At 66.3% G+C, this 49,276-nt stretch carries 42 protein-coding genes and 2 pseudogenes; 24 read left to right on the top strand and 20 right to left on the bottom strand.

The features are described 5' to 3' along the window. A partial coding sequence (locus ACXJLU_RS19310) for a hypothetical protein (protein WP_457333708.1) occupies nucleotides 1-219 on the top strand: 219 nt, incomplete at its 5' end. A gap of 544 nt (nucleotides 220-763) precedes the next feature. Here the strand turns inward: ACXJLU_RS19310 and ACXJLU_RS19305 are convergent. The 8 genes and pseudogenes from ACXJLU_RS19305 to ACXJLU_RS19270 form a co-directional block, all read right to left on the bottom strand. Then, nucleotides 764-1,088, bottom strand: a pseudogene (locus tag ACXJLU_RS19305) (transposase); the annotation flags it as partial. 156 nt (nucleotides 1,089-1,244) lie between these two features. Beyond that, nucleotides 1,245-1,748 (bottom strand): hypothetical protein, encoded by a 504-nt coding sequence (locus ACXJLU_RS19300; RefSeq protein WP_457333707.1) that lies wholly within the window; start codon nucleotides 1,746-1,748, stop codon nucleotides 1,245-1,247. Then, a complete protein-coding gene (locus ACXJLU_RS19295; protein WP_457333705.1) occupies nucleotides 1,745-5,272 on the bottom strand; it encodes an RHS repeat domain-containing protein in 3,528 nt (1,175 codons plus the stop codon). The genes ACXJLU_RS19300 and ACXJLU_RS19295 overlap by 4 nt, the downstream gene beginning before the upstream one ends. A 53-nt stretch (nucleotides 5,273-5,325) precedes the next feature. Beyond that, entirely contained in the window at nucleotides 5,326-5,613 is a 288-nt protein-coding gene (locus ACXJLU_RS19290; RefSeq protein ID WP_457333703.1) for a hypothetical protein, read from the bottom strand. Continuing rightward, nucleotides 5,610-6,041, bottom strand: coding sequence for a hypothetical protein (locus ACXJLU_RS19285; RefSeq protein WP_457333701.1), 432 nt, complete (start codon nucleotides 6,039-6,041; stop codon nucleotides 5,610-5,612). The genes ACXJLU_RS19290 and ACXJLU_RS19285 overlap by 4 nt, the downstream gene beginning before the upstream one ends. Next, complete coding sequence (locus tag ACXJLU_RS19280; RefSeq protein ID WP_457333699.1) at nucleotides 6,038-11,152, bottom strand: choice-of-anchor D domain-containing protein; 5,115 nt, start codon at nucleotides 11,150-11,152, stop codon at nucleotides 6,038-6,040. The genes ACXJLU_RS19285 and ACXJLU_RS19280 overlap by 4 nt, the downstream gene beginning before the upstream one ends. A 399-nt stretch (nucleotides 11,153-11,551) precedes the next feature. Next, nucleotides 11,552-12,877: a Y-family DNA polymerase gene (locus ACXJLU_RS19275; RefSeq protein ID WP_457333697.1), complete on the bottom strand. Its 1,326-nt coding sequence runs from the start codon at nucleotides 12,875-12,877 to the stop codon at nucleotides 11,552-11,554. 9 nt (nucleotides 12,878-12,886) lie between these two features. Beyond that, nucleotides 12,887-13,333, bottom strand: a complete 447-nt coding sequence (locus ACXJLU_RS19270; protein WP_457333695.1) for a LexA family protein — start codon at nucleotides 13,331-13,333, stop codon at nucleotides 12,887-12,889. A 63-nt stretch (nucleotides 13,334-13,396) separates the two neighbouring features. On the opposite strand from ACXJLU_RS19270, the gene ACXJLU_RS19265 reads away from it, so the two are divergent. Together ACXJLU_RS19265 and ACXJLU_RS19260 are read left to right on the top strand one after the other, a co-directional pair. After that, entirely contained in the window at nucleotides 13,397-13,837 is a 441-nt protein-coding gene (locus ACXJLU_RS19265) for a TOBE domain-containing protein (RefSeq protein ID WP_457333693.1), read from the top strand. A gap of 11 nt (nucleotides 13,838-13,848) precedes the next feature. After that, on the top strand, nucleotides 13,849-14,136 hold the full coding sequence (locus ACXJLU_RS19260; RefSeq protein ID WP_457333691.1) for a hypothetical protein: 288 nt from the start codon (nucleotides 13,849-13,851) through the stop codon (nucleotides 14,134-14,136). A gap of 70 nt (nucleotides 14,137-14,206) precedes the next feature. On the opposite strand, the gene ACXJLU_RS19255 is transcribed toward ACXJLU_RS19260, so the two are convergent. Next, the gene (locus tag ACXJLU_RS19255) at nucleotides 14,207-14,851 is read right to left on the bottom strand and encodes a nucleotidyltransferase family protein (RefSeq protein ID WP_457333689.1); all 645 of its coding nucleotides are present in this window, start codon (nucleotides 14,849-14,851) and stop codon (nucleotides 14,207-14,209) included. A gap of 551 nt (nucleotides 14,852-15,402) precedes the next feature. On the opposite strand from ACXJLU_RS19255, the gene ACXJLU_RS19250 reads away from it, so the two are divergent. Next, nucleotides 15,403-16,362: a hypothetical protein gene (locus ACXJLU_RS19250; protein WP_457333688.1), complete on the top strand. Its 960-nt coding sequence runs from the start codon at nucleotides 15,403-15,405 to the stop codon at nucleotides 16,360-16,362. A 14-nt stretch (nucleotides 16,363-16,376) separates the two neighbouring features. Beyond that, nucleotides 16,377-16,895, top strand: coding sequence for a GNAT family N-acetyltransferase (locus tag ACXJLU_RS19245; protein WP_457333686.1), 519 nt, complete (start codon nucleotides 16,377-16,379; stop codon nucleotides 16,893-16,895). 360 nt (nucleotides 16,896-17,255) lie between these two features. On the opposite strand, the gene ACXJLU_RS19240 is transcribed toward ACXJLU_RS19245, so the two are convergent. Both ACXJLU_RS19240 and ACXJLU_RS19235 read right to left on the bottom strand, forming a co-directional pair. After that, on the bottom strand, nucleotides 17,256-18,302 hold the full coding sequence (locus ACXJLU_RS19240) for an isopenicillin N synthase family dioxygenase (RefSeq protein WP_457333684.1): 1,047 nt from the start codon (nucleotides 18,300-18,302) through the stop codon (nucleotides 17,256-17,258). 211 nt (nucleotides 18,303-18,513) lie between these two features. Beyond that, nucleotides 18,514-19,866 (bottom strand): tyrosine-type recombinase/integrase, encoded by a 1,353-nt coding sequence (locus ACXJLU_RS19235; protein WP_457333682.1) that lies wholly within the window; start codon nucleotides 19,864-19,866, stop codon nucleotides 18,514-18,516. 238 nt (nucleotides 19,867-20,104) lie between these two features. Between ACXJLU_RS19235 and mutS the strand changes: the two genes are divergently transcribed. The 9 genes from mutS to ACXJLU_RS19190 all read left to right on the top strand — a co-directional run bounded on the left by mutS (nucleotide 20,105) and on the right by ACXJLU_RS19190 (nucleotide 29,795). After that, nucleotides 20,105-22,660, top strand: a complete 2,556-nt coding sequence (mutS, locus tag ACXJLU_RS19230; protein WP_457333680.1) for a DNA mismatch repair protein MutS — start codon at nucleotides 20,105-20,107, stop codon at nucleotides 22,658-22,660. Next, on the top strand, nucleotides 22,657-23,481 hold the full coding sequence (locus ACXJLU_RS19225) for a proteasome-type protease (RefSeq protein WP_457333678.1): 825 nt from the start codon (nucleotides 22,657-22,659) through the stop codon (nucleotides 23,479-23,481). The genes mutS and ACXJLU_RS19225 overlap by 4 nt, the downstream gene beginning before the upstream one ends. After that, entirely contained in the window at nucleotides 23,481-24,308 is an 828-nt protein-coding gene (locus ACXJLU_RS19220) for an alpha/beta hydrolase (RefSeq protein ID WP_457333676.1), read from the top strand. The genes ACXJLU_RS19225 and ACXJLU_RS19220 overlap by 1 nt, the downstream gene beginning before the upstream one ends. 51 nt (nucleotides 24,309-24,359) lie before the next feature. Beyond that, nucleotides 24,360-26,039, top strand: coding sequence for a CTP synthase (pyrG, locus tag ACXJLU_RS19215; protein WP_457333675.1), 1,680 nt, complete (start codon nucleotides 24,360-24,362; stop codon nucleotides 26,037-26,039). Then, entirely contained in the window at nucleotides 26,036-26,890 is an 855-nt protein-coding gene (gene kdsA, locus ACXJLU_RS19210; RefSeq protein WP_457333673.1) for a 3-deoxy-8-phosphooctulonate synthase, read from the top strand. Before pyrG ends, kdsA begins: the two co-directional genes overlap by 4 nt. A gap of 61 nt (nucleotides 26,891-26,951) precedes the next feature. Beyond that, on the top strand, nucleotides 26,952-28,235 hold the full coding sequence (gene eno / locus ACXJLU_RS19205) for a phosphopyruvate hydratase (protein WP_056806403.1): 1,284 nt from the start codon (nucleotides 26,952-26,954) through the stop codon (nucleotides 28,233-28,235). Nucleotides 28,236-28,253: 18 nt separating this feature from the next. After that, entirely contained in the window at nucleotides 28,254-28,535 is a 282-nt protein-coding gene (gene ftsB, locus ACXJLU_RS19200) for a cell division protein FtsB (protein WP_457333670.1), read from the top strand. Between the two features lies 1 nt (nucleotide 28,536). Further along, entirely contained in the window at nucleotides 28,537-29,166 is a 630-nt protein-coding gene (gene pnuC / locus ACXJLU_RS19195) for a nicotinamide riboside transporter PnuC (protein WP_457333669.1), read from the top strand. Then, nucleotides 29,163-29,795 carry an AAA family ATPase gene (locus tag ACXJLU_RS19190; protein WP_457333667.1) on the top strand — a complete coding sequence of 211 codons (633 nt, stop codon included), beginning with the start codon at nucleotides 29,163-29,165 and terminating at the stop codon, nucleotides 29,793-29,795. The genes pnuC and ACXJLU_RS19190 overlap by 4 nt, the downstream gene beginning before the upstream one ends. A gap of 10 nt (nucleotides 29,796-29,805) precedes the next feature. Here the strand turns inward: ACXJLU_RS19190 and ACXJLU_RS19185 are convergent, their stop codons facing one another. The 3 genes from ACXJLU_RS19185 to ACXJLU_RS19175 are packed head-to-tail and all read right to left on the bottom strand — an operon-like array spanning nucleotide 29,806 to nucleotide 31,798. Then, nucleotides 29,806-30,282, bottom strand: coding sequence for a CopD family protein (locus ACXJLU_RS19185; protein WP_457333665.1), 477 nt, complete (start codon nucleotides 30,280-30,282; stop codon nucleotides 29,806-29,808). A gap of 20 nt (nucleotides 30,283-30,302) precedes the next feature. After that, nucleotides 30,303-31,274 carry an Hsp33 family molecular chaperone HslO gene (gene hslO / locus ACXJLU_RS19180; protein WP_457333663.1) on the bottom strand — a complete coding sequence of 324 codons (972 nt, stop codon included), beginning with the start codon at nucleotides 31,272-31,274 and terminating at the stop codon, nucleotides 30,303-30,305. After that, complete coding sequence (locus ACXJLU_RS19175; RefSeq protein WP_457333661.1) at nucleotides 31,274-31,798, bottom strand: gamma carbonic anhydrase family protein; 525 nt, start codon at nucleotides 31,796-31,798, stop codon at nucleotides 31,274-31,276. Before ACXJLU_RS19175 ends, hslO begins: the two co-directional genes overlap by 1 nt. A 37-nt stretch (nucleotides 31,799-31,835) precedes the next feature. On the opposite strand from ACXJLU_RS19175, the gene ACXJLU_RS19170 reads away from it, so the two are divergent. After that, a complete protein-coding gene (locus ACXJLU_RS19170) occupies nucleotides 31,836-32,624 on the top strand; it encodes a ferritin-like domain-containing protein (RefSeq protein WP_457333659.1) in 789 nt (262 codons plus the stop codon). On the opposite strand, the gene ACXJLU_RS19165 is transcribed toward ACXJLU_RS19170, so the two are convergent. Further along, the gene (locus tag ACXJLU_RS19165; protein WP_457333657.1) at nucleotides 32,587-33,771 is read right to left on the bottom strand and encodes an acyltransferase family protein; all 1,185 of its coding nucleotides are present in this window, start codon (nucleotides 33,769-33,771) and stop codon (nucleotides 32,587-32,589) included. The two genes, ACXJLU_RS19170 and ACXJLU_RS19165, sit on opposite strands and share 38 nt — an antisense overlap. A gap of 207 nt (nucleotides 33,772-33,978) precedes the next feature. On the opposite strand from ACXJLU_RS19165, the gene ACXJLU_RS19160 reads away from it, so the two are divergent. The 3 genes from ACXJLU_RS19160 (at nucleotide 33,979) to ACXJLU_RS19150 (ending at nucleotide 36,790) form a co-directional block, all read left to right on the top strand. Next, the gene (locus ACXJLU_RS19160) at nucleotides 33,979-34,854 is read left to right on the top strand and encodes a basic amino acid ABC transporter substrate-binding protein (RefSeq protein WP_457333655.1); all 876 of its coding nucleotides are present in this window, start codon (nucleotides 33,979-33,981) and stop codon (nucleotides 34,852-34,854) included. Between the two features lie 18 nt (nucleotides 34,855-34,872). Continuing rightward, entirely contained in the window at nucleotides 34,873-35,625 is a 753-nt protein-coding gene (locus tag ACXJLU_RS19155) for an amino acid ABC transporter permease (protein ID WP_073466300.1), read from the top strand. A gap of 187 nt (nucleotides 35,626-35,812) precedes the next feature. Then, nucleotides 35,813-36,790: a porin gene (locus ACXJLU_RS19150; RefSeq protein WP_457333653.1), complete on the top strand. Its 978-nt coding sequence runs from the start codon at nucleotides 35,813-35,815 to the stop codon at nucleotides 36,788-36,790. 59 nt (nucleotides 36,791-36,849) lie between these two features. Here the strand turns inward: ACXJLU_RS19150 and ACXJLU_RS19145 are convergent, their stop codons facing one another. Together ACXJLU_RS19145 and mutL are read right to left on the bottom strand one after the other, a co-directional pair. Continuing rightward, entirely contained in the window at nucleotides 36,850-37,443 is a 594-nt protein-coding gene (locus ACXJLU_RS19145; RefSeq protein ID WP_200798977.1) for a MarC family protein, read from the bottom strand. Between the two features lie 2 nt (nucleotides 37,444-37,445). After that, on the bottom strand, nucleotides 37,446-39,326 hold the full coding sequence (gene mutL, locus ACXJLU_RS19140; RefSeq protein WP_457333651.1) for a DNA mismatch repair endonuclease MutL: 1,881 nt from the start codon (nucleotides 39,324-39,326) through the stop codon (nucleotides 37,446-37,448). A gap of 34 nt (nucleotides 39,327-39,360) precedes the next feature. On the opposite strand from mutL, the gene ACXJLU_RS19135 reads away from it, so the two are divergent. Continuing rightward, nucleotides 39,361-40,992 carry a cation:proton antiporter gene (locus tag ACXJLU_RS19135; protein ID WP_457333649.1) on the top strand — a complete coding sequence of 544 codons (1,632 nt, stop codon included), beginning with the start codon at nucleotides 39,361-39,363 and terminating at the stop codon, nucleotides 40,990-40,992. A 53-nt stretch (nucleotides 40,993-41,045) separates the two neighbouring features. Further along, nucleotides 41,046-41,690, top strand: coding sequence for a DedA family protein (locus ACXJLU_RS19130; RefSeq protein ID WP_457333647.1), 645 nt, complete (start codon nucleotides 41,046-41,048; stop codon nucleotides 41,688-41,690). Nucleotide 41,691: 1 nt separating this feature from the next. Here the strand turns inward: ACXJLU_RS19130 and ACXJLU_RS19125 are convergent, their stop codons facing one another. Continuing rightward, on the bottom strand, nucleotides 41,692-43,053 hold the full coding sequence (locus ACXJLU_RS19125) for an N-acetylmuramoyl-L-alanine amidase (protein WP_457333645.1): 1,362 nt from the start codon (nucleotides 43,051-43,053) through the stop codon (nucleotides 41,692-41,694). Next, nucleotides 43,050-43,538: a tRNA (adenosine(37)-N6)-threonylcarbamoyltransferase complex ATPase subunit type 1 TsaE gene (tsaE, locus tag ACXJLU_RS19120; protein ID WP_457333643.1), complete on the bottom strand. Its 489-nt coding sequence runs from the start codon at nucleotides 43,536-43,538 to the stop codon at nucleotides 43,050-43,052. Before tsaE ends, ACXJLU_RS19125 begins: the two co-directional genes overlap by 4 nt. Between tsaE and queG the strand changes: the two genes are divergently transcribed. The 4 genes from queG (at nucleotide 43,539) to ACXJLU_RS19100 (ending at nucleotide 49,062) form a co-directional block, all read left to right on the top strand. Continuing rightward, nucleotides 43,539-44,633, top strand: coding sequence for a tRNA epoxyqueuosine(34) reductase QueG (queG, locus tag ACXJLU_RS19115; protein ID WP_457333641.1), 1,095 nt, complete (start codon nucleotides 43,539-43,541; stop codon nucleotides 44,631-44,633). Nucleotides 44,634-44,697: 64 nt separating this feature from the next. After that, the gene (locus ACXJLU_RS19110) at nucleotides 44,698-45,750 is read left to right on the top strand and encodes a 5'-methylthioadenosine/S-adenosylhomocysteine nucleosidase (protein ID WP_457333639.1); all 1,053 of its coding nucleotides are present in this window, start codon (nucleotides 44,698-44,700) and stop codon (nucleotides 45,748-45,750) included. After that, nucleotides 45,747-46,778 carry a purine-nucleoside phosphorylase gene (locus ACXJLU_RS19105; RefSeq protein WP_457333637.1) on the top strand — a complete coding sequence of 344 codons (1,032 nt, stop codon included), beginning with the start codon at nucleotides 45,747-45,749 and terminating at the stop codon, nucleotides 46,776-46,778. Before ACXJLU_RS19110 ends, ACXJLU_RS19105 begins: the two co-directional genes overlap by 4 nt. A gap of 79 nt (nucleotides 46,779-46,857) precedes the next feature. Beyond that, nucleotides 46,858-49,062 carry a TonB-dependent receptor gene (locus tag ACXJLU_RS19100; RefSeq protein ID WP_457333635.1) on the top strand — a complete coding sequence of 735 codons (2,205 nt, stop codon included), beginning with the start codon at nucleotides 46,858-46,860 and terminating at the stop codon, nucleotides 49,060-49,062. A 2-nt stretch (nucleotides 49,063-49,064) separates the two neighbouring features. Here ACXJLU_RS19100 and ACXJLU_RS19095 read toward each other — a convergent pair. Then, nucleotides 49,065-49,276: pseudogene (locus ACXJLU_RS19095) on the bottom strand (IS701 family transposase); the annotation flags it as partial.

Here is a 49,276-nt window from a genome sequence, read left to right as displayed (position 1 = left end):
CTCAGGGAGCAACGTGACCTGGCTTCGCTCCTCTCCTTCGATGAATCGCTTCATGCCGTGACCCGTTCAGCCGCGTTGCCACAACTTAGGCGATCACCTCAGGCAATCAAGCTGTTTTCACACAGCCTCGGTCGATTGCTGCGCTTCACTGCTCGCGACACCAGTCATTCGACCACGTCAACACTGCCGTTGCTGCCCCGTCCTCTCGGCCGTGACTGAGCAGATCCAACGCGTTTCGCGGCGAAGGTCTGCTTTGGGTCCGAGCTGTCGTTCGGCCGCTGGCCTTGACCGACCGCAACCAGTCTGAAGCAGCCCTCCACCGCGGTGCGACCGCCCCGCAGCGGATGCCGTCCCTCGCTCGCGAACACTGAACGTATTCCTTGCAGCCCAGTACCTGCGAGACGCTGAGAGGCCACCCAGGCCACTGCTGCCTGCCGGTCGAGTCGGTTGCGGGCCCCAAGTTCAAGATGGGATCGCCGGACGTACATGGACGCCCCCGGTTTGCCAAGCTTCCAGCTCACTGCTGCACTGAGGAAGAGATTGCGCCCGTACATCCGGACTTTCGATGCGAGACGAGCTCGCAGTCCCTGATGGGTTCTGCTGGTCGGCGCCCAATCGCTTACACGCACTCGAAGTGCCTCGTCCGGCGCGGGCTGTGCCAACTACGGTCTGACCTGTCGTGCCATCTACGTGCTGGTTGCCTGAGCAACCGGCGGTAGGGTTCTCCTTTGCTATCGGTGTGGTCGATGCGGCATTCGGCGACGGCATATTCCGGCTTGAATTCTCGGCCGTGCGCCAGCAGCACCCAGACGGTTCTCGCGGTCTTGTTCGCCATCGCGACCGCCGCAACGTTCTTGTTTCGTCGCGTCGTGAGCTTGACGAGCCAGCTGTCGGCATCGGCGCGCTGGGTGGCCCGGTAGATGACGGAGCGAGCGCCGTGGATGAGCATCGTGCGCAGGTACGCATCACCTCGCTTGCTCATGCCCAGCAGCGTCGGCTTGCCGCCGCTGGAGTGCTGCCGCGGCACCACGCCCCAGCCATGCCGCGAACTGCCGCCCGTTGTCGAGGTTCTTCGCGTCGCCGACGCTGGGGGCGTCCATCCCATTGCTTACGGAGGAACGCCAAGTCCTGATCGACATTCTTCTTCGACCGAGAAGGTGGCTACGGCGCACTCGGTGAATAACGCCGAAAGTCCTTGGCGCTGGTGCTGCATTTGTCGCGCGCCTTGCGTGACGCCGGAGGGCTCACTGCGCCAAACGCTTCAGATGCCCGTGCACTGTGCGGTACGCAAGTGGCGAGCCTTGCATTTGCCGGATGGAATACAGTTCGTCTTCCCTCACGGACATCACCGTCAGCCATTTCCAGCTCGCAGCCCCGACGCCAATGAAAGCGCCATCGACCGGCGCATCGAAGACCTGCCGTTGCAACGTGTTGATGGCTTCGCTCATTCCGGGATTGAGGACACGCCGGCCGTCGCATAGCAGTGGCATCGCTTCCTGCACGTCCGGAACTTTCAGGACCTGAGGCCACCACGATCCCTGCAGTGGATGGAACTCGAACGCGCGAAACAATCTTGAGTTCGAGTCACCCAGAGAGGTGAATCGCACAGCCTGCCCGGAGGCCAGCACAGCGATGCCGCTTTCCGGCCCGTCGTAGTAGTCGAAGGCAAGCACCAGCTCGAAGCCCGGATCGTTCCGTACGAGCGGTTGCGCGGCGAGCTTGCGCAAATGGGTCTCGGATGAAGTCATTCCACCACCTTGAAGAGATCGTTGAACTTCTGTGTCACTTCTGGCGTCACCGGCTTCGGCAACTCTACCGTGTAGTGATACGGGTCGCCGCCAGTCTTGTGCACCTTGAAACCGGCCGCCTCCACGTCACAGGCCGAAGCGCAGCGAAGTACTTGGTCTTCCTTTGATCTCTTGGGAATTGAGAACGTCGAAACGCCGTGGACGTTACCGACCTTGGGTTGATTCTCCGCATCCGCCGCCTGTTCCTTGAGCAATTTCCGGTTGTCGTACGGGCCTCTGCGGTACAGGACCATTTGATCCTTGTTGCCTGGCGCGGGACCTCGAGCTGACGCCATGTTGCGAGCAATGTTCGCCAGCCCGCGCAGACCCGGCACTGCGTTCTCGACCGAGCGGGACACCAAGTCTTCGACCACATCCCCCATGTAGGGGCCATGGAAGCGATGCTGCGCCCGGGCCTGCGCGACGATGGCGTTCGCATCTCCAAGCGTGAACGGCCTGTTCTTCGGAATCGACAGCCGAATCCCTAGATCATTGTCGACGCCACCGAGCGAGTAGATCGAATGCGTGATCGCGGTGATCTCGACCGTCGGGGAAATCCCGTTTCGGGCGTCCTCAGGCGTAGGGGGGATGATGCGAACGATGGCCGGCACGTAGTCCTGCAGCGACTGCTTCGACTGGCCTGAGTTGCCCGCCGCGCCGCTGCTTTCCCCTGGGCGACTGCCGGTGATAGTCACGGCGCCCGGCGACTGCGCACCCCCTTCCTCATAGCCAGATGGGTCCGTGGCATTGGTCGGGTTGTTGCGCACGTACGAGTAGCGATTGAACGACTGCAAGTCCAGTTGATACTGGACACCAGGATCGGCGCTCATGAAACGCGCCAGCGCCGGGTCGAACACCCGCCCGTTCATGTTGATCAGCGCGACTTCGTCCAGGTGCTCGTGCGCCGTGAAGCCACGGTCCATTCCTGGCACCTGCAGCGATCCGTTTGCATCCGTTTGCCCGTTGTCGTAGCGGCGCTTGCCGAACGGTTCGTAGGCCATGCGCAGCACCGCCGCGCCCGTCGCTGCATCGGTGACGACCGTGACGGACCCGAGGTCGTCCTGATGCAGGTACTGGGTCGTCGAGTTCGCGGCGACCGTGCAATCCGTGCCGCCGCAGACAATCATCGCGACAGAGCGCCCCCCTGCCGAAATGTAGTGTTTGCGCTTCAGCCCAGCCGGGCCGTTCTCTTCCTCGTAGAACAGCCCTTGCCCGTCGGCAGGGTTCAGGTACAGCGTCGTGCGCTGCGGTGCACCACCTACGACTTGGATTTCCTGTGCCCGCTGCAGCTCGGTGTCATACACATATTCGAGGCGGACGTTGCCCTTCGAAATGCTGGCCACTTTGTCGAAGCTGGTCCATGTGAGGCTGCGTCCTGCGCCGTCATACATGTTTCCATTCGCGTCGTACAGGTAGCTCGGGTTTGCAATACCGTTAACACTGCCGCTCACCGCGGCGACGGCGTGAGGCAAAGCATTGCCAGCCCCCTGCAGGTTATAGGCATAGTCGTTAGCCACACCATTCTCTGTGCGGCGGGTGATGTTCCCAATGTCATCGTAGTCCCAGCCAATGGACTGATCGGACGGGAGGCCGCCGCCGCGCCGCACTTCGGTGCGCACCCGATCGAGTTCGTCGTAATCGAAGACTGACGTAACGCCGCTGACGATGTCGGTGCGAGCGCTCAGCCGGCCGCCGTCATCGTGCTCAAATACCATAGCCTGCACCGTTCCGGCCGCGCTAGCCGCAGTGGTCTGCACCAATCGTGCGCTGCCCTGCGAATAGATGTCCGCGGTAACTACGCGGTTTCCATAGACGTACAGACCCACATGCTGGGCGGCGTCCATGTCAAGGGCAGCCCAAATCTCCGCGCCGGTGCGTCCGTCCCTTACGCGCTGGAGGTAGCCCAGCGCCGTATAGTCGTAAGACACCGACAGCCCGCTCGGGTAGTTGCGTGTCGCGACCCGGCCCACAGCGTCGTACGAGACCCCAGTCGACAGTACTGCTCCCAGCGTAGTCGTGACGCCCAAGGGGCGTCCCAGCATGTCGTACTGATGCCGTCGCGCGTAGCCATTGTTTCCAATCGCCTCGCACAGCCGCCGCTTAGCGTTGGCGCATGCGGAGCCGTCGGCATAGTGATCGTCGTAATGCCAGCGGCTTGTCGATGTCGAGTCGGTGCGTGACAAGAGACGGCCGATCCCATCGTAGCTCGACAGCGTGGCCTGCCCCTTGGCATCCACCTGCCGGACCACTTCGCCGACAGCGTTGTAGTTGAACGTCGTCGGTCCGAGATCGGGGTCTTTCAGTGCAGTCTTGCGCCCCCGCCGGTCGTACTCAACCGTCACGACGTTTCCATACGGGTCCTGCGTCGCCGTCAGGTTGTCCAGAGCATCGTGGAAATGCGAGACACGCCTGAGGCGGGCATCGACAACGCTTTCGACCATCCCCACTGGATTGCGCCGTACGGTCGTGAAGTGGCCCAACGGATCTCGTTCAATACTTTCAAGACCGCTGTAGATGTACGTCGTAACGACACCGCTGACAGCGAAGTCTCCGGGTTCATCGCGCGACGTGACGCGGTTGAGGGCGTCATAGTTGAAGCTGACCCAGAGAGGCGCCTTGCCCACAAAATAAGGGCGGCTACTCTTGACCAGCCGGCCGAGGTCGTCGTAGCCGCTGTCGCGGAAGATCTGGACCGATTGAACGGCGGCATCAAAGCCTTGCGTGGCCACGCGCAACACGCGCGATCCTTCGCCGAAATAGGTGCGTATATAGGGCTCGATCTGTTGCCACCTGTTGGCAGCGAAGCGAGTCTGCTGGATGAAGTAGATCGGCGCACCGTAAGGCGTCGCGTCGCATGCCATGGACCATCCGCCAGGTGGGATCGCCATGACTCCGTCGACACCCCCGTTGCTGCAATAGTAGTACGTCCAAGTCGTATACGAGCCGTCCGGCAGCGTCTCGATCAGAATGCGCCCAAATTCGTCGTATATGCGAGAAGTCAGCTGATGGTTCGCATCGGTGTCCTTCGAGGGCCTCCCAAAACTAGGCTCGTACTCGCGCCAACTCGAAAGGCCTGCCGCATCAATGACCTCGGCGACGAAACGATGATCCGCAGTCGGGACATAAGTCGTTGTCCGCGCATTGAAGCTCGCGGCGGATCCTGATCCGGGCGCCGCTGCCTCGGCCTCGACGCCGGGTGTAAGGCCCCCCTCACCGGCACAGTTGCGCACTACGGTCTTGCGAACATTGCCGTACTCATCCCGCTCGTGCTTCGTGACCAGGCAAAGGTCCGAATCGCCTGGTTCGACGACCTCCTTGAGCAGCCAACCGGCGGCGTCGTAATCGAACGAGCGAGTGGTCACGATCTGCTGGCCGGCACGTGCAGGCGTCGCCAGGGAGCCCGCAATCAAGAGACCGAGTAACAGCAACGGCATGCGCAAGGTCCGATAACGGCGAGGCGACTGACCTGGGTTGACGTGACTCATGGCGGGTTCAGTGAGAGAGGATTCGGTGTCTGCGGAACGATGCAGAAGGTTCATCAACAGACCTGCTCCGCGATCTTGTAGACCCAGTCGGCGACGGATCCGGTCGAGGACGGAATCGACTCACCAGCACTAGCGGTGACGACCATGCTGACCGACTGAAGAGAGTCGCCACCGCGGCAATCGCAGCGGAGCCTCATGGTCACCATGCAGCTGCCGCCCCCGGCGAGCACGCCGCCATCGGCCGGGCAGGCGGTGCACGCCATCGGGAACCCCCCGCTGGCATTGGCAATGCTCAACGCTCTGGTGCCACCGCTGCGGGCAATCGTCAGGACTTGGGTCATCGCGACACCATCCTCGTCTGGCCCTTGCGAGCGCAGGTCCGCGACACGATGCCTGACACCGCGCCATTCAAACAACTGTCCACGCTTTGCCTATACAACCAGGTAGTGGCCGTGGTGTCCGCACGATCCTCGCGCAACTTGCGCCCCCAGCCGTCAAAGGTCAAAGTGGTACTCCATCTGTTGGGGCCGGTCAGGGACGGCACTTCACCATGCCCCTCGTCATGCGTACGCGACTTACTCTGCAGCAATGCGTTAGGCACACGCGTCGCGAATCGAAACTTCGCCTTGTAGTCGTTGGCCTGTGAGGTCAGCGTGCGCGTCACGCTCTGTCCAACCGTCTGGGCCTGCGCGGCACCACAGGAGGCCAGTGGCGCGGCAACGAGCCCACGAAACATCGCGCGCTCCTTCTTGTTCTTCATCGTGCTCATGTGCACTTCCCCGTCTTGATCGTGCCCGTCAGGYGCGCGGTGGCGGTCGTGAAGTTCGGTCCCTGCAGCTTCAGATCTCCCGCCGCACTGCCCGAGGTACACCCGGTCACGAAGACCACCCCCAGCGTGCACGACGCCCCGGCCGCGAGCTGCTGCCCATCGGTCGGGCACGTTCCCCCTTGCCGCTCGAACGACCAGCCACCCGAGCCTGATGGGAAAACCGATGTAATCGGTGCCGCCGCGGCACCGGTGTTCGACACCGTCACCGTCTTCGCCGTCGACGTGCGGTCCAGCCCCTGCGCGCCATAGTCCAGCGCCGTCGGGCTCAGGACGATCGTCGTCGTGCTCGGCAGCGGCAGCACCGTCAGCGTCACCGAGATCGGCGACACGTTGCCGCCCATCGACGACGTGCCGGTGATCGTGCCGGTGTAGGTGCCGGCGGTGGCCGGCGAATCGATCCGTACGCCGCTGCAGATTCCCCCGCCGAGAGCCGACCAGGCAGGGCAGGTCATGGTCGTGCTGCTCAGCGTCAGGCCGCTACCGCTGAGCGACAGGTTCAGCGTCGTCGGCGTCTGAGTGCTGTTGCTGTAGCTCGCGTAGCCGACTGCCGCCGTTGGCGCCGTCGACGTGGCGCTGACCGAGGTCGCGTACGCCGTGAGAACCGGAATGGTGTAGCCCGTGCCCGAGAGGCCGAAGGTGTTGCTGTTGTACGAAGCCGCGCTCATCGAGATCCCGCTGCCGCCATAGCTCGTCGCCGCGCTCGGCGTGAAGCTCACTGCCACCGCGCAGCTGCCGCCCGGGCTCACGTTGCCGCAATTGCCGGTGTTCACGCTGAAGCCCGCTGGCAAGTTCGCGATGCCGGAATTGGCGGCCCAGTTGTAGGCCACGTTGCCGTCGTTGAAGAGCGTCAGGTTCTGCGATGTCGACAGGCCTACGCCGACGTTGCCGAAGGCCAGGCTCGCCGGGCTCCAGCGCGGCACCGCCGACTGCGTGCTCCAGGTCACCGTCGTCGCCGCCGCTGCGGTGGTAGCACCGCTGGGCACGAAGGACTGGCTCTGACTCAACCCCGGCACGTTGGTGGCCGCAGCGATCACCAGGTTGCAGTTCGCCCCAGCCGCCACCGCGCTGCAGCCGTTGCTCGCCACACTCAGCGGTGCGGCCAGCGCGGGGGATGCCAGCGTCATCGGCAGGTTGCCATCGTTGCGGTAGGTGGCGGTCACCGTCTGCGTTCCACCTCCGTACCACGTCGCGGGCACGATGAGGCTCGCGGCCGAGGTCAGCGTCGCCGCCGTGCCGGTGCCGTTGCCGGCCACCGGGATCGACAGGTTCACGCCGTTCGCGTTGACGACGCCGACATTGATCCCGGCCTGCATTCGCGGGTACGAGCCCAGCACCTGCACGCTTGCGCCGATGCCGTTGGTGATCGCCGTCGGCTTGAAGGTCACCGTCACCGTGCAGGCTGCTCCCGCCGCGAGGGCGCTGCCGCAGGTGTGCGCCAGCGTGAAGTCGCCCGGCTTCGCCCCCGCCAGCGTGATCAACAGGTTCGCGAGCGTCCCGCCGCCGGTCGCGTTGTTCGTCAGCGTGACGCTCTGCGCCGCGCTCGTGGTGTTCACGGCGACGTTGCCGAACGACAGGCTGCTCACATTCGGCGTGGTGGTCGCCACCGAGAAGCCATAACTCTGCTGCACCGTGTAGGTCGCGCCCGTGGCACCCGCCACCTGGTAGCTGATCTGGTCGATGGCGGCGTACGTTCCCGGCGTGGCCAGTGCACTCGTGCCGAAGAAGGTCTGGCATGACGCACCAGGCGCCAGCACGGTGCTGCCCGGCTGGCAATACGTTGCGTTGCCCGGCCCGCCTTGCCACGACCACATGCCCGCGGGCCCGCTCTGCACCGCGTGCCCGGTGATCAGCAGCGCCACCGCGCTGGTGTTCTTGATCGTCGGCCAGTCACCCGAATCAGACGCCGCGCCGACCGTGCCCCACTGGGTCTGGACCGGCAGGTACTGCAAGGAAGGTTGCAACATGGCGAGCGTGACTGGCACCGTGCCCGCAGTGCCGGCCGGCGACGGGGTCGCCACCACGTTGCCGGAGAAAGATCCCATGGCGGTGCCGGTGCGCACAATCACGTTGCCGCAATTGTTCGTGTTGGCGGCGCAGCTGGTTGGACCGCTAGCAGTGGTGCCAGCCGGCACGGTGTAGGAAATGGCCTGCGCTGCGGTCTGGCCGCTGTTCCCGAGACGGCAGTTGATTCTCGCCGGCGTCGGGGCAGTAGTGGGCGACATGATGCTGCACGCCGAGAGACTGAGGATCACACCGGTCGGTGCCGGATTGGATTCAGGCGTCTCGGCAGTCGAGACGCTTTTCGTCAGGAGTCCGATGCGCCACATGGACGGATCGTTGTAGTAGGTGTTGATCGTCGAGGTTCGGTAGCCAAGTGGCGCTCCGCTCGCGCTCAGTTTCTCCACGGACAAGGTTTTCGTGTTTCCGTAATCGTCCATCGTGACCGAGCTTCGGGTACCGGGCAATGGCGCCCCGCTAAGGTCGGTGGCTTGTTCAGTCGACGTCCCCACGTAGCGGAAGTAGCGCTGTCCGGCTGCGACCGTACAGCCGCTGGCACTCACGAAATCCTTGCACTCATAGACGTTTTGTATCGCGGTCAGATTGTTCCAGCTGGCAGTGCTCGTCCCTGAGCCGGATCGATCGACCAAGCCGATGTACGGAAATTCCTGTCGGAAGTAGCGGCGATGGACCAGCCCGCTGCTGTCATTTCGGCTTTGGATCCAGTTGAATCCCAGCCACTGCCGCCCAGTGGCTTGCAGCAGCAGCGAGCCATAGGACATGGAGGTGCGCGCGTCGCGTGCCATGCGATAGCCGGCAACCACCGAGATCGGCATGGCAGTGTCGATGATCGGGAACGCCGACGGCACTTCACGGAAGTAGGTCGAGCCGATCGCCTGCGGCAGCGTCTTGTATTCGATCGTGACTCGATCGTAGAGCGAGCCGATCGACACCGCGCGGTCGAGTGTCGAGAGTTGAGGGGTGAAGGTCCGCAGCGTCGTGTTGTTGCCGGAGCTGTCCGGCGCGAACCGAGCGAGGCCCATGGCGGCACCGCCGTTCAGGTTCACCGCCACCCACGATTCACCCGCAACGTACAGCTCTGCGCTCGCGAGCCAGTTCGATTCGACGGAGAAGCCAGTTCCCGTGCTGCGGTAGACCGTAAGCGTGCTGGTCGCACCCATCGACGTGACCCGCACGATATCCGACTTCCCATCTCCATTGGCATCGAGCACTAGGTATCGGGACTCGTCCGTCGAGGAGTACGAGATGTCGGCCCATCGTTCGCGACGGAACGTCAGGCCCGTGTTCAGCAGCACGTCGACTGACGCACCGCCCGGCCCGGAAGCGACGTGCACGATGTCCTGGCGCCCGTCGCCATTGAAATCGCCTGTTTGCCACGTCTTGCTGCTGCCGGGGCCATCGGCACCGGTGACCGATGCGATGAACGGCGTAAAGGCGTAGCCACCATTGTTGAGGTAGACATCGAGCACGCCGGAAGGGCGCCACACCAGCGCGTCGCCGAGGCCGTCCGAGTTAATGTCCATGAGCTGCAACCTGAAGGGACCGTCCCAGCTGCCGGCAGCACCGTTGAAAACGATGCCACGATCTATAAAGCCGGAGCCCGTACTTTCCAGCACGCGCAGCTTGAGCCAGGTCCCGTTGATCAGCACGACAAGATCGGCACGTCCATCACCGTTGATATCGATTGGCGGCTGGACAACCGCGTTCTGTCCGGCGGTACCGACGTAGGTGCCGCCGCCGCTGAACTTGCCGCCGCCGTCGGCGTTGATGAAGACAGAGACGCGGAAATCCCAGTCGAAGCACCCCGAGGTCGTGTTCGTGCAGACGCCCCACACCAGAATCACGTCCATGCGGCCATCGCCATTCATGTCGCCGGTCAACGTCTGCAACAGCTTGGTGCCGGTGGTTTGCGGCATGTTGGCGCCACTCCAGGCGATGAAGCTGAATGTGCCGTTGTGTTCGTTGCGATAGACGCCCACCCCCGGGCTGACGAGATCCTCGAAGCCATCGCCGTTCAGGTCGACACTGATCCACCCCCCGCTTGGCACCCCCGGACCGGTGCTCCATGCAGGCGAGCGGACGAAGCCGTTCGCATTCGGCGACTGGTCCCAATCGGTCTTGATCGGGGGCATGCAGACACCGGAGCCCGAGCACTGGTCGATCTGCGTCAGCCGTAGACGGCCACTGGACGGACTGGGGGCATAGCTCAGCCCATAGCTCATCACTGTGCCTACGACCGTGCCGGTAGTCGTGCGGATGGCCTTCAGCACCTTGTCGTTGACGATCCAGGTCCCAGCCTGCGATGCCGTCCACACATCGGGCCGAGTTTCGTAGTCGAAGAGCACCGCGCTCGCGGGAGCCAGGCCCGTAACGGCGTTGCCGGTGTAGTCGATGCGGGCAGGGAGGAAGCTGGAAGTGGCGGTGTCCTTCGTGTACGACACTGTGTAGTAGTTGCCCTTCGAATCGCTCACTCTGTTCAACGCCCACACGCGCACGGCTGCGGTGCCGGCGCCCTCGATACGGCTGTCGACAGTGCCGCCGTATTCCATCGTGAGTCCGCCACGGGTCTGGACGACGAAACGAGTTGGGCCGTATTGTGGCGTTGCCCCGGTCGAGCCGGTCGACGTCACCTTGTGGAACTCCTCGATCTCGAGGCGGTACTCGGTGCCATCTGCACCATCTGCCCCGGAGATGGCAATCAGCCGCTTGCTGTCAAGGCAGTAGCGGTCATTTGGCGAGTAGGCGCTCGGCGATGAACCGCCATCCTGGTGCAGAGTGCGAGGACAGCGCGTAATGGACGACAGCCCGCTGATAGACCAACCAACACCAGCCACCATGTTGGTATCTTGGCTTGAGTAGACCAAGCCCAGCTTCGGCTCCAGTCCGGCGATCCCAGGAGGCACCTGGATTGGCACTTGATACGTTGCGGCCCCGCCGTCAGAGACCAGGAACTTGCCCGGCGTCATCATCTGGGCCTCGGAGATCGACGGAATCAGCCCGATCAGGGCCAAACTCAAGGCGAGAAATCGCATGGCAGAAATCGCTTCGATGAAAGGGAGCCGCCCGCGCTAGCGCGCAGACGTGCAAATTCGTAGCAGCACGGGAATGGGCCGATTGGCTGGATCTAGCGGGATGAACTGGCGTGCGGCACACGGCCGCGACACGATCCATTCACCCGCACGCGCGTGGCGCGCAGCATTGCTAGCATCAACTCCTCCCTCGTGTTTTGGTCGGCCCAAAGCGATCTGCGCGCTCGGTTGCCAACGTGACCAGGCGGCGCACTTTGGTGGCCGCGTCTGGATTGCTGGACGATCGTACGCTATGCCACTGTCGCCGGCAACTACTGCGATTATCGGAGTGGTATAGATCGCCGAGCGTCAGGAGCCCCTCGAACTGAACTGGGCTGAAAGTCTGAGATCAGTCTGAAGCGGTCAAGTGCTCACCACGGCAATCTCGTTGAGTCGCGTCGTGTAGCGCGGCGTGCGGCGCTCCTGCTTACCAACTGAAGCATGCGTTCCGTGACCCTGCTGTGCACTGGCAATGCGAACAGCCCCCTTGCCGAATCGATGGTTCAGCGCATCCAACGCACCCATCAACTGGGATCGGTCTCGCCCTACTTCAGCCTGCGCCTTTGGCTCGTCAGCTGCAAAGAGATCGAGCTCACCTTGTCGAGCACCTCCGACATGCAGGTCCACCAGCATGACGCCGGCCTTCACGTAGTTGAAGCCCGGCCGGTACATCTGCTGCAGCGCACGCGTCGCCGTCGCGACCAGCTCGCGCGTGTCGGTGGTCGGCCGCACCATCGGCACGGTCATGCTGGGGCTGTGTTGCCGATCCTGCTTTCGATGCGAACTCGTCGTGATGAAGATGTGAATCGCTCCTGCCGCACTGCCCTGCTGCCGCAGCTTCTCAGCCACGCGTGAGGCGAAGTCGCTGACGACCTGCTCCAATTCCGCCAGCTCGGTCACGGCACTTCCAAACGATCGCGAGCACATGATCTGCTGTCGCCCTGCCGGCGTGACGTCGAGGTCCAGACACGAGGTGCCACGCACTTCCAGCAGCGTCTTCTCCAGCACCACGCTGAACTGGCTGCGCAGTGCCGTGATGTCCGCATTCACCATGTCTCGCACAGTGTGGATGCCGGCATCGGTCAGCCGCGCTCCGATGCGCCGGCCTATGCCCCACACGCAGCCCACCTCCGTTGCACCCATCACTGCTTCCAGCTCCGATCGGGACATCGCACCGAAGTTGCACACCTGTGCGAATGCAGCCGGATACGAGCCCGGCTTGCGATCGGCCGTCTTCGCGACATGGTTGGCCAGCTTCGCCAGGGTCTTGGTCGGCCCGAAGCCCACGCTGGTCGGCAACCCAGTCCACTGCAGCACGGTCCGGCGGATGTCGCGGCCGATCTCCACCAGGTCGCCGCGCACACCGTCGAGATCGAGGAAGCACTCGTCGATGCTGTAGATCTGCTGCCGCGGCGCGTACTGCCCGACGATCGACATCATGCGACTGGACATGTCGCCGTACAGCTCGAAGTTGGCGGACAGCGCGATCAGCCCTGCCTCGCGCTCCAGGTGCCGCACCTGGAACCATGGCTGAGCCATCTGCACGCCGAGGTCCTTGGCCTCGTTGCTGCGCGCGATGCAGGCGCCGTCGTTGCTCGACAGCACGACGACCGGCCGGCCGTTGAGCGAGGGCTTGAACACCCGCTCGCAGCTCACGTACATGTTGTTGACGTCGACCAGCGCAAACATGGCGCAATCTCAAACGGGTATCGCCTTGATGGCGTTGGTCACCACACCCCAGACCTCCAGCTCCTGGGCGGTTCGCGGCACGACATCGGCGCAGCCCGGGTCGGTCGCCACGAGGCGCAGCGACGATCCCTGCGTCACCAGCCGCCGGCACATGAACTCGTCGTCCACGATGGCGATCACGATGTGGCCGCTGGCGGGCCGAACCGAGTGATCGACGAGCACGATGTCGCCGTCATCGATGCCAGCCTCTCGCATCGCACTGCCGCTCACGCGCATCAGGAAGGTGGCGAGTGGGTTCCTGATCAGGACGTCATTCAGATCCAAGCGCCCGACGCCCGAATCCTGAGACGGTGAGCCGAAGCCGATGGCAACGCTGGCACGCGGCACCACGGCTGGCCCGGGCGATTCCCGGCCGACACGCGTGACACCTTCACGAGGCAGCTGACTACTGTTCATTCATACAGTATATTGCAGCACCCCGCCAGCCGGCGAGGCACGAGCACACGGAACCTTGAACTCATGAAACCCGCTGACTTCAACACCCTCGATGGCGTCGTGACGGCCATCCGCCCCGGCATCGAGGCCAATGAAGTGGAGCTGGGCCTCGCCCAAGGCCTGCAGATCGTCATCAAGGTCTCTCACGAGGTGCAGAACATCCTGAAGCTGCAGCAGGGCGGGCGCGCCTTTGGCCTGGTGCATCCCACCTCGATCGTCCTGCTGGAGGAGCCGGCGGCTAGCTTGCCCGCCACGTTCAATCAGCTGGTGGGCAGCGTGCGTGACGTGGGCGAAGGCGAAGACGACATCAAGGTGGGGCTCGACCTGCCCAATGGACAGACCCTTGTGGCGCGCATCACGAACGAACGCGCCGAGTCCTTGAACCTGACAGCTGGTGCGCCTGCGACAGCCGTCTTCAAAGCTGGCAGCGTCATCATTGGCGTTGACCAAACTCCCGTCCACTAGGAGCACATCCCATGGGAAGCAGCCTTCCGATCGAGCAGGTGTTTGGCCGAATCAGCTCCGAGGTGGAGCTGCACTCCTTCGTCGAGCGGTTTCGCCTGAAGCCGTTGAAGACCAGCGTGCCTTCGCGGAAGTACATCGCCGAATGGACGGGCGCTGTCGATGGCAAGGCCGTTTTCTCGCGGCACCGCCGGCTCGCACCAACAGCGCTGCCAGGGTCCGCTTGCTTGAATGCCCTGAGCCTCAGCATCAGCGCACCGGACGGCACACGCCTGTGCAGCACCGAGGTCCGGTTCGACTGAGCAAGACAGGAATGCAGCACCCCGCCCCGTCCCTGAGCAAATCCCGAGGACGTTGGCGAGAGCTTCGCCGTCAAGCGACGCTTGCAAGCTGCCGCGGCGAGGTCGGCAGTGCGGCGAAGGTGCGAGCCGCACGGAAGCGCTGTCGCTCCGCCTCCAGTTGCTCCTCTTCGGTGGCCCACTCCTTCCTTGGGGCACGCCGGGCGGTCGGGTCGAGCGGGATGCCGTGCAGCGCCGATCTCCAGTCGAGGCCAGGCGTCCACAGAATCAGCGCATCGCGAGCCACCTGATCGCCCTCTAGCACAGTGCCGCCGCTCATGTAGTTGTGATGATCCACGAAGGTGATCTTGCGCAGCGGCCCGATCACCGGGCTGATCACCTTGCCGATTCCCGGAAGCAGACTGCTGCCGAGGTAGGGCCGACCGTCCAGCGTGACCGGACCGGCCCATTCCATGTGCGACTGGATGATCAGGTCCACGTCGCCGCATTCGAGGGCTCCCCGCGCGTAGCTCCCGAAGACCCAGATCGCATCGACCCGCACGCGCACTGGACCGCGCACATCGATGCCGAACACCAGGCTCTTCTTTCGCTCGACCACCCGCTCGGGCGTCGCATCGACACGCGCCAGGAGTCGCTCCAGGCGGCGGGTGAGCACCGCCCGGGGAATGCGCTCCGGCATCGCCCGCGCGCCGACCGTCGCTCCCCCGACAGCCGGCATCTGGCCACTCGCACTCACGGCCGTCCCCGCTGGCCGACGATGCGATAGCCCCGACTTCTCTCCGGCAGACGTGTCGCTTGGCTGGTGCGAGAGGTGACCACTTGGTGCGAAGAGCGGCCGGTGTCCAACCTCTTGCCGCCTCCCTTCACGGTCCGCCGCAAGGCCGCCATCGCACCACATGCCCTTCGAGGTGCGTAGATTGACGAGCGGCGCGGTCTGTCGCTCAGGGACGCACCGAGCGCAGACGTCGCTGTCCGACCTGGCGCCGCCTCCGCTGTCAGCCATGCTCCGTTGAGCGACCGCTCTCACGAGCGGCAACGGGGCGCTATCGACCGAGGCGATGTGAAAACACAAGCTTGCAGCATTTCAGGGGTCGCCTCACCCTTCCGTGAAGGTCGATCGTCGAACACTGAGCGATCTGAGAGGTCGATTGCGATGCCGCCCTTCAACGCCGCGAGTTTTCACACAACCTCACCCATTGCGGAGGTAGCGCGGCACAATGAAACGACCGCCAAAAGCAGACGCACACTCGCCCTTCCGAGCCTTGACCAATGCGTATCGCCCCCTTCCCATCTGACATTCCACTTCCGAGCAACGAACAGGATTTCGAGCGCATGTGCGTTGAAATCTACCGCGAGGTTTACGAGTGCAAACATGCGCGATTTGTTGGCCGGCGGGGTCAGTATCAATCCGGGATCGACATCATTCTTCGCTCCCCACACGGTCGCATCGGCCTTCAGGCCAAGAAGTACGCGAAGCTTCCAAGAAAGATTATCGAGGACGACATCGCGGCCGCGGATGCGGCTTCGCTTCCCCTGGCATTGTTCCTTGTGGCAACGACGGCCCGCAGCGATAGCAAGCTCTTGGAATGGATCGAGTTTTTATCGTTATTTAGAGAAGAGGCCGGTTTGTTCCCAGTAGCAATTGACTTCTGGGATGACATTACTCAGCACATTCGCCGATATCCTGCGCTCGAAAAATTTAATGTTCGAGCACCCGAGAATTTTTCCTTGAAAGAACGAACCCGGCTAAAGGACTGCGAAGTCGTACGATCACTGTTGGCTGCGGTGAACGTCGACGTTCTGAATGAGCATCTTCAGAATTTCCCTTACCAGAACCGCCTAGACGTTGCCGTGATGTTCGACCGGTACGTCGGGACATATCAACATCCGGGCGTGTTCTTCCACGACCGCCACCTGGGGGAGCTGTTTAGCGAATTTTCGCTCGCATGGGCGCGCGCGATGCCCCAGGATGATCAATCGTTCTTTCAAGACACCAGCGTTCCGGGCATCGAGAAGTTCCAGTCTACCGGCGCCCAATACAGGATGGGAACCTTCAATAACGCGCCCGCTGTTTTTAAAGAACTGCAATCAGCGACGGAAATGCTGTCTCGCCGTACGCAGGACCTGCTCCGCTATGTCAATGAACACTTTCCAGAGCTTGATGTGCAAGAGATCGGGCGACCGCTCGGCCGCGAACTCCGGAAAACGATGCAAAACTCGCGCCGCTGAGTGGTCCTTCAACCATGCCCATCATTATGCAACGATTCACTCTGCAGTCCGTCTGCGGCACAACTCATACCTTCAATGTCTCAGTAGAAACAATTGAAAATGGGATAGAGCTTGTTGCTCAATACGAAGACGGTTCGCTAATGCTTTCGCCCAGAACGGAATTTGCGCGATGGCCGGTGGAGGTTTTGCTGCCTGCGGGAAGCGATCCGGGGCACGTTTGGATTGGTAATGGACGAATCGACATCAGTGTTCCCGAGCTCAGAGGGCTACGACTGGGCTCCCTCTTTATGTCAATTCTGATCGCATACATCCGTAAGCGGCCCAACCTGCCAGTGGTCCCGATAGATTTATCGGCTGACGATGCGACGACTCCAGAGGCACGCAATCGCCGAAATCGGTTCTACGAGCGCCTAGGGTTCAACTTCGAGTACCAGGGCAATCGGGAGTGGGGAATTTCACGGCCAATTATGAGCCACGATCTCAGCTGTGCTGACTTCGTGCCAGGGCATGGATGGAATCTCCTAAAAAAGTGAGTTGCCGATCTCACTGACGCGCACCGAATACCTCCAGCCAGCGGCAGGAACAAGGTTCATAGCCGTGAGGCTGGCGATCACAAAGTGGGCAAGGTGTGAGACCGCTTCTGCCCCCCCCCGACTGTCGCCCTTCGTCCGAGCACCGCGAAGCGATTGCCCGGCGAGCACGACGCGGCCTCCGACCGACTACTCGCCAGCGAGGCGACGAACCAATTGTCGACCAAAAGCGGACAGTGCCCCGGGCCGGCCGCCTTTGGGCAGTACGCTAGAGCAGGTCAGGCGGCATCTATCGGTAAGGTAGTAGCTCTCCCACATCATATGACTGCCGCGGGGCAACCGCGTCAGAACGCCATCGATGCTTCAGTCCGAAATCAGTTGGAGAAGTCGCGCGCACTTGCCTAGAGCCTGCCTCTGATCAGTGCTCATTCGCTCGAGTTCTCGAAGCAACCTGTCAGTCGGTCGCGGAAACGTCTCGGCGAATCGTTCCTCAATGTAGGCGCCGCCCAGCCTGGGCTTCCATCGGGACCGATTCGACATCTCTTCAATGGGTTCAAGAAGCGGTCTGATCAGAGCATCGTAGTCCGGCTGAACGAAGAATGGCACGCTAGTGCGCGGCTGATTCCTCATAACAACGACTCGATGCGGGTTCGAGACGTACCGACCGCCTGACATGAACTCCAGCATGTCTCCCAAGTTGACGACAAGGTCTCCCTTGTTGCACTGCACGTCCAGCCAAGCGCCGCTCCTTGCCTGTACCTGCAAACCCGGAACACCATCGTGCATCAAGAGCGTGATGAGCCCATAGTCTGTGTGTTCGCCGCAGCCCAATACGGAGTCGTCGCCGAGATGCGCCGCAACCGGGTAGTGCGCGAGAACCAGGTTGGTGAGCGGATCGTTGAAGAATTCGGAGAAGACATTTTGTTCTGCCGGCGCGATGGCATAGGACACGCAATCGAGGATCTGCTTGGCGACCTCTAGCGCCGCGTCGTAGTAGCCGTTCAACGTCTCGCGGAAGTCCGGGAGAGTCTCGGGCCACTGATTGAGGCCCAGCAAAGGGATGCGTTGCGGCAGTGGCGTGCCGTCCCGACGCTCCCAGCCTACGAGATAAGTCTCTCGAAAGTCCGATGGCCCATCAGGGTCGAGCTTCTCGGCGTCGATTCGGGCATATCCTCGATGGACGTCGGACATCCCGATAGCGACCTTCGCCTTGTCGCCTGCGGATTGCGAAAAGAACTGATTGGCTTGCCTGAGGACCTGCAGCTGCAGGTCAAATGAGATCCCATGACCCGTCAGCACAAAGAAGCCGATGTCTCTGCAGTGACGATCGATTTCGTCAGCGATGCGCTTTCGATCAAATGTGTTGGTGGGTAGGCCAAGATCGATTGTCGGAATGCGCTCTGCAGTCATGGGTGCTCCCAGTCTCGACAGAATGCATTGTTGGGGGCGAATGGCCATCGTGCAAGTCGACAGCTCTAGTTTCAGCACGAGGCTGGACCGCTCCCGGCCCACCAGACAACGAAGGGGCTCGAGCGGCAGCTGTGGATCCGTTAGCTGCGACTCACCGCTTGCGACAGCGGCCATTCGACTAGGTCAGCACCGAGATCTCGCCCCCGTCCGCTCAACGTGACTGGTGGACGCCATGCTTACCGTCGCCTACGGGCCCTTCAACGTGAGGTGGATGGGAATACCCGGGCTGCACCAACCCTTCGAGGTGCGCGGACAGTCGATCGATCCAAACGCGACGCTGCTTGTCGTAGGTGTGCAGGTTGTAGACCCCCTTCACCCCCTCCTGCATGTGCCCGAGCATCGCCTCGCCCACGTCGTCAGGGCATTCCAGCGACGTGAGGAACGTGCGAGAGGTTCGCCGCAGATCATGCGGAGCCCAGTGCGTGACTTGAAGACGCGGTCGAGCATGCTCCGGCCGCGTCTTGCAATAGGGCTGGTGGTAGTACACCGCCGTCTGAATCGTCCCCTGCTCGACGTAGCCGAGTGCCGCCGTCGACGGAAACAAGTAACCCGTGTGCAATTCCTTCCTGCGCAGAACCACTTCGAGAGCCCTTCCAACCAACGGCACGCGGAAGTCCGTGGCATTTGCATGCCGCGCATTCTTGGTCTTCGCCTTCGGCACGGTCCACCACCAGCCGTCCTTCTCCTTCGAAACCTCGCTGGATTCCATCGCCATGATCTCTGCGCCTCGCGCCAGCGTCCACAGGTAGATCGTCAGCGCGTCCTCGACCAGCCGAGGGAAGTTCGGTAGCCATGCGATGAGCGAACCGGCCTCGGCGTCACTGAGTGCGCGCTTCGATGTGCCGATCGACTCGCCGGAGATCTTCTTGCCCTTGGAGCGAAGCCGCCCGCGCATGATCTGGCGCCACCAGCTGGGGGTGCTGTCCGGGATCCGCCCGGCGTCGAGCGCGTAGTCCCACGCGGCCCCCAGTTCGGCCCGCAACTTCGCCGCCTGCACCGGAATGTGCTGCAGCGACTCCAGCAAATCGAAGCACTGACGCCGGGTCAACGTGGATGCCGGCTCCACATCCAGTGGGCTGAGCATCGTGTCGAACATGCGCCGCACCTCGGCCGCGCCCTTGGCCTTGCGCGCGCGATCGACGTGGCCAGCGAGGTAGTCCTCGCACAGGCGACGTACCGTGTACCCACGATCTGCCAGCTCCTGCTTCGCCGTTGCACGAGCTTCTCGCTCGGCGACCCGCGCCTGACGCTTTGACAGGGCTGGATCAGCGCCGGCATCACGCACGGCACGCAGGCGCTCCCACTCCGCAGCGGCGGCCGGAAACGACATCGTTGGCCACCGTCCCAGACCGATCTGGCGCATCCGCGAGTCGACTGGACTGCGGTACCGATAGGTCCATGCGCGTCTCGTTTGAGTGGCTTCGAGACGAAGGCCTGGGCAGCCGTCGATGGTAAGGTGCGCGCCTGGCTGAAGTGCCTTGGCTGCGCGGGCGTCGAACTGCATTGCGCTCCCTGCAAGCGTAGGTTTTCTGGAAGACCGGGCCGCAGCCCAGCGTAGGTTTCGATTTTTGAAGTCCGAAAACCTACGCAGAACGCCCAAGTTCCCCCAAGTTTTCATACGCGCTGAAAAGTCCATCGTGAGCATGTCATCCGACAAAAACACTCAGCAATTCAACGAGTTAGCGGAAGAATCGTCCGCCAGCCGGGCTCCCACGCCAGCCCCCATTTCGGCCCACACGCCAATGATGCAGCAGTACCTGCGCATCAAGGCCGAGCACCCCGACACCCTCGTCTTCTACCGGATGGGCGACTTCTACGAGCTCTTCTATGAAGACGCCCGCCGCGCCAACAAGCTGCTCGACATCACGCTGACCAGCCGCGGCCAGAGCGGCGGCGAGCCGGTGGTGATGGCCGGCGTGCCCTTCCACGCCGTCGAGAGCTACCTGGCCAAGCTGATCAAGCTCGGCGAGGCCGTCGCGATCGCCGAACAGGTCGGCGATGTCGCCACCGCGAAGGGCCCGGTCGAGCGCAAGGTGGTGCGCGTCGTCACGCCCGGCACCGTCACCGACACCGAACTGCTCGCCGACAAGCGCGACGCGCTGCTGCTCGCCGTCTCGCAACGAACGCACCGCGGCGTCACCGGCTATGGCCTGGCCTGGCTCGGCCTCAGCAGCGGCCAGCTCGGCCTGACCGAATGCACCGAGCGCGAACTGCCCGGCTGGCTGGCCCGACTGAACGCCGCCGAGGTGCTGGTCGATCGCGACCAGGTGCCCACCGCCGTCGCGCAGGCCCGCATCGCGATCACGCACCGACCCGGCTGGCAGTTCGACACCGCGCTCGGCCTGCGCAAGCTGTGCGAGCAATTGCGCGTCGCCAGCCTCGCCGGCTTCAACGCACAGGAACTCATCACCGCGCAGGCCGCCGCGGCCGCGCTGCTCAGCTACGCCGAGCACACGCAAGGCCAGGCGCTGGCCCACGTGCGCGCGCTGCAGGTCGAACGCAGCGGCGACCTGCTCGACCTGCCGCCCACCACGCACCGCAACCTCGAACTCACGCAGACGCTGCGCGGCGACGACGCCCCGACGCTGCTGTCGCTGCTCGACACCTGCCGCACCGGCATGGGCAGCCGCGCGCTGCGCCACTGGCTCACGCACCCGCTGCGCGAACGCACCGTCGCATCGCAGCGCCATGACGCGCTCGACGTGCTGATCGAGCACGACGTCGCGCCGCTGCGCGAGGCGCTGCGCGGCGTCAGCGATGTCGAGCGCATCACCGCCCGCATCGCGCTGCGCCAGGTGCGCCCGCGCGAACTCACCGGCCTGCGTGCCACGCTGCAAGGCCTGCCGGCGCTGCGCGAGCGCGTGCCGCGCCAGGCGCTGCTGCTGGAGATGCTGGCCGAGGCGCTGACGCCCTCGCCCGCCATCGAGGACCTGCTGCGCAGCGCCATCGCCGACGAGCCGTCGGTGATGCTGCGCGACGGCGGCGTGATCGCGCGCGGCTTCGACGCCCCGCTCGACGAGCTGCGCGACATCAGCCAGAACTGCGACGCCTTCCTGCTCGACCTCGAAGCCCGCGAGCGCGCCCGCACCGGCATCGCCAACCTGCGCGTGCAATACAACAAGGTGCACGGCTTCTACATCGAGGTGACGCAGGGCCAGGCGAGCAAGGTGCCGATGGACTACCAGCGCCGCCAGACGCTGAAGAACGCCGAGCGCTTCATCACGCCCGAGCTGAAGACCTTCGAGGACAAGGCCTTGTCGGCACAGGAGCGCTCGCTCGCGCGCGAGAAGATGCTCTACGAGCAGGTGATCGACCAGTTGCAGGCGCACCTGGAGGCGCTGTCTGGCCTCGCCCGCGCGCTCGCGAGCCTGGACGCGCTGGCCGCGCTGGCCGAGCGCGCCGACACGCTGAACTGGACCCGTCCGCAGTTCGTGCGCGACGCCTGCATCGACATCACGGCCGGCCGCCACCCGGTGGTCGAGGCGCGGCTGGCCGAGACCGGCGCCGGCAACTTCATGGCCAACGACTGCCGGCTCGACGCCAGCCGCAAGATGCTGGTGATCACCGGCCCGAACATGGGCGGCAAGAGCACCTTCATGCGGCAGGTCGCGCTGATCGTGCTGCTGGCGGCGATCGGCTCGTTCGTGCCGGCCGATGCCTGCCGCCTCGGGCCGATCGACGCGATCCACACCCGCATCGGCGCGGCCGACGACCTGGCCAACGCGCAGTCGACCTTCATGCTCGAGATGACCGAGGCCGCCGCCATCATCCACAGCGCCGGCGAGCAGTCGCTGGTGCTGATGGACGAGATCGGCCGCGGCACCTCGACCTTCGACGGGCTGGCGCTGGCCGGTGCCATCGCGAGTCACCTGCACGAGCGCAACAAGAGCTTCACGCTGTTCGCCACCCACTACTTCGAGCTGACCGAGTTCCCGGTCAAGCACGACCGCGCGCTGAACGTGCACGTGTCGGCGGCGGAGAGCGGCGACGACATCGTCTTCCTGCACGACATCCAGGCCGGCCCGGCCAGCCGCAGCTACGGCGTGCAGGTTGCGCGCCTGGCCGGCATGCCGGGCACGCTGGTGCGGCAGGCGCGCGCGACGCTGGAAGCGCTCGAGGCCCAGCAACACGCGGGCAGCGCGCAGATCGACCTGTTCGCGGCGCCCACGCCCGAAGCCGAGAAGCCGGCGTCGGCCATCGAGCGGGCGCTGGCCGGCCTCAACCCCGATATGCTGTCGCCGAAGGAAGCGCTCGATGCGCTCTACCGCCTGAAGAACCTGCAGGACACCCCGTCATGACCTACTGCGTGGGCATCAAGCTCGATGCCGGCCTCGTCTTCCTGTCCGACTCGCGCACCAACGCGGGCCTGGACCAGATCAGCACCTACCGCAAGATGATGGTCTACGAGAAGACGGGCGACCGCTTCATGGTGCTGCTGTCGGCCGGCAACCTGTCGATCTCGCAGTCGGTGCGCGAGATCCTGCAGGTCGAGAAGCTGGACAACGGCGACGAAGCGCCGATCACCATCTGGAACGCCACCAGCATGTTCGACGCCGCCCGCGTGCTCGGCAGCGCGGTGCGCCGCGTCTACGAGCAAGATGGCCCGTCGCTGAAGCAGGCCGGCGTCGACTTCAACGCGTCGATGATCCTCGGCGGCCAGATCAAGGGCGAGGCGATGCGGCTCTTTCTTGTCTACTCGGCCGGCAACTTCATCGAGGCGACGCGCGAGACCTGCTACTTCCAGGTCGGCGAATCGAAGTACGGCAAGCCGGTGCTCGACCGCATGATCACGCCGCACACCGCGCTCGACGAAGCCGCCAAGTGCGCGCTGGTGTCGATGGACTCGACGCTCAAGTCCAACCTGTCGGTCGGCCTGCCGCTGGACCTGCTGGTCTACGAGGCCGACGCCTTCCAGTCGCAGCAGATGGTCTGCATCGACGAGCGCAACCCGTACTTCACGATGATCCGCAGCACCTGGGGCCAGCGGCTGCGCCAGGTGTTCGAATCGATCGACGACCCCACCTGGGACGGCAGCGCGGCCGAACACCCGCTGTGCGTGCCGTCGGAGCGCTACGAGCCGATGCGCAAGATCACGCACCCGGGTGAAAAAATAGTCTGATGGCCGGCCCGGGCTGCATCGTCTTCTCGCACGCGAACAGCTTTCCGGCGGGCACCTATCGGGTGCTGTTCGAGGCGTGGCGCGAAGCGGGCTACCAGGTGCACGCGATCGAGAAGCTCGGCCACGACGAGCACTACCGCGTCACCAACAACTGGCCGCTGCTGCGCAACCAGTTGATCGCGTTCGTCGAGCAGCACGCGACGGGCGGGCCGGTCTGGCTGGTCGGGCATTCGCTCGGCGGGTTCCTCAGCGTGCTGGCCGCGTCGAAGCGGCCCGACCTGGCGCGCGGCATCGTGCTGATGGATTCGCCGTTGATCGGCGGGCTACTGGCGCGCACGCTGCAGGTGGCCAAGGCGACCGGCATCGGCGAACGCTTCTCGCCGGGCCACGTCTCGAAGCGCCGGCGCCAGCACTGGCCGAGCCCGGAGGCCGCGTTCGCGCACTTCGAGGCCAAGCCGGCCTTCGCGCGCTGGGCGCCCGGCGTGCTGCGCGACTACATCGCCGCCGGCATCGAGCCCTCCGGCCACGGCCAGTCACTGAGCTTCCGGCGCGAGGTCGAGACGCAGATCTACTACACGCTGCCGCACCACATCCCCCGGCTGCTGGTGCGCCGCCCGCTGGGCTGCCCGATGGCCTTCATCGGCGGCACGCAGTCGGCCGAGGTGCGCCAGGTGGGCATGAAGGCGACCGAGCGCTTCACGCAGGGGCGCATCTCGTGGATCGAAGGCTCGCACCTGTTCCCCTTCGAACAGCCGGGGCAAGCGGCGGCCGAGGTGCTGCGCTGGCTGGGGGAGTTCGAGCAGCGGTCCGAAACTACGCGCCTATAATCGCGCTTTACCACCACGGCATTCGTCGACAAGGCGCCTGCTGACCCTGCAATGACCAAGTTCGTCTTTGTCACCGGCGGTGTGGTGTCCTCGCTGGGCAAGGGCATCGCGGCTGCATCACTTGCAGCGATTCTCGAATCGCGCGGCCTCAAGGTCACCCTCATCAAGCTGGATCCGTACCTCAACGTCGATCCGGGCACCATGTCCCCCTTCCAGCACGGCGAGGTGTACGTCACCGACGACGGCGCCGAAACCGACCTCGACCTCGGCCACTACGAGCGCTTCATCACGACGCGCATGAAGAAGGCCAACAACTTCACCACCGGCCAGATCTACAAGAGCGTGCTCGAGAAAGAGCGCCGCGGCGACTACCTCGGCAAGACGGTGCAGGTGATCCCGCACGTCACCAACGAGATCCAGGAATTCATCAAGCGCGGCGCGGCCTTCGGCACCGAGCAGGCGGTCGATGTCGCGATCGTCGAGGTCGGCGGCACCGTCGGCGACATCGAATCGCTGCCCTTCCTCGAAGCCGCGCGTCAGATGAGCCTGCGCATGGGCCCGAACAACACCGCGTTCGTGCACCTGACCTACGTGCCGTGGATCGCCGCCGCCGGCGAGCTGAAGACCAAGCCCACCCAGCACACCGTGCAGAAGCTGCGCGAGATCGGCATCCAGGCCGATGCGCTGCTGTGCCGCGCCGACCGCCGCATCCCCGACGAAGAGCGCGAGAAGATCTCGCTCTTCACCAACGTGCCCGAATGGGGCGTGATCTCGGTCTGGGATGCCGACACCATCTACAAGGTGCCGCGCATGCTGCATGAGCAGGGCCTCGACGGCCTGATCTGCGACAAGCTGCGCATCAACACCCCGCCGGCCAACCTGAAGCGCTGGGATGCGCTGGTCGACGAGGTCGAGCACCCGAAGCGCGAGGTCACGATCGCGATGTGCGGCAAGTACACCGACCTGTCCGATTCGTACAAGTCGCTGAACGAGGCGCTGCGCCATGCCGGCATCCACAACCATGCCCGCATCAACATCGAGTACGTCGATTCCGAGACGCTGACCACCGACAACGTGAGCCAGCTCGCGCGCTACGACGCGATCCTGGTGCCCGGCGGCTTCGGCAAGCGCGGCGTCGAGGGCAAGATCCTCACCGCCCAGTTCGCCCGCGAGCACAAGCTGCCCTACCTCGGCATCTGCCTGGGCATGCAGGTCGCCACGATCGAGATCGCGCGCCACAAGGCGGGCCTCGCGAACGCCAACAGCACCGAGTTCGACCCCGAGACGCCGAACCCGGTGATCGCGCTGATCGACGAGTGGCAGGACGCCGACGGCTCGATCCAGACCCGCGACGCGAACTCCGATCTCGGCGGCACGATGCGCCTGGGCGCGCAGAGCTCCGACGTGGTGCCCGGCACGCTCGCGCACGAGATCTACGGCGATGTCGTCAACGAGCGCCACCGCCACCGCTACGAGGCCAACGTCAACTACCTCGACCAGTTGCGCGAGGCCGGCCTCGTGATCTCGGCGCTGACGCAGCGCGAGAAGCTGACCGAGATCGTCGAGCTGCCGCGCACCGTGCACCCGTGGTTCATGGGCGTGCAGTTCCACCCGGAGTTCAAGTCGACGCCGTGGGAAGGCCACCCGCTGTTCCGCTCCTACATCCAGGCCGCGCTCGCGCACCAGACCGCCCGCAGCGAGCGGCCGCAACCCGAGAAGGCCGCGGCATGAAGCTCTGTGGATTCGACGTCGGCCTCGACAAGCCCTTCTTCCTGATCGCCGGGCCCTGCGTCGTCGAGACGGAGCAATTGCAGCTCGACGTCGCCGGCCAGCTGAAGGAAATGACGACCGCGCTCGGCATCCCGTTCATCTTCAAGTCGAGCTACGACAAGGCGAACCGCTCGTCGGGCACCTCGTTCCGCGGCCCCGGCATGGAGCGCGGGCTCGAGATCCTGGCCAAGGTCAAGCGCGAGATCGGCGTGCCGGTGCTGACCGACGTGCACAGCACCGAGGAGATCGAGCGCGTGGCCGCCATCGTCGACGTGCTGCAGACGCCCGCCTTCCTGTGCCGCCAGACCGATTTCATCCGCGCGGTCGCGCAGTCGGGCAAGCCGGTCAACATCAAGAAGGGCCAGTTCCTCGCGCCCGGCGACATGAAGAACGTCATCGACAAGGCCCGTGCCGCCGCGCACGACAAGGGCCTGCCGGAAGACAGCTTCATGGCCTGCGAGCGCGGCGCGAGCTTCGGCTACAACAACCTCGTCAGCGACATGCGCTCGCTGGCCATCATGCGCGACACGAACGCCCCGGTGGTGTTCGACGCGACCCACTCGGTGCAGCTGCCCGGCGGCCAGGGCACGAGTTCCGGCGGCCAGCGCGAGTTCGTGCCGGTGCTGGCGCGCGCGGCCATCGCGGTCGGCGTGGCGGGCGTCTTCATGGAGACGCACCCGAACCCGGCCGAGGCACTGAGCGACGGCCCGAACGCGGTGCCGCTGAAGCGCATGAAAGAGTTGCTGTCCACGCTGGTCGAACTCGACCGCATCACGAAGAAGAACGGCTTTCTCGAAGCCGATTTCAACTGACTGCCAGAATCACCTAGCAGTTGATCAACCAGCAGTTGTCGAAACCCTGAAGGAAGACTGAATGAGTGCCATTGTTGACATCGTCGGCCGCGAGATCCTCGACAGCCGCGGCAACCCGACCGTCGAATGCGACGTGCTGCTGGAATCCGGCGTGATGGGCCGCGCCGCGGTGCCCTCGGGCGCGTCCACCGGCTCGCGCGAAGCGATCGAGCTGCGCGACGGCGACAAGAACCGCTACCTCGGCAAGGGCGTGCTGAAGGCCGTCGAGCATGTGAACACCGAGATCAGCGAAGCCGTGCTCGGCCTCGACGCGTCGGAGCAGGCCTTCCTCGACCGCACGCTGATCGACCTGGACGGCACCGAGAACAAGAGCCGCCTGGGCGCGAACGCGACGCTGGCCGTCTCGATGGCCGTGGCGCGCGCCGCGGCCGAAGAAAGCGGCCTGCCGCTGTACCGCTACTTCGGCGGCTCGGGCGCGATGCAGATGCCGGTGCCGATGATGAACGTCATCAACGGCGGCGCGCACGCGAACAACAGCCTCGACCTGCAGGAGCTGATGATCATCCCGGTGGGTGCCCCGAGCTTCCGCGAAGCGATGCGCTATGGCGCCGAAGTGTTCCACGCGCTGAAGAAGATCATCAACGACAAGGGCATGAGCACCGCGGTCGGCGACGAAGGCGGCTTCGCACCCAGCGTCGCGAGCCACGAGGCGGCGATCCAGCTGATCCTGCAGGCGATCGACAAGGCCGGCTTCGTGGCCGGCGAGCAGATCGCGCTCGGCCTCGATTGCGCCGCCAGCGAGTTCTACAAGGACGGCAAGTACGTGCTGAGCGCCGAAGGCCTGACGCTGAGCGCGCCCGAGTGGACCGACATCCTCGCGACCTGGGTCGACAAGTACCCGATCATCAGCATCGAAGACGGCATGGCCGAAGGCGACTGGGACGGCTGGAAGCACATCACCGAGCGCCTGACGACCAAGGTGCAGCTGGTGGGCGACGACCTGTTCGTCACCAACACCAAGATCCTGAAGGAAGGCATCGACAAGCGCATCGCGAACTCGATCCTGATCAAGATCAACCAGATCGGCACGCTGACCGAAACCTTCGCCGCGATCGAGATGGCCAAGCGCGCCAACTACACCGCGGTGATCAGCCACCGTTCGGGCGAGACCGAAGACTCGACCATCGCCGACATCGCGGTCGGCACCAACGCCGGCCAGATCAAGACCGGCTCGCTCAGCCGCTCGGACCGCATGGCGAAGTACAACCAGCTGCTGCGCATCGAAGAAGACCTCGGTGACGTGGCCAGCTACCCCGGCCGCGCGGCCTTCTACAACCTGCGCTGATCCGCTGCTGTCTTCGACGTGCGCCTCGTCACCCTCGGCCTCATCGCGCTGCTGGTTCTCGTCCATGCCGAACTCTGGTTCGGCAAGGGCGGCGTGCCGCGCGTGATGGAGCTGCAGGCCAAGCTCGACCAGAAGAAGGGCGAGAACGACGCGGCGCGCATGCGCAACGAGCGCCTGGTCGCCGAGGTCAGCGACCTGAAGGAAGGCCTCGAGATGGTCGAGGAGAAAGCGCGCTTCGAACTCGGCATGGTCAAGCCGGACGAGATCTACGTCCAGGTGTCGACCGCCAAACGCCCCTGACATGACGGATCTGCTGCAGTGGATGCAGCCGCTGTTCGCCCAGGCCTTCGTGCTGTGGGGCGCACCCGTCAGCTGGGTGGAGGTGGTCGCCTTCGTGCTGGCGATCGCGATGGTGGTGTGCAACATCCGCGTCAACCCGATCGGCTGGCCGCTGGCCATCGTCAGCTCGCTGCTCTACGTCGCGCTCTTCTGGGACAACAAGCTGTACGGAGACGCCAGCCTGCAGGTGTTCTTCGCGCTCGTCGCCGGCTGGGGCTGGTGGCAGTGGCTGCGCGGCACGCAGGAGGGCGGCCACGCGCTGCGGGTGCGCTCGATGGGCGGGCGCGGCCGGCTCGCGGTGGTCGCCGCGACGCTCGCGCTGTGGCCGGTGCTCGGCTGGTTCCTGAAGCATTACACCGACACCGACGTGCCCTGGTGGGATGCCTTCCCCACCGCGGCCAGCGTGGTCGGGCAGTGGCTGCTCGGCCGCAAGTACGTCGAGAACTGGCCGATGTGGGTGGTCGTCAACACCGTCAGCATCGCGCTGTTCGCGTACAAGGGGCTGTGGCTCACGGCCGTGCTGTACGCGATCTTCCTCGGCATGTCGTTCGCCGGCTGGCGCGCGTGGCAGCGGGTCGAACGCGCGGCATGAACGGGCACGTCATCGCCATCGTCGGCGCCGAGAGCACCGGCAAGACGACGCTCGCCGGCGAACTGCAGGCAGCCTTGCAGCATGACGGGCGCTCGGTCGCCCTCGTCGGCGAATACCTGCGCGAGTTCTGCGACCGGCACGCGCGCACGCCACGCGTCGACGAGCAGGCGGGCATCGCGCAGGAGCAAACGCGCCGCATTGCCGCGGCAGCCGCAACGCACGAGATCGTGATCTCCGACACCACCGCGCTGATGATCGCGGTCTACAGCGAGCAGGTGTTCGGCGACCGCAGCCTGTACGACAGCGCGATCGAGGCGCAGCACGGCTGCACGCTGACGCTGCTGACGGCGCTCGACATCCCGTGGCAGGCTGACGGCCTGCAGCGCGACGGGCCGCAGGTGCGCGAGCCGGTCAATGCGCTGGTGCGCGCGGCGCTGTCGCGCGGCGGGCTCGGCTATTCGGTGGTGGCGGGCACCGGGCCGTCGCGGCTGTCGCATGCGCTGCTGGCGGTGCGCCACGCGCTGCTCGCGCCGTCGGTGCTCGACGAGGCGCGTGCGAACCCGCGCTGGCAGTGGGTCTGCGAGCGCTGCGGCGATGCCGAATGCGAGCGGCACCTGCTGCCGCGTTGACCCTCCGGGCTCAGGTCATCGTCCCGGCGATCACGACGACGACGATCACCACGCCGATCGTCAGGTTCACCGCCACCCAGTCGCGGATCGCCTTCAGCGCGACGCCACCAGCCGCCCAGTCCTGCGCGGCGCTCGCGCGCTGCACGCGCTTGAAGAGCGCGAAGCGGATGTGCCCGAAGATCGCGACCATCAGCAGACCGAGCCCGGCCATCACGCTCCATTCGAGCGGCATGTTGAACGGCCCGCCGGTCGCCTTGGTCGTCGTCGCGACCCGGCCCACCATCCAGCCGCCGCTCAGCACGGTGACCAGCGCGACCCACAGCACGATGCCGAAGAAGCGCTGCAGCACCGCCTGCATCAGCGGCACGCGCTCGGCCGGCGGCAGGTGCGCCGCGCCGGGCCGCAGGCAGAACAGCGCGAAGAACATGCCGCCGAGCCAGACGATCACCGACAGGAAGTGCAGCGTTTTGAGGCTGGCGTAGAGCATCGCGGGAGTCCTTCAGGGGTTCAGTTGAGCGTCGTGCTGCCGGGTGGCTGGTCGCGCGCGATCGTGAAGAGCTCGCCGACGTCGACCGCATCGAAGTGGTATTTCAGCCCGCAGAAATCGCAGCCGACCTCGACCCGGCCCTGCTCGGCGACCACGCCGTCGACCTCCTCGCGGCCCAGGCCCTTCAGCATCGCGCCGACCCGCTCGCGCGAGCAGGTGCAGGCGAAATGCGGCCCGAGCTCGCCGGTCATCGGCGGGAAGCGGCGCACCGACTCTTCCCAGAACAGCCGGCGCAGCACGGTGTCGGCGTCGAGCGTCAGCAACTCGTCGGCGGTGAGCGTCGAGGCCAGGTGCGAGACGCGGTTGTAGGCCTCGTTCAGGCCGATGTCGTCTTCATTGCGGCGGCCGGCGAGGTTGCCCTCGCCTTCGATCGGCAGGCGCTGGATCAGCAGGCCGGCGGCCACCTCGTCGTTGGCCGCGAGGATCAGCCGGGTGTCGAGCTGCTCCGACTGCAGCATGTAGTGCTCGAGCACGTCGGCGAGCTTGTGCAGCGGCTCGCCGCGGTCGCCATGCAGCGCGACCACGCCCTGGTACGGCTGCTGGCCGGGGCCGCGCGGTTTCGGGTCGAGCGTGATCGCGCAGCGGCCCTTGCCGGCCACGTTGACCATCGCGTCGAGGCGTGCATCGGGAGCGACCTCGCCGACCACCTTGGCGGTGACGCGGAACGCGAGGTCCGACTGCACCTCGGCCACCGCGAGCTTGACCGGCCCGTCGCCGAAGATCTGCATCACCAGCGAGCCTTCGAACTTGATGTTCGACTGCATCAGCACCGCCGCGGCCGACATCTCGCCGAGCAGCGCGCGCACCGCGGGCGGGAAGGCATCGGACGACTCGGCGCGCCGGCGCAGGATCTCGACCCACGAATCGGTCAGCCGCACCAGCATGCCGCGCACCGGCAGGCCTTCGAACAGGAATTTGTGAAGCTCGCTCATCAGGTGATTTCTTTCAGCCCCGCCTGGTAGCGGCGGGCGTTCTCGACATAGTGGGCGGCGCTCTTCTCGAGCCCTTGCCTCTGCTCGGGCGACAACTGGCGCACCACGCGGGCCGGCGTGCCGAGGATCAGCGAGCCGTCCGGAAAGCTCTGGCCTTCGGTGACCAGCGCGCCAGCGCCGACCAGGCAGTGGCTGCCGATCTTCGCGCCATTGAGCACCACGGCCTGGATCCCGATCAGCGAATGATCGCCGATCGTGCAGCCGTGCAGCATCGCCTGGTGGCCGACCGTCACGTTCTCGCCGACCGACACCGGGAAGCCCGCATCGGCGTGCACCACGCTGTTGTCCTGGACGTTGCTGCCGCGGCCGATCGCGATGCGCTCGGTGTCGCCACGGATCACGACGCCGAACCAGACGCTCGCGTCGTCGCCCAGGCTCACGTTGCCGATCACGCGGGCGCTGTCGGCGACCCAGGCCGACGCGGCGATGTCGGGAGACAGGTCCCCCAATTGATAGACGGCCATGGCGAGCGCCCGAAATGCACAGCCTATGATTCTAGGGATGAACCCGCGACAGCGCGCCCTGGAGGTCTTGAGCCTGCGTGACCCCACCGAGAAGGCCGCCGCGGCGCGCGCGCTGTTCGAGCAGCTCGATGCGGCGCTGATCGACCCCGATGAAGCCATCGCCGTGCCGGCGCAGCTGCCCGGCCGGCCCGAGCGCCCTCGCCTGGTGCCGCCGAAGGAGGTGGCGATGCGCTCGGCCTTCACGCCCGAGGGGCGCGCGGCCTTGCTGCATGCGATCGCGCACATCGAGTTCAACGCGATCAACCTGGCGCTCGATGCGGCGTTCCGCTTCGCCGGCATGCCGGTGGCGTTCTATGCCGACTGGCTGCGCGTCGCGAGCGAAGAGGCGCTGCACTTTTCGCTGCTGCGCGCGCACCTGCGCAGCGGCGGCCACGACTACGGCGATTTCGACGCGCACGACGGCCTGTGGCTGATGACGCAGCGCACCGCGGGCGACGTGGTCGCGCGCATGGCGCTGGTGCCGCGCACGCTGGAAGCGCGCGGGCTCGATGCGACGCCGCCGCTGCAGGCCAAGTTCCGCAAGGCCGGCGACGAGCGCACGGTCGAGATCCTCGACGTGATCCTGCGCGACGAGATCGGCCACGTCGCGATCGGCAACCAGTGGTACCGCTGGCTGTGCCGGCGCGACGGGCTCGACCCGATCGCGCACTACGCGGTGCTGGTGCGCGACTACCAGGCGCCGCGGCTGCGTCCGCCGTTCAACCGCGAGGCCCGCGAGGCGGCGGGGTTCAGCGCAGAGGAGCTGGCGTACCTGAGCGAGCCGTGATCGGAGGCGGCTCGGCCACGAACCACCGCTTCAACCCGAGGAAGTGCTTCTCGAACAGGTGGTACGACGCCATCGCGAGCGCCAGTGTGACGAGCGTGCCGGCCGCGATGTAGCCCACCGCGACGGCGACGCCGGCATGCTCGTACAGCCCGAGCGCCTGCAGCGCCGGCTTGCCGGCCAGGTCGTGCAGCGGCTTGTGGAAGATGTACATCGCATAGCTGTAGCGGCCCAGCATGCGCAGCGGCGCGGCCCTCAGCCAGCCGACCCAGCCGCGCGCCGCGACCGCATCCCCGGCAGCGGCAGCCACCACCCCCAGCGCGAACACCACCGCCAGCACGCTGTAGCCCAGCGTCTGCCCGAGCACCGATGTGCGCGGGTAGCCGCGCGTCGCGACGAAGCCGATCGCCGCCAGCACCAGCGCCCCGACGATCAAGCGCTGCCGCAGCGCGATCGCCCGCGCCGGCGCGCCGGGCAGTTGCAGCCACGCCGCCGCCGCGCCGCCGATCGCCAGCGCATCCAGCCGCGTCACGGTGAACGAGTACACCGGGTCCGGCCCCAACCCCGCTGCCAGCATGCCGATGCGCACGCCGAGGATCGCCACCGCGATCGCGCCGCACCAGCGCAGCACCTGCGCAGCCGAGCGCCGGTGCACCAGCAAGGGCCACAACAAGTAGAACTGCTCCTCGACCGCAAGCGACCAGAAATGCGGGAACGCATGCGTCGCGCCACCGTAGGGGCCCGACCAGTTCGACAGGTACAGCCACAGCCATGCCTGCTGCGGCCGGTCGACCTCCCAGCGCGCCGGCATCGCGCCCAGCGCCGGCAGCACGATGAAGGCGATCGCGAGCGTCGCGTAGTACAGCGGGAAGATGCGCAGCAGCCGCCGCCCGAAGAAGGCGGAGTAATAGTTCGGCGCGTCCTGCGTCTGCAGCAGGATGCGCGTGATCAGGAAGCCGCTCAGCACGAAGAACATCTGCACGCCGATCCAGCCGAGGTCGAACGCGAGTTCGAACACCCGCCCGACCAGGTCGGACGGCCCTTCGAGGACCTGGAAGTTGTGGCACAGCACCAGCACGATGGCCAGGCCGCGCACGCCATCGAGCGCGGGAAGGTGCTGCGGGATGCGCGCAGCGGGAGACGAATTCATGGGGCGTTCCGGGATCGAGGCGCGTTTGTAGCATCGCGCGGCGCCACGCGACACCCCGTATCCACGGGCCGCGGCGGCCCCGGCGACGCGCCGGCCGGCCCGCTCGGAAACCGGTTTCGGCAGGCTTACACTGCAGCGGCCCGCGACTTGCTAGCTCGCGGACCCAAGCATCCCGTTCTCACACAACAGACCACCCCAGGGGTATCCATGACAGCATTGAACACCCGTCGCTTCCTGCAAACAGCCGGCCTGGCCGTCGCCGGCCTGCTGCTCGCCGCCTGCAGCAAGCAGGAGCCCACCGCCGCCGCGCCGGCCGCCTCGGCACCGGCCGTCGTCGCGTCCGCACCGGCCCCGGCCCCTGCCAAGGTGTACGCCGTCGGCACCGACGCCGCCTACGCACCGTTCGAGTCGCAGAACGAGAAGGGCGAAATCGTCGGCTTCGACATCGACGTCGTCACCGCCGTCGCGAAGAAGGCCGGCATCGAGGTGAAGTTCACCAACACGCCGTGGGAAGGCATCTTCAACACGCTCGGCCAGGGCGACCGCGACCTGCTGGTCTCGGCCATCACGATCACCGACGAGCGCAAGCAGACGATGGACTTCGCCGGTCCCTACTTCGACGCGCAGCAGCTGATCGCCGTCAAGAAGACCTCGAAGATCTCGAAGTTCGACGACCTGAAGAAGCTGAAGGTCGGCGTGCAGACCGGCACCACCGGCGACGAGGTCGTCAGCAAGCTGCAGGGCAAGACCAGCACCAACATCAAGCGTTTCGAGTCGACCCCGCTCGCGCTGAAGGAACTGGAAGCCGGTGGCGTCGATGCGGTCGTGGCCGACAACGGCGTGGTCATCAACTACGTCGCCAACAACGCCGACAGCAAGTTCAAGACGGTCGCCGACAAGGCCTTCGCGCCCGAGCAGTACGGCATCGCGGTCAAGAAGGGCAATGCCGAGCTGCTCGCGAAGCTGAACAAGGGCCTGGCCGACATCAAGGCCGACGGCACCTACGACCAGATCTTCACGAAGTACTTCGGCGCAGCCGCCGCCGCGCCGGCCGCTTCGGCCGCGTCGGCCGCTTCGAAGTAAACCCGCGCTGAGCCGGTCATGGACTTGCGCTGGAGCATTCTGGCCGGCTACGGCCCGCTCTTCCTGTCGGGCCTGTGGAACACGATCCTGCTGACGCTGATCGCGATCGGCGCCGGGCTGCTGCTCGGCGTCGCGCTCGGCCTGGTCAGCAGCTCGCGTGACGCGCCGCCGCCGAAATCGCTGGCGGCACGCTGGTTCCTGACCGCGCTGCGCTCGGTCACGCTCGCGTACGTGACCTTCTTCCGCGGCACGCCGCTGTTCGTGCAGATCCTGCTGGTGCACTTCGCGCTGATGCCGGCGCTGATCCACCCGGACGGCGGCCTGCTGCTCAGCGGCGAGGCCGCCCGCGACTTCCGCCAGGAGCACGGCGCGTTCTTCTCCGGCGCGCTCGCGCTGACGCTCAATGCCGGCGCCTACATCTCCGAGATCTTCCGCGCCGGCATCCAGAGCATCCACCTCGGGCAGACCCAGGCCGCCTACAGCCTGGGCCTCACGCACCCGCAGGCGATGCGCTTCATCGTGCTGCCGCAGGCCTTCCGCCGCATGATGCCGGCGCTGGTCAACGAGGGCATCACGCTGATCAAGGACTCGTCGCTGGTGTCGGCGATCGGCCTGGCCGAGCTCGCGCTGGCCGCCCGCACCGTGGCCGGCACCTACTCGCGCTACTGGGAGCCCTACCTCGCGATCTCGGCGCTGTACCTCGTGCTGACCTTGCTGCTCTCGCTGCTGGCCAAGCGCCTCGAAGCGCCCGCTCACTTGCGTGGTCGGTGAGCCCTTGCGGCTTCGGCCGCAGTCAGATGTCGTACCGTCACAACGTTTCTGGCAGCGTTTCACGTGTTCGTGCTGTCGGCTTTCGATATCGAAGCCTCCCCCGCATAACATTTGCGTCTTGCACCTTCAAGACAAAAGCAACGGGTGCATCACGTACATGCAATCCCCAACCCCAAGGACAGCTTCCATGAAACGCTCCCTCATCGTCGCCGCTGTGGCCACCGTCGCCGCCGGCACCTCGTTCGCGCAAAGCAGCGTCACCATCTACGGTCGCCTGAACGACTCCATCGAAAGCCAGAAGGTCGGCGACGACAAGAAGACCGTGCTGCAGAACAATGCATCGCGTCTCGGCTTCAAGGGTGTCGAAGACCTGGGCGGCGGCCTGAAGGCAGGCTTCCAGCTGGAACACGGCCTGAATGCCGACGACGGCAAGCAAAGCCAGTCGGCTTTCTGGGCTCGCCAATCCGAAGTCTTCCTGCAAAGCGCCACGCTGGGCACGATCCGCCTGGGCAACTTCACGAGCGAGTCGTACTACGCGACGGCCGACTACGTGAGCATGCACAACCATGACACCGGCACGTCGGAAGACAAGCTCTACAACTACGTCATGCGCGACACGAACAAGGTCGCCTACCGCGCCCCCGAGTTCGTGAAGAACCTGTCGCTGGAAGCCGCCGTGTCGGCCGGCGAAGGCGTTGCCGGTCAAGAGAAGGCCTATGACTTCGCCGCCAACTACTCGGTCGGCGACCTGGCCCTGGGTGCCGGCTTCTCGAAGAACAAGTCGGACAAGCAGTTCGGCGTTCGCGCGCTGTACACGCTGGGCGCGTTCACGTTCGGCGGCTACTACCAGCGCGCCGAGCTGGGCACCACCTACTCTCCGAACAACGGCAAGATCAACGTCGTCCGCCTGTCGGGCATGTACGCCGTCGGCGCTTCGGAATTCCACCTGAACTTCGGCCTGGCCGGCAAGGTCGACGGCAACGCCGACACCGATGCGAAGCAAGCCACCGTCGCGTACAACTACAACCTGAGCAAGCGCACCAAGGTCTACGCCTTCTACACGAAGGTCGACAACAAGTCGCAAGCCTCGTACTTCCCGAACGCCAATGGTTCGGAAGGCGTGGACTTCAGCTCCTTCGCCTTGGGCGTGCGCCACAACTTCTGATCCTTGCTCCCGCAAGGTCGAAGCCGAAAGGCCGGTCGAAAGACCGGCCTTTTTTGCTTTCAGCCGAGGAAGTAGCGCTTCAGGCCGGCCAGCACCATCTCGACGGCGATCGCCGTCAGCACGAGGCCCATCAGCTTCTCGATCGCCGAGACGACCGAATCGCCCAGCAGGCGGCGGATGCGGTCGCACAACATCAGCACCGCGCCCGACACCGCCATCGCCGCCGTCAGCGCGGCCACCCAGTCGAGCAGGCGGTCGGGCTGGCGCGAGGCCAGCAGCAGCACGGTCGCCATCGCCGACGGGCCCGCCAGCAGCGGCACCGCGAGCGGAAAGATCAACGGCTCCTTGCCCTCGGTCGTGCCGTAGACGCCGCCTTCGTGGCTGAAGATCATCCGGATCGCGACCATCAGCAGGATCACGCCGCCGGCGACTTCGAGCGAGCGCTCCGACAGGTGCATCACGCGCAGGAAGCCATTGCCGAAGAACATGAAGAAAAACAGAACGCCGAACGCGATGCCGACCTCGCGCATCGCGACCCAGCGGCGCCGCGGCTTCGGCACGTCGCGCATGATCGGGATGAAGATCGGCAGGCTGCCCAGCGGATCGAGCACCAGCAGCAGCAGCACGAAGGCCGAAAGAAAGCTGTGGTCCATGCTCAGCGGCCCCGCCAGAAGAGCGCGTCCAGCTCCTTCATCGTGATCTGCCGCCAGGTCGGCCGGCCGTGGTTGCACTGGTCGGAGCGCTCGGTGCGCTCCATGTCGCGCAGCAGCGCGTTCATCTCGTCGATCGTCAGCTGCCGGTTCGCGCGCACCGCGCCGTGGCAGGCCATCGTCGACAGCAACTCATCTTGCGCGCGCTGGATCACGCTGCTGGCGTCGTACTGCGACAGCTCGGCCAGCACGCTGCGCGCGAGCTCGACCACGTCGCCGCCGACCAGCGCCGCCGGCTGCGAGCGCACCGCCAGCGTCGTGGCCGACAGCGGCGAGACGTCGAGCCCCAGCGTGCGCAGGTTGTCGGCCTGCGCCTGGGCGGTCGCGATCTCTTGCGCGGTCGCGGCGAAGGTGGCCGGGATCAGCAAGGGCTGGCTGTCGATCGCCGTGCTGCCGAGGCTGGCCTTCAGTCGCTCGTAGACGATGCGTTCGTGCGCCGCGTGCATGTCGACGATCACCAGGCCGTGGTGGTTCTCGGCCAGCACGAACACGCCGCCGATCTGCGCGATCGCGCGGCCGAGCGGCCATTCGTCGCGCTGGAAGTCGAGGGCGGGCGCCGACGTGGAAGGCACCGCCGACAGCGCCCCGGCAGCCGGTGCAAGGCGTGCCGCCGGTGCGGCCTCGCCACCGCCCCACAGCGTCGCCACCTGCTGCAGCCCGAGCGCGCCCTGCACCTGCGGGCGCATCGGCGACGGCGCGAAGCTGCCCCCACCAAACGGCGCCGGCCGCGCCGCCGGCACCGCCGAGTAACCCGCCAGGTGTTCCGACGCGAGCAGCACGCCCGCCACGCCACCGGCCTCGTCGCCCGCTGCCGCCGCGGCGCGCGGCGCGGCCAGCGCAGCCTCCACTGCCCGGCGAACTGCCTGGTGCACCTCGCGTGAATCGCGGAAGCGCACCTCGATCTTGGTCGGGTGCACGTTCACGTCGACGCGGTCGGGCGCGATCTCGATGAACAGCACGTACGCCGGCTGGCGCCCGCCGTGCAACACGTCTTCGTAGGCGGAACGCACGCCATGGGCGATCAGCTTGTCGCGCACGTAGCGGCCGTTGACGTACACGTACTGCTGGTCGGCGCGCGCGCGGGCGGCGGCCGGCGTGCCGGCGCGCCCGGTGATGCGCATCGGGCCGACCTCGAGCAGCACCTCGCAGCTCTGCTCGACGAACTCGTCGCCCATCACGTCGCGGATGCGCTGCGCCTGCGCCGCGCGGCGCCATTGCTGCGAGAGCTTGCCCTCGTGCCACACCGCGAAGCCGACGTCCGGCCGGGCCAGCGCATGGCGGCGCACCGCATCGAGGCAATGCGCGAACTCGGTCGCGTCGGTCTTCAGGAACTTGCGGCGCGCCGGCGTGCTGAAGAACAGCTCGCGCACCTCGACGCTGGTGCCGATGCCGCGCGCCGCCGGCACCAGCTCGCCCGAGCGCGCATCGAGGCGCTGCGCATGCGGCGCGCCTTCGGTGCGGCTCGCGATGGCGAGTTCGGCCACCGACGCGATGGCGGCCAGCGCCTCGCCGCGAAAGCCCATCGTGACGACGCCCTCCAGCTCGGCCAGCGACGCGATCTTGCTGGTGGCATGGCGGCGCAGCGCGAGCGGCAACTCGCCGCTCGGGATGCCCTGCCCGTCGTCCTCGACCAGGATGCTGCGCACCCCGCCGGCCACCAGCTTGACGGTGATCTCGCGGCCGCCGGCATCGAGCGCGTTGTCGACCAGCTCGCGCACCACCGAGGCCGGCCGCTCGACCACCTCGCCGGCGGCGATCTGGCTGATCAGCTCATCGGGCAGCTCGCGGATCGGACGGCGGGGGGCGGGCTGCAAAAGGGCATTCATCGGGGAATTGTAGGAGGCTCGTGATAATGCGCCGATGCACGACCTGACCCTGCTCGTCACGCTCGCCGGCGGCCTCGCGTTCGCACTCGTCTTCGGGGCGCTGACGCGCCGCATCGGGCTGTCGACACTGGTCGGCTACATGCTGGCCGGCATCGTGGTCGGGCCGTTCACACCGGGTTTCGTGGCCGATGCGGGCCTCGCGTCGCAGCTGGCCGAGATCGGCGTGATCCTGCTGATGTTCGGCGTCGGCATGCACTTCCACCCGCAGGAGCTGCTGCGGGTGTGGAAGCTGGCGGTGCCGGGGGCGATCGGGCAGAGCGCGGTGGCCGGCGTCGCCGGCTGGGCGCTGGCGCGCTCCTTCGGCTGGTCGCATGCGGCCGGCGCGATCTTCGGCATGGCGCTGGCCGTCGCGAGCACCGTGGTGCTGATGCGCATGCTGGTCGAGCAGAACCGGCTCGCGAGCCGCGACGGCCATGTCGCGGTGGGCTGGCTGATCGTCGAGGACCTGTTCACCGTCGGTGCGCTGGTGGTGCTGCCGCTGCTCGCACCGCCGGCCGAAGGGGCGGCAGGCGCCACGCAGTCATTGGGCATGGCGCTGCTGATGGCGCTCGGCAAGGTCGTCGTCTTCGCGCTGCTGGTCGGCGTGGTCGGCACGCGCGTGGTCGGGCGAGTGCTCGAGAAAGTGGCGCGCACGCAGTCGTCGGAGCTGTTCACGCTGACGGTGTTCGTCGTCGCGCTGGGCGTCGCGGTGCTGGCGGCCGAGGTGTTCCACGTGTCGGTGGCACTCGGCGCGTTCTTCGCCGGGCTGGTGGTCGGGCAATCGCGCTTCGGCCCGCAGGCGGCGGCCGACATGGCGCCGTTCCGCGACGTGTTCTCGGCGCTGTTCTTCGTCTCGGTCGGCATGCTGTTCAACCCGAGCTTCGTCGTGCAGCAGCCGTGGATGGTGCTGGGCGTGCTTGCGATCGTGCTGGTGATCAAGCCGCTGATCGCGGTCGCGATCGTCGCGGTGCTGCGCGAGCCCCCGCGCACCGCCGCGACGGTGGCGGTGGGTCTCGCGCAGATCGGCGAGTTCTCGTTCATCCTCGCGAGCCTGGGGCTGTCGATCGGCGTGCTGCCGCGCGAGGCGATGGACGCGCTGGTGGTCGGCGCGATCGTCTCGATCGCGGTCAACCCGCTGCTGTTCCGCTGGATCGGCAAGCGGGTCGCGGAGCCGGATGCGGCGCACGTCGAACCCACCGCCGCGCCGGCCGACGCGGCGGCGCACACCGCGCCGGCTGTGCTGCTGTGCGGTTACGGCGCGCTGGGCCGGCGCATCGCGGCGCGCTGCGTCGAGAACGGCATCGCGGTCGCCGCGGTGCACAACGATCCGGACATCGAAGCGGTGCCCGGCATGACGCTGGTGTTCGGCGACCCGACCCGCGGCGAGGTGCTGCAGGCGGCCGGCATTGCCGACGCGCGGCTGCTGGTCGTTGCCGACCTGCTGCTGGGCGCCAAGATCCAGGTCTGCACGCAGGCGCGACGGCTGAACCCGCGCATCGTGATCAGCGGCAGCGCGAACACCGATGCCGAGCGCGCGTGGCTGGAGGAGTTCGGCGCGCAGTTCGTCAGCGACGCGCGCGACGAGCAGAGCGCGCAGATGGCGCGGGCGATCAAGACGTTGCTGTAGCCGCCGTGAAGCTCGAGGTGGTCGCAATTTGCGACCACCGATAATCGCCGCCCATGGACATCGCCCACTTCATCCTTGATTTCATCCTGCACGTCGACGTGCACCTCGCAAACTTCGTCGCGGCCTACGGCACCTGGGTGTACGCGCTGCTGTTCCTGATCATCTTCGTCGAGACCGGCGTCGTCGTGATGCCCTTCCTGCCGGGCGACTCGCTGCTGTTCGTCGTCGGCGCGCTGTGCGGTGCGGGGCTGATGAGCCTGCCGCTGTCGATCGGGCTGCTGGTGGCCGCGGCGATCCTGGGCAACCAGAGCAACTACGCGATCGGCCGCTACTTCGGGCCACGGGTGTTCCAGTGGGAGAACTCGCGCTTCTTCAACAAGCGGGCCTTCGAGCAGGCCCATGCGTTCTACGAGAAGTACGGCGGCATCACGATCATCGCGGCGCGCTTCATGCCCTTCCTGCGCACCTTCGCGCCGTTCGTGGCCGGCGTCGCGCAGATGACGCGCCGCAAGTTCACGCTGTACGACGTGAGCGGCGCGGTGCTGTGGGTGGGTGGCGTCACGATGGCCGGGTTCCTGTTCGGCAACATCCCTTGGGTCAAGGAGCACCTCGACAAGATCATCTGGGGCGCGATCCTGCTGCCGGGCTTGCTGGTGCTGTTCGGCGCGTGGAAGGCGCGGCGCACTCAGGCCGCGTGATCTACAACTGCCGCTGCCTCGCCAGCGGCGGGTTCTTCGCGAAGTAGCGCCGGATCCCGGTCGTCAGCGCCTCGACCAACTGCAGCTGGTACTGCGGGTCGCGCAGCTTGGCTTCTTCTTCCGGGTTCGAGATGAACGCCGTCTCGACCAGGATCGACGGGATGTCCGGCGCCTTCAGCACCGCGAAGCCGGCCTGTTCGACGCTGCCCTTGTGCAGCTTGCCGACCTTGCCGATCTGGCCCAGCACCTCGCTGCCGAGCTTCATGCTGTCCTTGATCTGCGCGGTCGTGCTCATGTCGAGCATCKCGCGCAGCACCGCGGCGTCCTTGGCCTTGAAGTTGACGCCGCCCACCATGTCGGCCGCGTTCTCCTTGTCGGCCATCCAGCGCGCTGCCGTGCTGGTGGCGCCATGCTGCGACAGCGCGAACACCGACGCGCCGCGCGCCTTCGGCGTCAGGAACGCATCGGCATGGATCGACACGAACAGGTCGGCCTGCACGCGCCGGGCCTTGCGCACCCGGTCCTGCAGCGGCACGAAGAAATCGGCGTCGCGGGTCATCATCGCGCGGAAGCCCGGCAACGCGTTGATGCGGTCGCGCAGCTTCAGCGCCACCTGCAGCACCACGTCTTTCTCGTGCAGCCCGCTCGGGCCGCTCGCGCCGGGATCCTCGCCACCATGGCCGGGATCGAGCGCGACGATGATCAGCCGGTCGATGCGGCCCTGCGACATCGGCGGCACCGTCGCGGCGCCGGAGGCCAGCGGCCCACCGTGCGCTTGCGAGGCCGCGGCCACCGGCGGTTGCGCCGGTGCCGGCAGCGGCTTGATGCTCACCTCCGGCGGCTTGCCGATCTTGCCGATGAACTCGCCGAGGGCATCCTGCACCTCCTGCGCGGCACGCTGCTCGGCCTGTTCCTTGTCCTTGATCAGCGACAGCAGCGGATCGCGCTCTTCGGTCGGATAGAGGTCGAACACCAGCCGGTGCTGGTAGGCCGCCACCGGCGCCAGCGTGAACAGCTGCGGCGCGGTCGCCTGCTTCAGGTCGATCACCAGGCGCACGACGCGCGGCTGGTTCTGCCCGACCCGCACGCCGCCGATGAACGGATCGTCGGAGCGCACCTTGCCGACCAGCTCGCGCAGCGCCGGGCTCAGCTCCAGCCCGTCGATGTCGATGACGAGTCGGTTCGGGTTCTCGGCCAGGAAGTGCTTGACCGACAACGCGCTGTCGGACTCGAGCGTCACGCGGGTGTAGTCGGTGGCCGGCCAGACGCGCACCGCGACGATGCTCGCGCCGAACGCGAGTTCGTTCGCACCGAGCATCAGCACGATGCTGCCGAGGCCTTGAAGCGCGGCGCGGCGCTTCACGACAGCAGCTCCACGCCGAGCGGCGTCTGCGCGGCCAGGCGCACACGGCGCGGCCCTCCACCGTCTTCGCCGGCATCAAGGTCATCGAACGCAATGTCGATCCGCAGGTCGGCCAGCGGCAGCAGCCCCTCCGCCCGCTCCGGCCACTCGGCGATCTTCAGCCCCGGCGCCCCGAACACGTCGCGAAAGCCGGCGTCCTCGAACTCCTGCGGGTCCTCGAAGCGGTAGAAATCGAAATGCGAGATGACCGGTGCGCCCGGCAACGGATACTGCTCCATCACCGCATAGGTCGGGCTCTTGATGCGACCGGTGACGCCGAGGGCCTGCAGCAGGTGGCGCGTGAAGGTGGTCTTGCCGGCGCCCAGCGGGCCGTGCAGTTCGATGAAGGCCCTGCGCAGCGCGGGATGGGCCGCCAGCCGCTGCGCAGTGGCGGCGCAGGCGGCCTCGTCGGGCCAGGGCAGCGATCGGGTTTCTAGAATCGTCAAATGACCGAAGCTCAGCAGTTGGACGGTGATGGCCTCGTCGCGCAGTTGCGCGAATGGGGCCTCGCGCTCGGATTTTCACAGATCGGCGTGGCCGATGTGGATCTGTCCTCCGCCGAGGCAGGGCTTCTGGCGTGGCTGCGCGACGGTTTCCATGGCGAGATGGGCTACATGGCCGCGCACGGCCTGAAGCGCGCACGCCCGGCCGAGCTGGTGCCGGGCACCGTGCGGGTCATCACCGCGCGCATGGACTACCTGCCGAACGGGACCCCCGACGACTGGCAGGCCGTCGAATGGGACCGCCTCGCGTCGCCCGCACAGGCCACCGTGTCGGTCTATGCCCGCGGCCGCGACTACCACAAGGTGCTGCGCAACCGGCTGCAGAAACTCGCCGACCGCCTGCAGCAGGAGGTCGGCCCGCGCGGCCACCGGGTGTTCACCGATTCGGCACCGGTGCTCGAGGTCGAACTCGCGTCGCGCAGCGGCATCGGCTGGCGCGGCAAGCACACGCTGACGCTGCACCGCGAGGCCGGCTCGATGTTCTTCCTCGGCGAGATCTACGTCGACCTGCCGCTGCCGCTGTCGACCCCGGTCACCGGCCATTGCGGCAGCTGCAGCGCCTGCATCGACGTCTGCCCGACGCGCGCCATCGTCGCGCCCTACCGCGTCGATGCGCGGCGCTGCATCTCGTACCTGACGATCGAGCATGCCGGGCCGATTCCGGTCGAGCTGCGCCCGGCCATCGGCAACCGCATCTACGGCTGCGACGATTGCCAACTGGCCTGCCCGTGGAACAAGTACGCCCGACGCAGCCCGCTGCCCGACTTCGACATGCGCGACACGCTCGCCGCGCCCACGCTGCTCGGGCTCTGGGCCTGGACCGAGGCCGACTTCCTGCGCCACACCGAGGGCAGCGCGATCCGCCGCATCGGCCACCAGCGCTGGCGCCGCAACCTCGCGGTGGCGATCGGCAACGCGCTGCGCCACGCGGCCACCCCGGCCGCCGACCGCGCGGCGCTGGCCGCCGCGTTGCAGGCCTCGCGCGAGGGGGCTGACGAACTGGTGCGGGAGCACATAGACTGGGCGCTCTCCGCGTGAGCCGTGGCAGTTGAACGGCACGAACATTGCTGAACCCAATGCCGTCTTCAACGAACTGCCCCGCATGATCGCTCGCCTGCTGTCGCTCCTGTCCCTTGCCTTCACCCTCGCCTTCGCTGTCGCCGGGTCCCCCGCGCATGCCGCGCCGCGCTGCCTGAGCGACTGCACGCCGCGCATCGGCATCGTCTCGGCCTTCGGTGCCGAGGCCGACATCCTGGTCGCCAACACGCAGGGCCGGCGCAGCTTCACCGTCAACGGCAACCGCTTCACGACCGGCACGCTGCGCGGCAACCGGGTCGTCATCGTGCTGAGCGGCGTCAGCATGATCAACTCGACGATGGTCACGCAGCTGATGCTCGACCACTTCCACGTGCAGCGGCTCATCATGAGCGGCATCAGCGGCGGCGTGAACCCGGCCCACCACGTCGGCGACGTGATCGTGCCCGAGCGCTGGGCGATGCCGCTGGAGGTCTACTGGAACCACGACGGCACGCCGCCGGCGCCCTGCGGCGCGGCCGGCGACGTGAGCTGCCTCGGGCTGAAGCTCGCCGAGGTCAACGGCAAGACGGTGCCGCCCTTCGTCGGCGCCGCGCCGGTCGGCGGGCTGTTCATGCGGCAGAACTTCGTGATGAGCCGCGAGCGCGCGCCGCAGGGCGAGTTCCGCTTCGACTACGAGGCCGATCCGGCGATGCTGGACGTGGCCCGCGCGATCACGCCAACGCTCGCGCGCTGCGGCCCGAAGGCCTTCAAGCCCGGCGTGGCCGAGCCCGACCCGAAGCTGTGCGTCGCGACGCAGCCGCGCGTGGTGGTCGGCGGGCGCGGCGTGTCGGGCACGCTGTTCCTCGCGAACCCGGCTTACCGCACCTATCTGTTCGAGCAACTGCAGGCCGAGACCTTCGAGATGGAGACCGCGGCGCTCGCGCACGTGGCCCACGCGAACGGCGTGCCCTACATCGCGTTCCGCAGCCTCAGTGACCTGGCCGGCGCGGAAGAATTCAACGCCGACGTCGGCGCGCTGTTCGCCAGCGGGCTGGCCGAGACCAATGAAGCGGCCGTCACGATGGCCTTCCTCGAGGCCTGGAAGGCCCGCACCATTCCCCGGAGACAAAAGAAATGAAGACGAAGACGATCCTTGCCTTGATGCTGGCCACGGCCGCCTCGCTGGCCCAGGCGCAGACACCCGCGGCCCCGCGCCCGCTGAAGGTGCTGATCATCGCGATGTTCGAGCCCGAGGCCGCCCCGTGGATCGCGCCGATGAAGCTGACCGAGGCGATCCCGGTGCCCGGCCTGCTGCCCGAGAGCCCGGCGCTGCGCTGCAACGCCGACGACGTCTGCCTGCTGACTGCGGGCATGGGGCATGCGAACGTCGCCGCGTCCACGATGGCCGTCACGCTCGACCCGCGCTTCGACCTGCGGCAGACCTACTTCCTGATCGCCGGCATCGCGGGCATCGACCCGGCGCGCGGCACGCTCGGCACCGCCGCGTGGGCACGCTACCTGGTCGATGTCGGCATCGCGCACGAACTCGATGCACGCGAGATGCCCAAAGGCTGGGCGTCCGGCTACTTCGGCATCATGACCAAGGGCCCGGGCGAGAAGCCGAAGCTCGAGTACCACACCGAGGTCGCGCAACTCGACGAGGCGCTGCTGCAGAAGGCGCTGGCGCTCAGCAAGAACGCGACGCTCGCCGACAGCGACGCTGCGAAGGCCTATCGCAAGCGCTACAGGCAGCCCGCGGCCCGCCAGGCCCCCACCGTGACCCAGTGCGACACGCTGGGCGGCGACACCTGGTGGCACGGCGACAAGCTGGGCGAGCACGCCCGCGCCTGGACGAAGCTGATGACCGACGGCAAGGGCGTCTACTGCACGACCCAGCAGGAAGACAACGCCACCTACAACGCGCTGGCCCGGGCGGCGGCGGCCGGCCGCGTCGATGTGAAGCGGCTGGCCGTGCTGCGCACCGCGTCGAACTTCGACCGCCCCCATTCGGGGCAGAGCGCCTATGCGTCGCTGATGGCGTCGACCGCCGGCACGCCGGGCGGCTTCGTGCCGGCCACGCAGAACCTCTACGCGGTGGGCGGGCTGCTGGTGTCCGACATCGTCGCGCACTGGGAGCAGTGGCGCGTCGGCGTGCCCGCGCCCTGAGCCGCGCCCCCCCGATGCACCTGAACGTGGCATGGCAGTTGCTGTTGCCCTCCATTCACTCACCCACACGGATGTACCCATGCCCCATCAAGCGGCCCCGTTCGCGCTGACCCGCGCCTCCCTCTGCATCGGACTGGCCCTGGCCGCACTGGCGGCCCAGGCCCAGGAGGCCAGCGTGCTGGCCCCCGTCACCGTGACGGCCGAGCGCCGCGCCGAGAACGCGAAGGACGTGCCGATGTCGATCTCGACGCTCGGCGGCGAGAAGCTCGACGTGCTGAACTCGTCCGGCGAAGACATCCGCATGCTGTCCGGCCGCGTGCCCAGCCTGAACATCGAATCGTCGTTCGGCCGCGCCTTTCCGCGTTTCTACATCCGCGGCTACGGCAACACCGATTTCCACCTGAACGCCTCGCAGCCGGTCTCGCTGATCTATGACGACGTGGTGCAGGAGAACCCGATCCTGAAGGGCTTCCCGGCCTTCGACCTGGAGCGCATCGAGGTGCTGGCCGGCCCGCAGGGCACCCTCTTCGGCCGCAACACGCCGGCCGGCGTCGTCAAGTTCGATTCGGTCAAGCCGCAGCTGAAGAAGAACGAGGGCTACGGCAGCATCAGCTACGGCAGCTTCGGGACCACCAATGTCGAAGGGGCGTGGAACGCGTCGGCGAGCCCCGATTTCGCGGCCCGCGTGTCGATCCAGTCGCAGCACCGCGACGACTGGGTCGACAACAACTACCGCCCGTCGCAGACCGACAAGCTCGAGGGCTACGACGACAACGCGATCCGCCTGCAGGCGCTGTACCAGCCGAGCAGCAGTTTCAGCGCGCTCGGCAACGTGCACATGCGCGACCTGAAGGGCACGGCACGGCTGTTCCGCGCCAACATCATCAAGAAGGGCAGCAACGACCTCGTCGACGGCTTCGACGAGAAGTCGGTGACGATCGACGGCAAGAACGAGCAGACGCTGTCGAACTTCGGCAGCAGCCTGCGGCTGCGCTGGGCGTTCGATACCGTGGCGCTGAACTCGATCACCGGGTTCGAGCACCTGTACACCTACAGCCGCGGCGACGTGGACGGCGGCTACGGCGCCCCGTACGCACCGGACGGCGTGAGCGGCCCCGGCACCATCCCGTTCTCGAGCGAGACCTCGGACGCACTGAACGGCCACCGCCAGTACTCGCAGGAGTTCCGGCTCGAGTCGCTCGGCGGCGGCCCGCTGAAGTGGCAAAGCGGCGTCTACCTGTTCCGCGAGCGCTACCTGATCAACAGCGTCAGCTACGACACCATCTTCCACGGTCCCGACACCTCGGTGCAGACCACGCAGGTCAACAACGCCTGGGCGGTGTTCGGGTCGGCCAACTACCAGTTCACGCCACAGCTGAACGTGCGCGGTGGGCTGCGCTACACGCACGATGAGAAATATCTGGCGACGACGACCGCCGACACGGTGATCGATCGCACCGCCGGCACCACCGCCGACACCAGCGACTCGAAAGTCAGCTGGGACCTGAGCGGCACCTACGTGCTGACGCCTGACGTGAACGTGTATGCCCGCGTTGCGACGGGCTTCCGCGCGTCCAGCCTGCAGAACGCATCGGCCTTCGGTCCGCAGTCGAAGGCCGGCCCGGAAACCAATATCTCGTACGAAGCCGGCGTGAAGGCCGACCTGTGGAACAAGCGGGCGCGCACGGCGTTCAGCGTCTTCCACTACGACGTGAAGGACCAGCAGCTGAGCGCGGTCGGCGGCGACGGGAACACGACCCAGCTCGTCACCGCGAAGAAGGCGATGGGGCAAGGCGTCGAGTTCAACTTCGATGCCTACCTGACCGACACGCTGCTGCTGGGCCTGAATGGCAGCTACAACATGACGAAGATCAAGGACGGTGATGTCGTCGTGGCGGGCTGCGCGCAGTGCACGATGAGCGACCCGAGCGGGCACATCGACGGCAACCCGCTGCCGCAGGCGCCGAAGTGGATCGGCAACGTGACGCTGCGCTACGGCATGCCGACGGCATCGGGCGGCGAGTACTTCGTCTACACCGACTGGGCATACCGCAGCAAGATCAACTTCTTCCTGTACGAGTCGACCGAGTTCACCGGCAAGTCGCTGCTGACCGGCGGGCTGCGGCTGGGCTACCAGTGGGCGAACGGCAAGTACGAGGCGGCGGTGTTCGCGCGCAACATCACGAACGAGATCCAGGTGGTGGGTGGGATCGACTTCAACAACCGGACCGGGTTCATCAACGAGCCGCGGACCTTCGGGGCGCAGTTCAAGGCGAACTTCTAATCTTACTGTGTCACAAGAGTAGTTTTTCTCGTGCCCTTCCGCAGCAGGGGCACTGCCCGAGGCGGGCGATCAGCATGTAGCTGAGTTGATGGCGCAGCGTCGTGATGGAGTTGCTCACGTGACGCTGCGCGCGCAGGACTGCCTCGGGGGATGTAATCCTCGGGAAGGGCAGGCACTTTGCGTTCGATGAAGTTTTTTTTGCCGCCGACGGGCT

The sequence above is a fragment of the Rhizobacter sp. P5_C2 genome, from assembly GCF_054049715.1.
Note: the sequence above shows the minus strand (reverse complement) of the source record. Positions and strands in the feature narration are given on the sequence as shown.

What these genes read in the sequence shown, in the direction of transcription:
- ACXJLU_RS19190 (WP_457333667.1), top strand. Translation starts at nt 29,163, where the DNA reads ATGAACGGGCACGTCATCGCCATCGTCGGCGCCGAGAGCACCGGCAAG.
- kdsA (WP_457333673.1), top strand. Translation starts at nt 26,036, where the DNA reads ATGAAGCTCTGTGGATTCGACGTCGGCCTCGACAAGCCCTTCTTCCTG.
- mutS (WP_457333680.1), top strand. Translation starts at nt 20,105, where the DNA reads ATGATGCAGCAGTACCTGCGCATCAAGGCCGAGCACCCCGACACCCTC.
- ACXJLU_RS19145 (WP_200798977.1), bottom strand. Translation starts at nt 37,443, where the DNA reads ATGGACCACAGCTTTCTTTCGGCCTTCGTGCTGCTGCTGCTGGTGCTC.
- ACXJLU_RS19225 (WP_457333678.1), top strand. Translation starts at nt 22,657, where the DNA reads ATGACCTACTGCGTGGGCATCAAGCTCGATGCCGGCCTCGTCTTCCTG.
- ACXJLU_RS19300 (WP_457333707.1), bottom strand. Translation starts at nt 1,748, where the DNA reads ATGACTTCATCCGAGACCCATTTGCGCAAGCTCGCCGCGCAACCGCTC.
- queG (WP_457333641.1), top strand. Translation starts at nt 43,539, where the DNA reads ATGACCGAAGCTCAGCAGTTGGACGGTGATGGCCTCGTCGCGCAGTTG.
- ACXJLU_RS19270 (WP_457333695.1), bottom strand. Translation starts at nt 13,333, where the DNA reads ATGAACAGTAGTCAGCTGCCTCGTGAAGGTGTCACGCGTGTCGGCCGG.
- ACXJLU_RS19250 (WP_457333688.1), top strand. Translation starts at nt 15,403, where the DNA reads ATGCGTATCGCCCCCTTCCCATCTGACATTCCACTTCCGAGCAACGAA.
- ACXJLU_RS19275 (WP_457333697.1), bottom strand. Translation starts at nt 12,877, where the DNA reads ATGTTTGCGCTGGTCGACGTCAACAACATGTACGTGAGCTGCGAGCGG.
- ACXJLU_RS19265 (WP_457333693.1), top strand. Translation starts at nt 13,397, where the DNA reads ATGAAACCCGCTGACTTCAACACCCTCGATGGCGTCGTGACGGCCATC.
- ACXJLU_RS19295 (WP_457333705.1), bottom strand. Translation starts at nt 5,272, where the DNA reads ATGAGTCACGTCAACCCAGGTCAGTCGCCTCGCCGTTATCGGACCTTG.
- ACXJLU_RS19165 (WP_457333657.1), bottom strand. Translation starts at nt 33,771, where the DNA reads ATGAATTCGTCTCCCGCTGCGCGCATCCCGCAGCACCTTCCCGCGCTC.
- ACXJLU_RS19240 (WP_457333684.1), bottom strand. Translation starts at nt 18,302, where the DNA reads ATGACTGCAGAGCGCATTCCGACAATCGATCTTGGCCTACCCACCAAC.
- hslO (WP_457333663.1), bottom strand. Translation starts at nt 31,274, where the DNA reads ATGAGCGAGCTTCACAAATTCCTGTTCGAAGGCCTGCCGGTGCGCGGC.
- pyrG (WP_457333675.1), top strand. Translation starts at nt 24,360, where the DNA reads ATGACCAAGTTCGTCTTTGTCACCGGCGGTGTGGTGTCCTCGCTGGGC.
- ACXJLU_RS19130 (WP_457333647.1), top strand. Translation starts at nt 41,046, where the DNA reads ATGGACATCGCCCACTTCATCCTTGATTTCATCCTGCACGTCGACGTG.
- ACXJLU_RS19260 (WP_457333691.1), top strand. Translation starts at nt 13,849, where the DNA reads ATGGGAAGCAGCCTTCCGATCGAGCAGGTGTTTGGCCGAATCAGCTCC.
- pnuC (WP_457333669.1), top strand. Translation starts at nt 28,537, where the DNA reads ATGACGGATCTGCTGCAGTGGATGCAGCCGCTGTTCGCCCAGGCCTTC.
- ACXJLU_RS19110 (WP_457333639.1), top strand. Translation starts at nt 44,698, where the DNA reads ATGATCGCTCGCCTGCTGTCGCTCCTGTCCCTTGCCTTCACCCTCGCC.
- ACXJLU_RS19235 (WP_457333682.1), bottom strand. Translation starts at nt 19,866, where the DNA reads ATGCAGTTCGACGCCCGCGCAGCCAAGGCACTTCAGCCAGGCGCGCAC.
- mutL (WP_457333651.1), bottom strand. Translation starts at nt 39,326, where the DNA reads ATGAATGCCCTTTTGCAGCCCGCCCCCCGCCGTCCGATCCGCGAGCTG.
- ACXJLU_RS19220 (WP_457333676.1), top strand. Translation starts at nt 23,481, where the DNA reads ATGGCCGGCCCGGGCTGCATCGTCTTCTCGCACGCGAACAGCTTTCCG.
- ACXJLU_RS19255 (WP_457333689.1), bottom strand. Translation starts at nt 14,851, where the DNA reads ATGCCGGCTGTCGGGGGAGCGACGGTCGGCGCGCGGGCGATGCCGGAG.
- ACXJLU_RS19245 (WP_457333686.1), top strand. Translation starts at nt 16,377, where the DNA reads ATGCCCATCATTATGCAACGATTCACTCTGCAGTCCGTCTGCGGCACA.
- ACXJLU_RS19105 (WP_457333637.1), top strand. Translation starts at nt 45,747, where the DNA reads ATGAAGACGAAGACGATCCTTGCCTTGATGCTGGCCACGGCCGCCTCG.
- ACXJLU_RS19100 (WP_457333635.1), top strand. Translation starts at nt 46,858, where the DNA reads ATGCCCCATCAAGCGGCCCCGTTCGCGCTGACCCGCGCCTCCCTCTGC.
- ACXJLU_RS19175 (WP_457333661.1), bottom strand. Translation starts at nt 31,798, where the DNA reads ATGGCCGTCTATCAATTGGGGGACCTGTCTCCCGACATCGCCGCGTCG.
- ACXJLU_RS19290 (WP_457333703.1), bottom strand. Translation starts at nt 5,613, where the DNA reads ATGACCCAAGTCCTGACGATTGCCCGCAGCGGTGGCACCAGAGCGTTG.
- eno (WP_056806403.1), top strand. Translation starts at nt 26,952, where the DNA reads ATGAGTGCCATTGTTGACATCGTCGGCCGCGAGATCCTCGACAGCCGC.
- ACXJLU_RS19285 (WP_457333701.1), bottom strand. Translation starts at nt 6,041, where the DNA reads ATGAGCACGATGAAGAACAAGAAGGAGCGCGCGATGTTTCGTGGGCTC.
- ACXJLU_RS19150 (WP_457333653.1), top strand. Translation starts at nt 35,813, where the DNA reads ATGAAACGCTCCCTCATCGTCGCCGCTGTGGCCACCGTCGCCGCCGGC.
- ACXJLU_RS19135 (WP_457333649.1), top strand. Translation starts at nt 39,361, where the DNA reads ATGCACGACCTGACCCTGCTCGTCACGCTCGCCGGCGGCCTCGCGTTC.
- ACXJLU_RS19170 (WP_457333659.1), top strand. Translation starts at nt 31,836, where the DNA reads ATGAACCCGCGACAGCGCGCCCTGGAGGTCTTGAGCCTGCGTGACCCC.
- ACXJLU_RS19160 (WP_457333655.1), top strand. Translation starts at nt 33,979, where the DNA reads ATGACAGCATTGAACACCCGTCGCTTCCTGCAAACAGCCGGCCTGGCC.
- ACXJLU_RS19185 (WP_457333665.1), bottom strand. Translation starts at nt 30,282, where the DNA reads ATGCTCTACGCCAGCCTCAAAACGCTGCACTTCCTGTCGGTGATCGTC.
- ACXJLU_RS19155 (WP_073466300.1), top strand. Translation starts at nt 34,873, where the DNA reads ATGGACTTGCGCTGGAGCATTCTGGCCGGCTACGGCCCGCTCTTCCTG.